This window comes from Citrobacter sp. CK181 (genome assembly GCF_030333595.1).
Taxonomy (GTDB): Bacteria; Pseudomonadota; Gammaproteobacteria; order Enterobacterales; family Enterobacteriaceae; genus Citrobacter_B; species Citrobacter_B koseri.
This window is the reverse complement of sequence record NZ_JAOWFN010000014.1, coordinates 308999-366213: the sequence shown is the minus strand read 5'-3', so window position 1 is coordinate 366213 and position 57215 is coordinate 308999. Positions and strand designations below refer to the sequence as shown.

The 57215-nt window shown below is 54.5% G+C and carries 56 protein-coding genes (2 of these 56 running past the window's edge); 20 read left to right on the top strand and 36 right to left on the bottom strand.

What is annotated here, in order from left to right; all coding sequences use genetic code 11:
* On the top strand, positions 1 to 3382 hold the 3' portion of the coding sequence (gene entF, locus OGW17_RS15280) for an enterobactin non-ribosomal peptide synthetase EntF (protein WP_071259797.1). The gene continues 503 nt to the left of window position 1, outside the view; only the last 3382 of its 3885 coding nucleotides appear in the window; the start codon falls outside the window, past its left edge; the stop codon is at positions 3380 to 3382.
* 251 nt (positions 3383 to 3633) lie between these two features.
* Positions 3634 to 4761, top strand: a complete 1128-nt coding sequence (gene wzz(fepE) / locus OGW17_RS15275; RefSeq protein ID WP_286452248.1) for an LPS O-antigen length regulator Wzz(fepE) — start codon at positions 3634 to 3636, stop codon at positions 4759 to 4761.
* 72 nt (positions 4762 to 4833) lie between these two features.
* Here the strand turns inward: wzz(fepE) and fepC are convergent, their stop codons facing one another.
* From fepC to fepD, 3 genes are read right to left on the bottom strand one after another with little or no spacing between them, the layout of a single operon-like run.
* Positions 4834 to 5631 carry an iron-enterobactin ABC transporter ATP-binding protein gene (gene fepC, locus OGW17_RS15270; RefSeq protein ID WP_047458235.1) on the bottom strand — a complete coding sequence of 266 codons (798 nt, stop codon included), beginning with the start codon at positions 5629 to 5631 and terminating at the stop codon, positions 4834 to 4836.
* Positions 5628 to 6620: an iron-enterobactin ABC transporter permease gene (gene fepG, locus OGW17_RS15265; RefSeq protein ID WP_012133400.1), complete on the bottom strand. Its 993-nt coding sequence runs from the start codon at positions 6618 to 6620 to the stop codon at positions 5628 to 5630. Before fepG ends, fepC begins: the two co-directional genes overlap by 4 nt.
* A complete protein-coding gene (gene fepD / locus OGW17_RS15260) occupies positions 6617 to 7624 on the bottom strand; it encodes a Fe(3+)-siderophore ABC transporter permease (RefSeq protein WP_012133399.1) in 1008 nt (335 codons plus the stop codon). The genes fepG and fepD overlap by 4 nt, the downstream gene beginning before the upstream one ends.
* 111 nt (positions 7625 to 7735) lie before the next feature.
* Between fepD and entS the strand changes: the two genes are divergently transcribed.
* The gene (entS, locus tag OGW17_RS15255) at positions 7736 to 8986 is read left to right on the top strand and encodes an enterobactin transporter EntS (protein ID WP_071259793.1); all 1251 of its coding nucleotides are present in this window, start codon (positions 7736 to 7738) and stop codon (positions 8984 to 8986) included.
* Between the two features lie 43 nt (positions 8987 to 9029).
* On the opposite strand, the gene fepB is transcribed toward entS, so the two are convergent.
* Positions 9030 to 9986, bottom strand: a complete 957-nt coding sequence (gene fepB, locus OGW17_RS15250) for a Fe2+-enterobactin ABC transporter substrate-binding protein (RefSeq protein WP_058668751.1) — start codon at positions 9984 to 9986, stop codon at positions 9030 to 9032.
* A 187-nt stretch (positions 9987 to 10173) separates the two neighbouring features.
* Here fepB and entC point away from each other — a divergent pair, with 187 nt between their 5' ends.
* The 7 genes from entC (at position 10174) to OGW17_RS15215 (ending at position 17550) form a co-directional block, all read left to right on the top strand.
* Complete coding sequence (entC, locus tag OGW17_RS15245; RefSeq protein WP_071259790.1) at positions 10174 to 11349, top strand: isochorismate synthase EntC; 1176 nt, start codon at positions 10174 to 10176, stop codon at positions 11347 to 11349.
* 9 nt (positions 11350 to 11358) lie between these two features.
* Positions 11359 to 12969, top strand: coding sequence for a (2,3-dihydroxybenzoyl)adenylate synthase EntE (gene entE, locus OGW17_RS15240; protein ID WP_071259787.1), 1611 nt, complete (start codon positions 11359 to 11361; stop codon positions 12967 to 12969).
* Positions 12970 to 12982: 13 nt separating this feature from the next.
* The gene (locus tag OGW17_RS15235) at positions 12983 to 13840 is read left to right on the top strand and encodes an isochorismatase (RefSeq protein WP_012133394.1); all 858 of its coding nucleotides are present in this window, start codon (positions 12983 to 12985) and stop codon (positions 13838 to 13840) included.
* On the top strand, positions 13840 to 14595 hold the full coding sequence (gene entA / locus OGW17_RS15230; RefSeq protein WP_071259785.1) for a 2,3-dihydro-2,3-dihydroxybenzoate dehydrogenase EntA: 756 nt from the start codon (positions 13840 to 13842) through the stop codon (positions 14593 to 14595). Before OGW17_RS15235 ends, entA begins: the two co-directional genes overlap by 1 nt.
* A 2-nt stretch (positions 14596 to 14597) precedes the next feature.
* Positions 14598 to 15011 (top strand): proofreading thioesterase EntH, encoded by a 414-nt coding sequence (entH, locus tag OGW17_RS15225; RefSeq protein WP_012133392.1) that lies wholly within the window; start codon positions 14598 to 14600, stop codon positions 15009 to 15011.
* Positions 15012 to 15186: 175 nt separating this feature from the next.
* The gene (gene cstA / locus OGW17_RS15220; RefSeq protein ID WP_012133391.1) at positions 15187 to 17292 is read left to right on the top strand and encodes a pyruvate/proton symporter CstA; all 2106 of its coding nucleotides are present in this window, start codon (positions 15187 to 15189) and stop codon (positions 17290 to 17292) included.
* A 60-nt stretch (positions 17293 to 17352) separates the two neighbouring features.
* Positions 17353 to 17550 carry a YbdD/YjiX family protein gene (locus tag OGW17_RS15215; protein WP_071259782.1) on the top strand — a complete coding sequence of 66 codons (198 nt, stop codon included), beginning with the start codon at positions 17353 to 17355 and terminating at the stop codon, positions 17548 to 17550.
* Positions 17551 to 17642: 92 nt separating this feature from the next.
* Here the strand turns inward: OGW17_RS15215 and OGW17_RS15210 are convergent, their stop codons facing one another.
* The gene (locus tag OGW17_RS15210) at positions 17643 to 18731 is read right to left on the bottom strand and encodes an oxidoreductase (protein ID WP_071259780.1); all 1089 of its coding nucleotides are present in this window, start codon (positions 18729 to 18731) and stop codon (positions 17643 to 17645) included.
* 130 nt (positions 18732 to 18861) lie between these two features.
* On the opposite strand from OGW17_RS15210, the gene OGW17_RS15205 reads away from it, so the two are divergent.
* Positions 18862 to 20022: a pyridoxal phosphate-dependent aminotransferase gene (locus OGW17_RS15205; protein WP_024130556.1), complete on the top strand. Its 1161-nt coding sequence runs from the start codon at positions 18862 to 18864 to the stop codon at positions 20020 to 20022.
* Here OGW17_RS15205 and OGW17_RS15200 read toward each other — a convergent pair whose 3' ends face one another.
* From OGW17_RS15200 to dsbG, 4 genes are all read right to left on the bottom strand, one after another.
* Positions 20023 to 20640 (bottom strand): IbrB-like domain-containing protein, encoded by a 618-nt coding sequence (locus OGW17_RS15200; protein ID WP_012133386.1) that lies wholly within the window; start codon positions 20638 to 20640, stop codon positions 20023 to 20025. It abuts the gene before it with no gap.
* Positions 20613 to 21848 (bottom strand): phosphoadenosine phosphosulfate reductase, encoded by a 1236-nt coding sequence (locus OGW17_RS15195; RefSeq protein WP_071259778.1) that lies wholly within the window; start codon positions 21846 to 21848, stop codon positions 20613 to 20615. Before OGW17_RS15195 ends, OGW17_RS15200 begins: the two co-directional genes overlap by 28 nt.
* Before the next feature lie 184 nt (positions 21849 to 22032).
* On the bottom strand, positions 22033 to 22935 hold the full coding sequence (gene citR / locus OGW17_RS15190; RefSeq protein WP_049011612.1) for a DNA-binding transcriptional repressor CitR: 903 nt from the start codon (positions 22933 to 22935) through the stop codon (positions 22033 to 22035).
* A gap of 213 nt (positions 22936 to 23148) precedes the next feature.
* On the bottom strand, positions 23149 to 23895 hold the full coding sequence (gene dsbG / locus OGW17_RS15185) for a thiol:disulfide interchange protein DsbG (RefSeq protein ID WP_071259776.1): 747 nt from the start codon (positions 23893 to 23895) through the stop codon (positions 23149 to 23151).
* Positions 23896 to 24269: 374 nt separating this feature from the next.
* On the opposite strand from dsbG, the gene ahpC reads away from it, so the two are divergent.
* Entirely contained in the window at positions 24270 to 24833 is a 564-nt protein-coding gene (gene ahpC, locus OGW17_RS15180; RefSeq protein WP_012133381.1) for an alkyl hydroperoxide reductase subunit C, read from the top strand.
* A 187-nt stretch (positions 24834 to 25020) separates the two neighbouring features.
* Positions 25021 to 26586, top strand: coding sequence for an alkyl hydroperoxide reductase subunit F (gene ahpF, locus OGW17_RS15175; protein ID WP_071259774.1), 1566 nt, complete (start codon positions 25021 to 25023; stop codon positions 26584 to 26586).
* 76 nt (positions 26587 to 26662) lie between these two features.
* Here the strand turns inward: ahpF and uspG are convergent, their stop codons facing one another.
* From uspG to citC, 11 genes are all read right to left on the bottom strand, one after another.
* Positions 26663 to 27091 carry a universal stress protein UspG gene (gene uspG / locus OGW17_RS15170; RefSeq protein ID WP_024130553.1) on the bottom strand — a complete coding sequence of 143 codons (429 nt, stop codon included), beginning with the start codon at positions 27089 to 27091 and terminating at the stop codon, positions 26663 to 26665.
* Between the two features lie 128 nt (positions 27092 to 27219).
* The gene (yldA, locus tag OGW17_RS15165) at positions 27220 to 27309 is read right to left on the bottom strand and encodes a small membrane protein YldA (RefSeq protein WP_275148965.1); all 90 of its coding nucleotides are present in this window, start codon (positions 27307 to 27309) and stop codon (positions 27220 to 27222) included.
* A gap of 137 nt (positions 27310 to 27446) precedes the next feature.
* Positions 27447 to 27857, bottom strand: a complete 411-nt coding sequence (rnk, locus tag OGW17_RS15160) for a nucleoside diphosphate kinase regulator (protein WP_012133377.1) — start codon at positions 27855 to 27857, stop codon at positions 27447 to 27449.
* 218 nt (positions 27858 to 28075) lie between these two features.
* Positions 28076 to 28882 (bottom strand): ribonuclease I, encoded by an 807-nt coding sequence (gene rna / locus OGW17_RS15155; RefSeq protein ID WP_071259772.1) that lies wholly within the window; start codon positions 28880 to 28882, stop codon positions 28076 to 28078.
* A 128-nt stretch (positions 28883 to 29010) separates the two neighbouring features.
* Complete coding sequence (citT, locus tag OGW17_RS15150; protein WP_012133375.1) at positions 29011 to 30474, bottom strand: citrate/succinate antiporter CitT; 1464 nt, start codon at positions 30472 to 30474, stop codon at positions 29011 to 29013.
* A 24-nt stretch (positions 30475 to 30498) separates the two neighbouring features.
* Entirely contained in the window at positions 30499 to 31407 is a 909-nt protein-coding gene (gene citG / locus OGW17_RS15145; RefSeq protein WP_071259771.1) for a triphosphoribosyl-dephospho-CoA synthase CitG, read from the bottom strand.
* Positions 31379 to 31930 (bottom strand): citrate lyase holo-[acyl-carrier protein] synthase, encoded by a 552-nt coding sequence (citX, locus tag OGW17_RS15140; RefSeq protein WP_071259769.1) that lies wholly within the window; start codon positions 31928 to 31930, stop codon positions 31379 to 31381. Before citX ends, citG begins: the two co-directional genes overlap by 29 nt.
* Positions 31931 to 31933: 3 nt before the next feature.
* On the bottom strand, positions 31934 to 33466 hold the full coding sequence (citF, locus tag OGW17_RS15135) for a citrate lyase subunit alpha (protein WP_012133372.1): 1533 nt from the start codon (positions 33464 to 33466) through the stop codon (positions 31934 to 31936).
* A 9-nt stretch (positions 33467 to 33475) separates the two neighbouring features.
* Positions 33476 to 34384 (bottom strand): aldolase/citrate lyase family protein, encoded by a 909-nt coding sequence (locus OGW17_RS15130; protein WP_024130551.1) that lies wholly within the window; start codon positions 34382 to 34384, stop codon positions 33476 to 33478.
* On the bottom strand, positions 34381 to 34677 hold the full coding sequence (gene citD, locus OGW17_RS15125) for a citrate lyase acyl carrier protein (protein WP_012133370.1): 297 nt from the start codon (positions 34675 to 34677) through the stop codon (positions 34381 to 34383). The genes OGW17_RS15130 and citD overlap by 4 nt, the downstream gene beginning before the upstream one ends.
* On the bottom strand, positions 34674 to 35750 hold the full coding sequence (gene citC, locus OGW17_RS15120; protein WP_012133369.1) for a [citrate (pro-3S)-lyase] ligase: 1077 nt from the start codon (positions 35748 to 35750) through the stop codon (positions 34674 to 34676). Before citC ends, citD begins: the two co-directional genes overlap by 4 nt.
* Positions 35751 to 36136: 386 nt before the next feature.
* Here citC and dpiB point away from each other — a divergent pair, with 386 nt between their 5' ends.
* Complete coding sequence (gene dpiB, locus OGW17_RS15115; protein ID WP_012133368.1) at positions 36137 to 37798, top strand: sensor histidine kinase DpiB; 1662 nt, start codon at positions 36137 to 36139, stop codon at positions 37796 to 37798.
* A complete protein-coding gene (gene dpiA, locus OGW17_RS15110; protein WP_012133367.1) occupies positions 37767 to 38444 on the top strand; it encodes a two-component response regulator DpiA in 678 nt (225 codons plus the stop codon). The genes dpiB and dpiA overlap by 32 nt, the downstream gene beginning before the upstream one ends.
* A 196-nt stretch (positions 38445 to 38640) precedes the next feature.
* Here dpiA and dcuC read toward each other — a convergent pair whose 3' ends face one another.
* On the bottom strand, positions 38641 to 40026 hold the full coding sequence (gene dcuC, locus OGW17_RS15105; RefSeq protein ID WP_012133365.1) for an anaerobic C4-dicarboxylate transporter DcuC: 1386 nt from the start codon (positions 40024 to 40026) through the stop codon (positions 38641 to 38643).
* Between the two features lie 459 nt (positions 40027 to 40485).
* Here dcuC and pagP point away from each other — a divergent pair, with 459 nt between their 5' ends.
* Together pagP and cspE are read left to right on the top strand one after the other, a co-directional pair.
* Complete coding sequence (gene pagP / locus OGW17_RS15100) at positions 40486 to 41049, top strand: lipid IV(A) palmitoyltransferase PagP (protein WP_012133363.1); 564 nt, start codon at positions 40486 to 40488, stop codon at positions 41047 to 41049.
* Positions 41050 to 41236: 187 nt separating this feature from the next.
* Complete coding sequence (gene cspE / locus OGW17_RS15095; protein ID WP_000034825.1) at positions 41237 to 41446, top strand: transcription antiterminator/RNA stability regulator CspE; 210 nt, start codon at positions 41237 to 41239, stop codon at positions 41444 to 41446.
* Between the two features lie 54 nt (positions 41447 to 41500).
* Here cspE and crcB read toward each other — a convergent pair whose 3' ends face one another.
* Positions 41501 to 41884 (bottom strand): fluoride efflux transporter CrcB, encoded by a 384-nt coding sequence (crcB, locus tag OGW17_RS15090; RefSeq protein ID WP_024130549.1) that lies wholly within the window; start codon positions 41882 to 41884, stop codon positions 41501 to 41503.
* Positions 41885 to 41975: 91 nt separating this feature from the next.
* Here crcB and OGW17_RS15085 point away from each other — a divergent pair, with 91 nt between their 5' ends.
* Together OGW17_RS15085 and tatE are read left to right on the top strand one after the other, a co-directional pair.
* Entirely contained in the window at positions 41976 to 42764 is a 789-nt protein-coding gene (locus tag OGW17_RS15085) for a deaminated glutathione amidase (protein ID WP_071259767.1), read from the top strand.
* Positions 42765 to 42893: 129 nt separating this feature from the next.
* A complete protein-coding gene (tatE, locus tag OGW17_RS15080) occupies positions 42894 to 43097 on the top strand; it encodes a twin-arginine translocase subunit TatE (protein ID WP_012133359.1) in 204 nt (67 codons plus the stop codon).
* A gap of 100 nt (positions 43098 to 43197) precedes the next feature.
* On the opposite strand, the gene lipA is transcribed toward tatE, so the two are convergent.
* From lipA to OGW17_RS15025, 11 genes are all read right to left on the bottom strand, one after another.
* Positions 43198 to 44163: a lipoyl synthase gene (gene lipA, locus OGW17_RS15075; RefSeq protein ID WP_012133358.1), complete on the bottom strand. Its 966-nt coding sequence runs from the start codon at positions 44161 to 44163 to the stop codon at positions 43198 to 43200.
* A gap of 187 nt (positions 44164 to 44350) precedes the next feature.
* On the bottom strand, positions 44351 to 45325 hold the full coding sequence (locus OGW17_RS15070; protein WP_071259766.1) for a YbeF family transcriptional regulator: 975 nt from the start codon (positions 45323 to 45325) through the stop codon (positions 44351 to 44353).
* A 300-nt stretch (positions 45326 to 45625) separates the two neighbouring features.
* The gene (gene lipB, locus OGW17_RS15065; protein ID WP_047458192.1) at positions 45626 to 46267 is read right to left on the bottom strand and encodes a lipoyl(octanoyl) transferase LipB; all 642 of its coding nucleotides are present in this window, start codon (positions 46265 to 46267) and stop codon (positions 45626 to 45628) included.
* Between the two features lie 97 nt (positions 46268 to 46364).
* The gene (gene ybeD / locus OGW17_RS15060) at positions 46365 to 46628 is read right to left on the bottom strand and encodes a DUF493 family protein YbeD (RefSeq protein WP_000850547.1); all 264 of its coding nucleotides are present in this window, start codon (positions 46626 to 46628) and stop codon (positions 46365 to 46367) included.
* A 106-nt stretch (positions 46629 to 46734) separates the two neighbouring features.
* On the bottom strand, positions 46735 to 47946 hold the full coding sequence (dacA, locus tag OGW17_RS15055; RefSeq protein ID WP_012133355.1) for a D-alanyl-D-alanine carboxypeptidase DacA: 1212 nt from the start codon (positions 47944 to 47946) through the stop codon (positions 46735 to 46737).
* Between the two features lie 139 nt (positions 47947 to 48085).
* Positions 48086 to 49210 carry an endolytic peptidoglycan transglycosylase RlpA gene (gene rlpA, locus OGW17_RS15050; RefSeq protein ID WP_071259764.1) on the bottom strand — a complete coding sequence of 375 codons (1125 nt, stop codon included), beginning with the start codon at positions 49208 to 49210 and terminating at the stop codon, positions 48086 to 48088.
* 10 nt (positions 49211 to 49220) lie between these two features.
* Positions 49221 to 50333, bottom strand: coding sequence for a peptidoglycan glycosyltransferase MrdB (gene mrdB, locus OGW17_RS15045; RefSeq protein ID WP_012133352.1), 1113 nt, complete (start codon positions 50331 to 50333; stop codon positions 49221 to 49223).
* A 2-nt stretch (positions 50334 to 50335) separates the two neighbouring features.
* Entirely contained in the window at positions 50336 to 52237 is a 1902-nt protein-coding gene (mrdA, locus tag OGW17_RS15040) for a peptidoglycan DD-transpeptidase MrdA (protein WP_071259763.1), read from the bottom strand.
* Positions 52238 to 52267: 30 nt separating this feature from the next.
* Positions 52268 to 52735 carry a 23S rRNA (pseudouridine(1915)-N(3))-methyltransferase RlmH gene (gene rlmH, locus OGW17_RS15035; RefSeq protein ID WP_003022725.1) on the bottom strand — a complete coding sequence of 156 codons (468 nt, stop codon included), beginning with the start codon at positions 52733 to 52735 and terminating at the stop codon, positions 52268 to 52270.
* A gap of 3 nt (positions 52736 to 52738) precedes the next feature.
* Positions 52739 to 53056 carry a ribosome silencing factor gene (gene rsfS / locus OGW17_RS15030; protein WP_286452247.1) on the bottom strand — a complete coding sequence of 106 codons (318 nt, stop codon included), beginning with the start codon at positions 53054 to 53056 and terminating at the stop codon, positions 52739 to 52741.
* A gap of 258 nt (positions 53057 to 53314) precedes the next feature.
* Positions 53315 to 53926: an adenosylcobalamin/alpha-ribazole phosphatase gene (locus OGW17_RS15025; RefSeq protein ID WP_049011893.1), complete on the bottom strand. Its 612-nt coding sequence runs from the start codon at positions 53924 to 53926 to the stop codon at positions 53315 to 53317.
* A gap of 94 nt (positions 53927 to 54020) precedes the next feature.
* On the opposite strand from OGW17_RS15025, the gene cobD reads away from it, so the two are divergent.
* Complete coding sequence (gene cobD, locus OGW17_RS15020) at positions 54021 to 55115, top strand: threonine-phosphate decarboxylase CobD (RefSeq protein WP_012133348.1); 1095 nt, start codon at positions 54021 to 54023, stop codon at positions 55113 to 55115.
* On the opposite strand, the gene nadD is transcribed toward cobD, so the two are convergent.
* The 3 genes in view from nadD to lptE are tightly spaced (at most 1 nt apart) and all read right to left on the bottom strand, a layout consistent with a single transcriptional unit that may run on beyond the window.
* Positions 55090 to 55731, bottom strand: a complete 642-nt coding sequence (nadD, locus tag OGW17_RS15015) for a nicotinate-nucleotide adenylyltransferase (RefSeq protein ID WP_024130547.1) — start codon at positions 55729 to 55731, stop codon at positions 55090 to 55092. The genes cobD and nadD overlap by 26 nt on opposite strands.
* Position 55732: 1 nt before the next feature.
* Positions 55733 to 56764 (bottom strand): DNA polymerase III subunit delta, encoded by a 1032-nt coding sequence (gene holA, locus OGW17_RS15010; RefSeq protein WP_012133346.1) that lies wholly within the window; start codon positions 56762 to 56764, stop codon positions 55733 to 55735.
* On the bottom strand, positions 56764 to 57215 hold the 3' portion of the coding sequence (gene lptE, locus OGW17_RS15005) for an LPS assembly lipoprotein LptE (protein WP_024130546.1). It continues 142 nt past the right edge of the window; only the last 452 of its 594 coding nucleotides appear in the window; its start codon lies off the right edge, out of view — the gene reads right to left on this strand; its stop codon occupies positions 56764 to 56766. The genes holA and lptE overlap by 1 nt, the downstream gene beginning before the upstream one ends.

The following is a 57215-nucleotide window of genomic DNA, read 5'->3' as shown; positions in this document are numbered from 1 at the left end:
CTCGCCGTTTACGCCATTTGCTGACGTGGTGGAGGAGTATCAGCGTTACCGTGAGAGCGAGGCTTATCAACGCGATGGCGCCTTCTGGGCGGAGCAGCGTCGCCAGTTGCCGCCTCCCGCTTCGCTGTCGGCTGCGCCGCTTCCAGGGCGGGCGGCCAGCGCCGATATTTTGCGTATGAAACTGGATGTGCCCGACGGTGTTTTCCGTCAGCTGGCGGCACGCATGTCTGATATTCAGCGTGCGGATTTAGCGCTGGCGCTGGTGGCGCTATGGCTGGGGCGCCTGTGCGGTCGGATGGACTATGCCGCCGGATTTATATTCATGCGGCGTATGGGCTCGGCGGCGTTAACGGCGACCGGCCCGGTACTGAACGTCCTGCCGTTAGGGGTAAGCATTAATGCGGCGGAAACGCTGCCGGAACTGGCGACGCGTCTTGCCGGGCAGATGAAAAAAATGCGTCGCCATCAGCGTTATGACGCCGAACAGATCGTTCGCGACAGCGGCCGCGCGGCGGGTGAAGAACCGCTGTTTGGCCCGGTACTGAACGTGAAGGTCTTTGATTATCAACTGGATATTCCCGGTGTACAGGCGCAAACCCATACGCTGGCGACCGGCCCGGTTAACGATCTTGAACTGGCGCTGTTCCCGGATGAAGAGGGCGGCCTGAGCATTGAAATCTTAGCCAACAAACAGCGCTATGATGAGGCGACGTTATCCCGCCATGCGTCACGGCTGACGGCGCTGATACGCCAGTTTGCGGACAATCCGGCGCTGCGCTGCGGCGATGCCGAAATGCTCCTGCCTGCCGAATATGCGCAACTGGCGCAGATTAATGATACGGCGGTAAGCATACCGCTCACGACGCTCAGCGCGCTGGTTGACGAACAGACACGCAAAACGCCGGACGCGCCCGCGCTGGCTGATGCGCGCCATCAGCTCAGTTATCAGGAGATGCGCGAGCAGGTGATCGCCCTGGCGCACCTGCTGCGTGAACGTGGCGTTAAACCGGGCGACAGCGTCGCGGTGGCGTTGCCGCGCTCGGTTTTCCTGACGCTGGCGCTGCACGGTATTGTGGAGGCCGGAGCCGCCTGGCTGCCGTTAGATACGGGGTATCCAGACGATCGTCTGCGAATGATGCTCGAAGACGCGCAGCCGAAATTACTGATCACAACCGCAGAACAGCTGCCGCGATTTAACGATATCCCCGGCGTAGAAAGCCTGTGCTACAACGCGCTGCTGCCGACGAGCGGCGCTGAATCGCTGGCGTTGTCGTTGCCGCACCACACGGCATACATCATCTTTACATCCGGTTCGACCGGCAGGCCGAAAGGGGTAATGGTCGGGCAAACCGCGATCGTGAATCGCCTGCTGTGGATGCAGGATCACTATCCGTTAACGGCAGAGGATGTGGTCGCACAAAAAACGCCGTGCAGTTTCGATGTTTCGGTGTGGGAATTCTTCTGGCCGTTTATTGCCGGGGCGAAGCTGGTGATGGCGGAGCCGGACGCGCACCGCGATCCGATTGCCATGCAGCATTTCTTTGCGAAGTATGGTGTGACCACCACCCACTTTGTCCCGTCAATGCTGGCGGCGTTCGTCGCCTCGCTCACTCCTGAATCCGCTCATGAAAGCTGCGCTACGCTACAGCGCGTATTTTGTAGCGGCGAGGCGCTGCCCGCCGGGCTGTGCCGCGAGTGGGAACAGTTGACCGGCGCGCCGCTGCACAATCTGTACGGGCCGACGGAAGCGGCGGTGGATGTCAGCTGGTATCCCGCCTGCGGCAAAGAACTGGCGGATGTCACCGGAAACAGCGTGCCGATTGGCTATCCGGTCTGGAATACCGGCCTGTGTATTCTTGATGCGATGATGCGCCCGGTGCCGCCGGGCACCGCGGGTGATTTATACCTGACCGGCATCCAGTTGGCGCAGGGGTATCTGGGGCGCCCGGATCTGACGGCGAGTCGCTTTATTGCCGATCCGTTTATGCCGGGCGAACGCATGTATCGCACCGGAGACGTGGCGCGCTGGCTGGAAAATGGCGCGGTAGAGTACCTTGGCCGCAGCGACGATCAGCTAAAAATTCGTGGTCAGCGCATTGAACTGGGCGAGATTGATCGGGTTATGCAAACGCTGCCGGACGTCGAGCACGCCGTGGCTCACGCCTGCGTGTTTAACCAGGCGGCCGCGACAGGAGGCGATGCCCGCCAACTGGTAGGCTATCTGGTGTCACAATCCGGCTTACCGCTGGATATTCCGGCGCTTCAGGAACGGTTACGCGAGACATTACCGCCGCATATGGTGCCTGTGGTTCTGCTACAGCTTGCGGAACTGCCGCTCAGCGCAAACGGGAAACTGGATCGTAAAGCGCTGCCGATGCCGCAACTGACGCAACGTACGCCGGGGCGCGCGCCATTACCAGGGACGGAAAAAACGGTGGCTGACGCCTTTGCCGGCCTGCTGGGTTGCGAGGTCAATGATGTGGAGGCCGACTTCTTTGCGCTGGGCGGGCATTCGTTACTGGCGATGAAACTCGCCGCGCAGTTGAGTCGCGCGTCCGGGCGTCAGGTGACGCCGGGGCAGGTGATGGTGGCGTCAACCGTTGGTCAGCTTAGCGCGTTGCTGGATTCCGCCGATGACGAGCAGTCTCAGCGTCTGGGCTTTGAAACACTCCTGCCGCTGCGTGAAAGCAGTGGACCAACGTTATTCTGCTTCCATCCGGCGTCCGGTTTTGCCTGGCAGTTTAGCGTGCTGGCACGTTATCTCAGCCCACACTGGTCGATTACGGGGATTCAGTCGCCAAGGCCTGATGGACCGATGCAAACGGCCACGAATCTGGATGAGGTGTGCGAGCGTCATCTGGAAACGCTGCTGGCGCAGCAGCCGCATGGGCCTTACTACCTGCTGGGGTATTCGCTGGGCGGAACGCTGGCCCAGGGCATTGCGGCGCGCTTGCGTGCGCGTGGCGAAACGGTTGCATTCCTCGGGCTGCTGGATACCTGGCCGCCGGAAACGCAAAACTGGCAGGAAAAAGAGGCCAATGGTCTGGACCCTGAAGTGTTAGCGGAGATCGCGCGTGAACGCGAAGCGTTCCTTGCTGCGCAACAGGGAAATGCCTCCGGGGAGTTATTCAGCACCATCGAAGGAAACTACGCCGATGCCGTGCGGCTTCTGACAACCGCGCATAGCGTACCGTTCGATGGACGCGCAACGCTGTTTGTCGCGGAGCGCACCCTGCCGGAAGGAATAAGCCCTGAACGCAGCTGGGCGCCGTGGATGGCTGAACTGGATATCTATCGCCAGGATTGCGCCCACGTCGATATTATTTCACCTGCCGCGTTTGAGAATATCGGGCCGATTATTCGCGCATTGCTCGACCAGTAAGCGAAGCGTTCTGACACCTTTAAAAATCTAATTCTACTGATGCCCATAATAGCTACCAATTATTATGGGCTTTTTATTTGTCTTCAGCATTGATTTAACATAAGTGAAACATAATCAGACGGTTGGTAAAATTCTGAATATTGCATGCTACCTGTGGAACAAACAAAGATCGTTTCGGATAATTCTGAGATGCTGTTAGAATATTAGAAAGGATGTTTTTATTCATTGGACTCAATGTCAGGTTACACAACATGTCATCACTCAATGTTAAGCAGGAAAAAGATTCGGAATTTACTGGCTATCCGTTAGCGCCGTCAAACAGTAATGAAATTGATTTGTTAAGCCTTGTTGATGTTTTATGGCGGGCGAAAAATCGCATTATTGCGACTGTTTTTGCGTTTGCGCTGGCAGGTATTCTGCTGTCCTTTATTCTGCCGCAGAAATGGACCAGTCGGGCGATTGTCACCCCGGCAGAGGCCGTACAGTGGCAGGCGCTGGAAAAAACGCTGACCACATTGCGTGTGCTGAACCTCGACATTAATTTGCAGCGAGACGCCGTCTTTACGCTTTTCATTAAGAAGTTCAGCTCAACATCGCTGCTGGATGAATATCTTCGCGCCTCCCCGTATGTGATGGATCAATTGAAAGGGGCGGATATTGATGAAATGGAACTGCATCGGGCGATTGTTGCGCTCAGTGAAAAGATGAACGCGGTGGATACCAACGCTGGTAAGAAAAACGAGACGTCGTTATTTACCTCGTGGACATTGAGTTTTACTGCGCCAACGAAAGAAGAGGCGCAGAAGGTGCTGGCCGGCTATATCCAGTATGTGTCGGACATCGTCGTGAAAGAGACGCTGGAGAATATTCGTAACCAGCTGGACACCAGAACGCATTTCGAGAAAGAAAAACTGGCGATGGACCGGGTGAGATTGCGCAACCAGCTTGATGCGAACATTCAGCGACTTAATTATTCCCTGGAGATTGCCAACGCCGCCGGGATTAAGAAGCCGGTCTACAGGGCGGTAAAAGACGACCCGGATTTCTCTATTTCTCTGGGCGCCGACGGTATTGCGCAAAAATTGCAAATTGAAAAGTCCGTCACGGACGTTGCGGAAATTAACGCTGAAATACGCAATCGCCAGTATTACGTAGAGCAACTGACCGCGATGAATATCAATGATGTGAAATTTATGCCGTTTAAATATCAGCTATCGCCTTCGCTGCCAGTGAAAAAAGACGGCCCGGGCAAAGCGTTGATCGTGATTCTGGCTGCGTTGCTGGGCGGTATGATCGCGTGCGGCGGTGTTCTGCTGCGTCATGCCATGCTGTCCCGTAAACTGGATGATGCGATTCAACTGGAAGAACGGTTAGTCTAAGCACTATCCGGCAAATCGCCCGGTGGCGCTGTCGCTGACCGGGCCTGTATTGTTGCCCCTCCGCCATTGAGATTACTTCGGACGACCCAGCGGCACAACCAGCGGCGTTCCGGCGATCGGATCGTCGATGATCGTGCAACGTAATCCATAAATTTTCTCAATAAGATCCGCCGTCACAATCTCCTTTGGCGCTCCCTCTGCGACGATTTTGCCTTCACGTAACGCGATTAAATGCGTGGCATACCGGCAGGCCTGGTTAAGGTCGTGCAGAACCGCAGCGAGGGTGTAACCTTTCTCGCGATTCAGCTCGCTCAACAGCTCCAGCAGATCGATCTGGTGGCTGATGTCCAGCCAGGTCGTCGGTTCATCCAGCAACATGATGGACGTTTCCTGCGCCAGCACCATGGCTATCCATGCTCGCTGCCGCTGCCCGCCGGAAAGCGTGTCCACGCTTTGCGTCGCCAGGTGGGTAATCCCCGTGGCGCGCATCGCACCGGCGACGGCGTCTTCGTCTTCTTTGCGCCAGCGGGTAAACAAAGGCTGATGCGGATAGCGGCCCCGGGCAACCAGCTCCTGTACGGTGATATCGCCCGGCGTGGTGGCGTTTTGCGCCAGCAGACCGATTCGTCGCGCTACCTCTTTACTGGCGTAGTGCTGAATATGCTCGCCGTCGAGCCAGACGTGGCCATGTACGGGCGACATCAGACGGCTTAGCGTACGCAATAATGTTGATTTGCCGCAGCCATTCGGCCCAATAATGGCAGTGAAGTGACCATCCGGGATAGAAACATTCAGATTCTCCGCGACGGTATACTTGCCATAACCCAGCGTTAACTGGTCGCCACGCAAACGGGCTACTGATTCGGTCATTTTTTGCGGGACTCCTGAATTAACAAGACGATAAGGTAAATACCGCCGAGGCTTACGGTGACAACGCCTACCGGAAGCTGGTAAGGCATAAACAGTTGTTGGGCGCACAGGTCGGCGGCCAGCAGCAGCAGCGCGCCGCACAATGCGGACTGGGTTAACCCCCAGCGTGCCGTGCCGCTAAGGCGCCGCGCGATGTGCGGCGCAACCAGCGCAATGAAAGAGATCGGGCCTGCGAGCGCCGTCGCGGCGGCGGTCAGCACCACGGCGACCAGCATCATCATTAACCGGGAACGTTCAACGCTGACGCCAAGCGCGCAGGCGCTGTCATCGCCCATTTCCAGCAAGCGCAGACGGCGTACCAGCAATGCGGCACACGCCAGCATCAGAACGATCAGCGGTGCCGAGGGCCACGTTTTGGCCCAGGTCAGTCCGTTGAGCGACCCGGCGTTCCACAATCCGGCGGAGAGGGCCGTTTCTAACGACGCCTGCAACAGCAGCCAGGTGTTGAACGCCACCAGCATGGCGCGCACGCCGATGCCGATAATAATCAGCCGGAAGGTCTCAATGCCGTTGCGCCAGGCAAGCAGCCAGACGATCAGCGAGGTGAGAATCCCACCAGCCATTGCCGCCATCGCGATCGCCGTTAGGTTCTGGCCAAACAGCACCATTGCCACCAGCACGCCGCTCCAGGCCCCGGTGTTAAAACCCATTACGTCCGGGCTACCCAGCGGGTTGCGCATCAACGACTGAAAAATCGCGCCGCTGACGCCCAACGCGGCGCCAATCAGTAACGCCATCAGCACGCGAGGCAGACGCCATTCGGTCACCACAAGGGTAATGCTGCGCGGGGCGTCTCCCAGCAACGCATTGATGATTTGCGAGACTTCCAGTGTAACGGCGCCGCTGCGCAGGCTCCACAAGCCGACAGCGATACAGCCGAGCACCAGCAACAGACAACTTATGATCAGGCGGCGGGAAAGGTGCATCATACGGCACCTCCGCGCTGCTTGCGCCGCACGAGGAAAATAAGCACTGGCGCGCCGAGAAAGGCGCTGACAACCGAAACGCGCAATTCACCGGGAACGATGAGTCGCCCGATAATATCGGCAAACAGCAGCAGGGTCGGGGTCGCCAGCAACGTGACCGGCAGCGACCAGCGGTGATCCGCCCCCACCAGCCAGCGGGCCATGTGCGGCATCATCAGACCGATAAACGCAATGGGGCCAACAACCGCCGTCGCGCTGCCGCATAACACGGTAATCACCAGCAGGCCGATGAGCTGGGTACGCGCCACTTTGCTGCCCAGCGCGGTGGCAGTATCGCTACCGAGACTCAGGCTGTTCAGCGCGCGGCTGAGAAACAGCGCGGTAGCACCGGCAATCAGCACCGGCACGACAATAACCTTGAGCGTTTGCAGACTGCGAATGTCCAGCGAGCCGGCCTGCCAGAAACGGAGCTGATCGTACACATCCGGGTTCAGCAACGCGATACCGTTGGAAAGCCCCTCCAGCACTGCGCCGAGCGCGACACCCGCTAGCGTGAGGCGAACCGGGCTTAACTGCCCGGCGCCCTGACTGCCGGTAAAGGCGACAATCAGCGAGGCGACCAGCGCCCCGGCAAACGCCATCAGCAACTGTTCCTGCGGAGAGGAAAAACCAAACAGCGCCGCGCCGAGTACGATCGCGAAACTGGCGCCGGAATTGACGCCGAGAATGCCCGGGTCGGCAAGCGGGTTGCGGGTGAGCGTTTGCATTAACGCCCCGGCGAGCCCCAGTGCGCCGCCAGCCAACAGGCCAGCCAGCGTGCGCGGCAATCGCGCGTCCAGCACGATGGTGCAGTCAGCGCTTTGGCAGGTGCCGGTAATTGCTTCAAGTACGACGGACGCAGGCAGTGATTTTGCGCCGATAGCCAGACTTAATGCCGTGGCGAGAATAAGTAATAACAACAAGCCGGGCACGGCGATGGCGCGTGCCACGGAAACAGAGCATGACATATCAACTTCCCTGATAATGATAGTAATTATCGTTATCGATCTTATTCGGTTATGTTAGCATGTGCAGCCATTGAATGGATATTTAAAAAAAGTTCGCATTAAGGCGTTGTAATGAATCGACAATCCTGGCTGCTGAATCTCAGCCTGTTGAAGACGCACCCTGCATTTCGCGCTGTCTTCCTCGCCCGTTTTATCTCTATTGTCTCGCTGGGTCTGCTGGGCGTAGCGGTGCCGGTACAGATCCAGATGATGACCCACTCGACGTGGCAGGTTGGTCTGTCGGTGACGCTGACCGGCAGCGCGATGTTTGTTGGCCTGATGGTCGGCGGCGTGCTGGCGGATCGTTATGAACGTAAAAAGGTGATCCTGCTGGCGCGCGGCACCTGCGGTATTGGCTTTATTGGCCTGTGTCTGAACGCGCTGTTGCCGGAACCTTCGCTGCTGGCAATCTATCTGCTCGGTCTGTGGGATGGCTTTTTTGCCTCGCTGGGGGTCACGGCGCTACTGGCGGCGACGCCTGCGCTGGTAGGGCGAGAAAACCTTATGCAGGCTGGGGCGATTACGATGCTGACGGTGCGTCTGGGATCGGTGATTTCACCGATGCTGGGTGGCGTATTGCTGGCTACCGGCGGCGTGGCCTGGAACTACGGTCTGGCGGCGGCAGGAACATTTATCACGCTGCTGCCGTTGCTGAGCCTTCCGGCGCTCCCGCCGCCGCCGCAACCGCGTGAGCATCCGTTGAAATCGCTGTTGGCGGCGTTCCGTTTCTTGCTCTCCAGCCCGCTCATTGGCGGCATTGCGTTGCTTGGCGGACTTTTGACGATGGCAAGTGCGGTGCGCGTGCTTTATCCGGCGCTGGCGATTAACTGGCACATGTCCGCCGCGCAAATCGGTTTACTTTATGCCGCTATCCCATTGGGGGCGGCTGTTGGCGCGTTAACCAGCGGGCAACTGGCGCACAGCGTTCGCCCTGGACTGTTGATGCTGGCTTCCACCGTAGGGTCGTTCCTGGCGATTGGGTTGTTTGGGCTGATGCCTGTCTGGCTGCTCGGGGTGATCTGTCTGGCGCTGTTCGGCTGGCTCAGCGCGATTAGCTCGTTACTGCAATACACCCTGTTGCAGACGCAAACGCCGGAAGCCATGCTCGGGCGAATCAACGGCCTGTGGACGGCGCAAAACGTGACCGGCGACGCCATCGGCGCAGCGCTGTTGGGCGGGCTGGGCGCCATGATGACGCCGGTTGCGTCAGCGAGCGTGAGCGGGTTTGGGCTGGTGATCGTTGGGTTGTTGTTAATGCTGCTGCTGGGCGAGTTGCGTCGTTTTCGCCAGCCGCCGCCGGTGCCAGATGGCGCACCGCTTTAAAATGCAGGCCGGACAGGGCATTGGCCGCTATCCGGCAAATAAATTAAAACAGCGCGGCGAGACGGTTAAGCAGTAACGTTGCGCTGTAGTAGTCCAGACGGAACGTTTCGGTGCCCAGCGCATAAACGCGCTTGTTTTGCACGGCAGGCAGGTGAGCAAGCAGTGGGTTGGCGTAAATAGCGTCGGCATCTTTGCTGTCACCGGCAAACAGGAACAGCGCTTCGCCGTTCAGACCTGCTGCCAGGTTTTCCCCGCCAAGCTGGATGATGTCATGACGTTTGCCCTGGCTTTTACTGGTTTGCAGTCCGGCAGGGAGGGGCGCCAGCGTAAAGCCTAACTGCTCCATCAGCTTGCCCTGGGCTGAATCCTGCGTCCACAGGTTGGCGCTGTGTGCGGCAGCGGTGTAGACCAGCGCGCTGACCGGTTGCGGCGGTAATGTGAGCTGTTGTTTAACGGTCGCCAGTTGTTTATCGAATTCCGTGATGCGCGCAGCGGCCTGTTTTTCCTGGCCGGTGATCTCGCCCAGTTGCGTCAGCAGAGACTGCCAGCTTTTATCGTCGTAATTGATGATAAGCGTAGGGGCAATAGTAGAAAGCTGATCGTACAGCGCCAGCGCAGAGTCGCCGCCGGTTGCGCTAATCAGAATAAGGTCCGGCATTTGTGCGGCAACGGCTTCAGCGCTTGGTTCGCCGATGTACAGGCGCGCCAGCTTGCGCGCTTTCGCAACGTCGCTCCATTGACGCAGAAATCCCCGATCGTCGGCAAAGCGGTTGTTAGGGGTGGTCGCTCCGCTGGCGACAACGGGAGCATCAATCGCCAGCAGCGAGCCCGTCAGGGTCACGCTGGTAGAGACGATACGTTCAGGTTTATGGTCCAGCGTATGCGTGCCGCGGCTGTCGGTGATCTGGCGCGGCCAGTCAGCGGCATGACCTAAAGAAATTCCTGAAATGAAAAGCCCAACCAGTATCAGGGATGTTCTGCAAAGCAGGGGAAGTCTCACGAATCAGCGTCCTGTTATTAATGGAGTTAATGCTTCTCATTTTCATTGTTAGCGTGAAGGGATGCAAGTCTAAGTCGCACATTGTGCTACCCCAAGAGTTGACATGCTGTCTGTTTACTTTTAGGTTAGCGCCCGAAAATATAAATGATAATCATTATTAAAGCCTTTATCATTTTTGGAGGATGATATGGATACGTCACTGGCCGAGGAAGTTCAGCAGAAAATGGCAACGCTCACCCCCGATCGCTTTTTCTTTATGTCGCCGTATCGCAGCTTTACGACGTCAGGATGCTTCGCCCGTTTCGCTGAACCAGCGGTTGACGGGGATTCGTTAGACAGCCCCTTCCAACAAAAATTACAGCAAGCCTTTGCCGACGCCAGAGCGCAGGGTATCGCAAATCCTGTTATGGTCGGCGCTATCCCCTTTGATACCCGCCAGCCATCCTCGCTGTTCATTCCTGAGTCCTGGCAGACCTTCTCCCGACCGGCAAAGCAACAATCCTCGCGTTACTTTACCGGGCATCAGGCACTGAATGTTATTGATCGTAAAAGTATCCCTGAACAGGAAACGTTTGAAGCGATGGTAGCGCGCGCGGCAGCGCTGACGGCGACGCCTGAAGTCGACAAAGTGGTTCTGTCACGCCTGATTGATATTACGACCGATGCCACCATTGACAGCGGCGCGCTGCTGGAGCGGCTGGTGGTGCAGAACCCGGTGAGTTACAACTTCCATGTGCCTCTGGAGGATGGCGGCGTGCTGCTTGGCGCCAGCCCGGAATTGCTGCTGCGTAAAGAGGGCGAGCGCTTTAGTTCGCTGCCGTTGGCCGGGTCGGCGCGTCGCCAGCCTGATGATGTGCTGGATCGTGAAGCGGGCAACCGACTGCTGGCTTCTGAAAAAGACAGACATGAACATGAACTGGTTACTCAGGCCATGAAGACGGTGCTGCGCGACCGCAGCAGTGAATTACAACTGCCCGCATCTCCACAATTGATCACCACCCCGACGTTATGGCATCTCGGTACGCCGTTCGAAGGTAAGGCGAATGCGGAAGAAAATGCCCTGACGCTGGCGTGTCTGCTGCATCCGACGCCTGCGTTGAGTGGTTTCCCGCATCAGGTGGCGAAAAAATTAATTGCTGAACTGGAGCCGTTCGATCGTGAACTGTTCGGCGGCATCGTCGGCTGGTGTGACGCTGAAGGAAACGGCGAGTGGGTCGTGACGATTCGTTGCGCGAAGCTGCGACAAAACCAGGTTCGCCTGTTCGCGGGCGCCGGGATTGTTCCTGCTTCGTCTCCGGTCGCGGAGTGGCGTGAGACCGGCGTGAAGCTTTCTACCATGTTGAACGTTTTTGGACTGCATTAAGGAGCGATGATGACCATTCCTTTCACCCGTTGGCCGGAGGAGTTTGCCCGCCGCTATCGTGAAAAAGGGTACTGGCAGGATCTGCCGCTGACCGATATTTTAACCCGCCACGCAGACAGCGATAAAACGGCGGTGATTGATGGCGATCGACACCTGAGCTATCGCGAACTGAACCAGGCGGCGGATAATCTGGCCTGTAGCCTGCGTCGTCAGGGGATCAAACCCGGCGAAACCGCGCTGGTGCAACTGGGCAACGTGGCGGAGCTGTATATCACTTTCTTCGCCCTGCTGAAGCTCGGCGTCGCACCGGTTCTGGCGCTGTTCAGCCATCAACGGACGGAACTTAACGCTTACGCAAAGCAAATTGAACCGGCGCTGGTGATTGCTGACCGCCAGCACGCGCTGTTCACCGGGGACGACTTCCTCAATACGTTTATTGCCGAACACAATTCCGTGCGTGTGGTGCTGTTGCTCAACGATGCGGGTGAACACAACCTGCAAACGGCGATTGACCAGCCTGCGGTTGATTTTACCGCCACGCCATCACCTGCCGATGAGGTGGCTTATTTCCAGCTTTCCGGCGGTACAACCGGAACGCCGAAGCTGATCCCGCGCACCCATAATGATTATTACTACAGCGTGCGTCGCAGCAATGAAATTTGCCACTTTACCGAAGCCACGCGCTTCTTATGCGCGATTCCGGCTGCGCATAACTACGCCATGAGTTCGCCGGGATCGCTGGGCGTCTTTCTGGCCCAGGGAACGGTGGTGCTGGCGGCTGATCCGAGCGCTACGCTCTGTTTCCCGTTAATTGAAAAGCATCAGATTAATTCAACGGCGCTGGTGCCGCCTGCGGTGAGCCTGTGGTTGCAGGCGATTCAGGAGTGGGGCAGCAACGCGCAACTGGCCTCGTTGAAACTGTTGCAGGTAGGCGGCGCACGGCTTTCAGCGACGCTTGCCGCGCGTATTCCGGCGGAAATCGGCTGTCAGTTGCAGCAGGTATTCGGCATGGCGGAAGGACTGGTGAATTACACCCGTCTGGACGACAGCCCGGAGCGCATCATCAATACTCAGGGTTGCCCGATGTGCCCGGACGATGAGGTCTGGGTGGCTGACGCTGACGGCAATCCGCTGCCGCAGGGGGAAACGGGACGCCTGATGACGCGCGGGCCGTACACGTTTCGCGGCTATTTTAAAAGCCCGGAGCATAACGCCAGCGCGTTTGATGCCAACGGCTTTTACTGCTCCGGCGATCTGATCTCCATTGATCCAGATGGCTATATCACCGTGCAGGGACGTGAAAAAGATCAGATCAATCGCGGCGGGGAGAAGATCGCCGCGGAAGAGATTGAAAACCTGTTACTGCGCCACCCGGCCGTAATCCATGCCGCGCTGGTCAGCATGGAAGATGAGCTGATGGGGGAAAAAAGCTGCGCCTGGCTGGTGGTGAAAGAGCCGCTTCGCGCGGTACAGGTACGCCGCTTCCTGCGTGAGCAGGGGGTCGCCGAATTCAAATTGCCGGATCGCGTGGAGTGCGTCGAGGCGTTGCCTCTGACCCCGGTCGGTAAAGTCGATAAAAAACAATTACGTCAGTGGCTGGCGTCACGTTCACTGACCTGAAGGAGAAAGAGAGATGGCAATTCCGAAATTGCAGGCGTACGCGCTGCCTGGCGCGCTCGATATTCCGCCCAATAAAGTGAACTGGGCCTTTGAACCTGAACGCGCAGCGCTGTTGATCCACGATATGCAGGATTATTTTGTCAGCTTCTGGGGCGACAACTGCCCAATGATGAAACAGGTGATCGCGAATATCGCCGCCCTGCGTCAGTACTGCAAAGAGCACAACATTCCGGTCTATTACACCGCTCAGCCGAAAGATCAGAGCGATGAAGATCGCGCCCTGTTGAACGATATGTGGGGGCCGGGCCTGACGCGTTCTCCCGAGCAGCAAAAGATTGTCGATGCGCTGGCACCGGACGAGGCGGACACCGTGCTGGTGAAATGGCGTTACAGCGCGTTTCACCGTTCGCCGCTGGAGCAGATGTTAAAAGAAACCGGGCGTAATCAGCTGATTATCACGGGTGTGTATGCGCACATTGGCTGTATGACCACGGCGACCGACGCTTTCATGCGCGATATCAAGCCGTTTATGGTGGCGGATGCGCTGGCCGATTTCAGCCGTGAAGAACATGTGATGTCGCTTAACTATGTTGCCGGTCGCTCCGGTCGCGTGGTGATGACGCAGGAACTGCTGCCGACGCCGGTTCCGGCGAGCAAAGCGGAGTTGCGGGCGCTGATCCTGCCGCTGCTGGATGAATCCGACGAGCCGCTGGATGATGAAAACCTGATTGATTATGGGCTGGACTCTGTACGTATGATGGCGCTGGCGGCTCGCTGGCGTAAAGTGCATGGCGATATCGACTTCGTGATGCTGGCGAAAAACCCGACGATCGATGCCTGGTGGACGCTGCTTTCCCGTGAGGTGAAGTGATGGCCGGATTGGATTTTAACGGCAAAACCGTCTGGGTGACCGGCGCGGGAAAAGGGATTGGTTATACCACGGCGCTGGCGTTTGTTGCGGCTGGCGCGCAGGTGACGGGATTCGATCGCGAGTTCGCGCAGGATGCGTATCCCTTTGCGACCGAAGTGCTGGATGTCGCAGACGCCGCGCAGGTCGCGCAGGTTTGCCAGCGCGTGCTGGCGCAAACCGAACGGCTGGATGTGCTGGTGAATGCCGCCGGGATTTTACGGATGGGGGTGACCGATGCGCTAAGCGCCGAGGACTGGCAGCAGACGTTCGCCGTCAACGTCGGCGGCGCGTTTAACCTCTTCCAGCAGACGATGGCGCAATTTCGTCAGCAGCAGGGCGGGGCGATTGTTACCGTCGCGTCTGATGCGGCGCACACGCCGCGCATTGGCATGAGCGCCTATGGCGCGTCCAAAGCGGCGCTGAAAAGCCTGGCGCTGACCGTTGGGCTGGAGCTGGCGGGCAGCGGCGTTCGCTGTAACGTCGTCTCTCCGGGATCTACCGATACCGATATGCAGCGCACGCTGTGGGTGAGCGATGATGCGGAACAACAGCGTATTCGTGGCTTTGGCGAGCAGTTTAAGCTTGGCATTCCGCTGGGTAAAATCGCGCGTCCGCAGGAAATCGCGAATACCATTTTATTCCTCGCCTCCGATCTGGCCAGCCACATTACGCTACAGGACATTGTGGTTGACGGCGGTTCAACCCTGGGAGCGTAACGATGATCTGGAAACGCCATTTAACGCTTGATGAGCTGAACGCCACCAGTCTGAACACGATGGTGGCGCATCTGGCGATCGTCTATACCCGTCTGGGCGATGACGTGCTGGAGGCGGAAATGCCCGTTGACGCGCGAACGCATCAGCCTTTCGGCCTGTTACACGGCGGCGCTTCGGCGGCGCTGGCGGAGACCCTGGGGTCAATGGCCGGGTATCTGATGACCCGTGACGGCCAGTGCGTGGTGGGAACCGAGCTGAATGCCACGCATCATCGCGCCGTGTCGCAGGGGAAGGTGCGCGGCGTTTGCCAGCCGCTGCATCTGGGCCGGCAAAGCCAGAGCTGGGAAATTGTGATTTTTGACGAACAGGGACGACGTTGCTGTACCTGCCGCCTGGGGACGGCGGTGATGGGCTAGGCCCAACAAAATGCAATGATGTTGCAGCGTTGACCGACCAATGAAGTGATCCAGTTAACAATGCAATGTAAATAATCAGTTTTATAGCGTTGTCAGGTTGTTAAAACCAGCAGAGGTGTTATAGAAACAAAATGTAACATCTCTCTGGAACACAACACGCAAACGGACAACAACTATGAACAAATCAGGGAAATACCTCGTCTGGACATTGCTCTCCGTTATGGGAGCATTTGCCCTGGGATATATTGCGTTAAACCGTGGGGAACAGATCAACGCGCTATGGATCGTCGTGGCGTCAGTTTGTGTCTACCTCATTGCCTACCGTTTTTATGGTCTGTATATCGCCAAAAATGTGCTGGCGGTTGACCCGACGCGCATGACGCCTGCGGTGCGTCATAACGATGGTCTGGACTACGTACCTACCGATAAGAAAGTGCTGTTCGGTCACCATTTTGCGGCGATTGCCGGGGCAGGGCCGTTGGTTGGGCCGGTGCTGGCGGCGCAGATGGGGTATCTGCCCGGTATGATCTGGCTGCTTGCCGGGGTTGTGCTGGCAGGCGCGGTGCAGGACTTTATGGTGCTGTTTGTTTCTACCCGTCGTGACGGTCGCTCGCTGGGTGAACTGGTTAAAGAAGAAATGGGCCCAACGGCTGGTGTGATCGCGCTGGTGGCCTGTTTCATGATCATGGTGATTATCCTTGCGGTACTGGCGATGATCGTCGTGAAAGCCCTGACCCACAGTCCGTGGGGGACGTACACCGTTGCGTTCACCATTCCGTTGGCCATTTTTATGGGCGTCTACCTGCGTTACCTGCGTCCGGGACGTATTGGCGAGGTGTCTGTTATTGGCCTGGTGTTCCTTGTCTTTGCCATCATCTCCGGTGGCTGGGTGGCGGAAAGCCCAACCTGGGCGCCGTATTTTGACTTTACCGGCGTACAGTTGACCTGGATGCTGGTGGGCTACGGTTTTGTGGCGGCGGTTCTGCCGGTATGGCTGCTGCTGGCGCCGCGTGATTACCTCTCAACCTTCCTGAAAATTGGTACGATTGTCGGTCTGGCCGTCGGCATTCTGATTATGCGTCCGACGCTGACGATGCCTGCGCTGACCAAATTTGTGGATGGCACCGGCCCGGTGTGGACCGGTAACCTGTTCCCGTTCTTGTTCATCACCATTGCCTGTGGCGCGGTGTCTGGCTTCCATGCGCTGATCTCTTCCGGCACCACGCCGAAGATGCTGGCGAACGAAGGGCAGGCCTGCTTTATCGGCTACGGCGGGATGTTGATGGAATCCTTCGTGGCGATTATGGCGCTGGTTTCCGCATGTATCATTGATCCGGGCGTTTACTTCGCCATGAACAGCCCAATGGCCGTACTGGCGCCAGCCGGAACCGCTGATGTGGTTGCCTCTGCTGCGCAGGTGGTCAGTAGCTGGGGCTTTGCGATTACGCCTGATACGCTGCATCAGATTGCCAACGAAGTGGGCGAACAATCCATTATTTCTCGTGCCGGTGGCGCGCCAACGCTGGCGGTGGGGATGGCCTACATCCTGCACGGCGCGCTGGGCGGTATGATGGATGTGGCGTTCTGGTATCACTTCGCGATTCTGTTTGAAGCCCTGTTCATTCTGACGGCGGTTGATGCCGGTACGCGTGCGGCGCGCTTTATGTTGCAGGATCTGCTGGGCGTGGTCTCTCCGGGTCTGAAACGTACGGATTCACTGCCTGCGAACCTGTTAGCGACGGCGCTGTGCGTGCTGGCGTGGGGATACTTCCTGCACCAGGGCGTGGTGGACCCGTTAGGAGGGATCAACACTCTGTGGCCGCTGTTTGGTATCGCGAACCAGATGCTGGCGGGTATGGCGCTGATGCTCTGCGCGGTTGTACTGTTCAAGATGAAACGTCAGCGTTACGCATGGGTGGCGCTGGTGCCTACCGCCTGGCTGCTGATTTGTACGCTGACCGCAGGCTGGCAGAAAGCGTTTAGCCCGGATACCAAAATTGGTTTCCTGGCGATCGCCAATAAATTCCAGGCGATGATCGACAGTGGCGATATTCCTGCGCAGTACACGCAGTCTCAGCTGGCGCAACTGGTGTTCAACAACCGTCTGGATGCCGGTCTGACCATCTTCTTCATGGTTGTGGTGGTGGTTCTGGCTCTGTTCTCAATCAAAACTGCGCTGGCAGCGCTGAAAGAGGACAAACCGACGGCGAAAGAAACGCCGTATGAAGCCATGCCCGAAAACGTTGAAGAGATTGTGGCGCAGGCGAAAGGCGCGCACTGATTTTTAAATAAGCGGCCCTCTTCTTAACGGGAGAGGGCATTTGCGTCACAGGTGGTAACGATGTTTGATACGCTTTCTAAGGCCGGGAAATATCTGGGTCAGGCGGCAAAACTGATGATTGGCGTGCCGGACTATGACAACTACGTTGAGCATATGCGCGTGACGCACCCGGATCAGGCGCCAATGACTTACGAAGAATTTTTTCGTGAGCGGCAGGATGCGCGTTATGGCGGGAAAGGCGGCGCACGTTGCTGCTGATGTTTTGTGTTGCCCGGTGGCGCTACGCTTACCGGGCCTACGGGGTATTTTACAGGCCGGGTAAGGCGTAGCCGCCATCCGGCAAGCCGCCGCTAAACCGTAAACGACTCTACCTTTTCAAACGCGGCGCGTAATGTGGCTGGCGTTAACGTCACCGGCAGAAAGTGGATGGATTCAACCGGGCGCAGGGTGTGGGCAATCACGTTATCAATCTCCGCCTGGTTCTGGATATCGACATCCAGCGCCGCCAGCGTGGTGGGCAGACTAAAGCGCTGATAAGCGGCGACAAGCTGCGCCAGTACCTCATCCTGACCCAGCAATGCGCTTTGCACCAGAATGCCATAAGCCACTTTGGTGCCGTGCAGAAACTTCTCGGTTTGCGGCAATACGGTGAGCCCATTATGGACGGCGTGTGCCGCCGCCACACGGGTATAACGCTCGCCAAGACCGCCGACCATGCCGCCCCCGGCAATAATTGCATCCACCACATCGCGAAATGCCTGGGTGAGTTCTCCACGCTCTTTGTCCGCCAGCGCCTGTTCGCTGCTCTCCAGTAGCACATCACGGATCGCCAGCGCGCCGTTAATGCCCAGACGCACGGTAAGCGGTAAGGTTTCTGGCTGTGGCGCTAATACAACGGCTTCGTACCATTTTGCCAGCGTGTCGCCGATGCCGGCCAGCAGATAGGCCTCTGGCGCGCGGAGAATGATTTCCGGTTCTACCAGCACCAGATAATTGGCGTCGTCAAAAATTTCAAAGTGCAGCGCCTGACCGGCATCGTTGTACCAGACCGACAGCGGTGTCCAGGCCGCGCAGGTGGCCGCGATAGTCGGGATCGCCACGAAGGGGAGTTGTAGCCGACGGGCAAGGGCTTTGGCGGTATCAAGCAGCGTGCCGCCGCCGATACCGATCACTACGCGGCGGTCGTCGCCTGCTTTCGCGGCCAGTTGTTTCACATCGCTTTCGCTGCAATGGCCGGTAAACGGCAGGTGTCTGGCTCCCGGAAGATCAAACGCATCCGGCAGGTAAGGGCGGGCGGCGGCAATCGCACGTTCGCCATACACCCATACTGCGGCGGAGAGTTGCCCGGCGCTGAAAAAATCCTTCAGTCTGGAGAGGCTGCCGGTATGGGAAAAGTAGTTAGCCGGGCCGGTAACGACGCGGATGTCAGTGTTGCTCATGGTGTGTTGTCCTTGTGGCTGCGCTGTCCGGGAGTTGTTTTTATTTAGACGTCTAAGCGTCTTGATTGCCAAATGCTAACATCGTGTTATAGTGGTTTCAACATCGACATCACCCTCGGGCATGATAACAATGAGTAATAACCCACTGATTCCGCAAAGCAAACTGCCTAATTTAGGCACCACAATCTTTACACAAATGAGCGCCCTGGCGCAGGAGCATCAGGCGATTAACCTGTCTCAGGGATTTCCTGATTTCGATGGCCCGCGCTATCTACAGGAACGTCTGGCCTGGCATGTTGCACAAGGGGCGAATCAATATGCGCCAATGACCGGCGTGCCTGCATTACGCGAAGCCATTGCGGAAAAAACGGCGGCGTTATACGGCTATAAGGCTGATGCCGGGAGCGAGGTGACGGTAACGGCGGGGGCAACGGAAGCGTTGTATGCCGCTATCACCGCGTTGGTTCGTGCGGGAGATGAGGTGATCTGCTTCGATCCCAGCTATGACAGCTACGCGCCAGCCGTTGAACTGTCCGGCGGCGTGCTGAAACGTCTGGCGCTTCAGCCGCCGCAGTTTCGCGTTGACTGGCAGGCATTTGCTGCGTTACTGAGCGAACGTACCCGGCTGGTGATCCTCAATACGCCGCATAACCCGAGCGCGACCGTCTGGCGCAAAGCCGACTTTGAAGCGCTGTGGCAGGCGATTGGCGATCGCGAAATCTATGTATTAAGCGATGAAGTGTATGAGCATATCTGCTTTGCGCCAGAAGGCCATGCCAGCGTACTGGCGCATCCGCAGCTACGTGAGCGTGCTGTCGCGGTCTCGTCATTCGGTAAAACCTTTCATATGACCGGCTGGAAGGTGGGGTACTGCGTAGCGCCAGCGGCGATCAGCGCGGAATTGCGTAAAGTGCATCAGTATCTGACGTTCTGCGTCAACACACCGGCGCAACTGGCGCTGGCCGATATGCTGCGTGCTGAACCGGAACATTACCGCGATTTACCCGCATTTTACCGGAAGAAGCGTGACGTTCTGGTTAATGCCCTGCGTGACAGTCGTCTGGAAATCCTGCCCTGCGAAGGCACCTATTTTCTGCTGGTGGATTACAGTGCGGTATCAGACCTCAATGACGTGGATTTCTGCCAGTGGCTGACCCGGGAAATCGGCGTTGCGGCGATTCCGCTGTCGGTATTTTGCGCCGATCCTTTCCCACATAAACTCATCCGATTATGTTTTGCCAAGCAGGAATCCACGCTGCTGGCGGCCGCAGAACGCCTGTGTAAATTGTAATTACTTTACGGTCCAGGCTTTGGAGAATCGACGGTCGGCAAAGAGTTCCTGTAGGCCGTTGATTTGTTTCAGACGCAGGACTTCATCTTTATCCATGCCCAGCTCTTTTCCGATTCGCGTCTCGTCCCAGCCCAACAGGGAGAGTTCTCGCACAATTTCCGACATCGCGTGAATCTGATGACGGCCACGGGCGCGGTTGTGACGAATGGTCGCCGCAATCCGTTCATGGCGATTGCGTTCCAGACAGGTGACGGGAAGATAGCCTTTTAACTTTGAGCGTAATGTGGATTTCCCTTTACCGAGTTCGTGACGGTGAAAGCCATCCACGATTTCATATTTTTCTGCCGCTGTTTCTGCAACGACAATAGGCTGCGTGAAGCCATCTACCTCAATAGACTTTAGCAGGAGCCTTTTCTCCGGGGGCGCTACATTGTTTGGGTTGTAATCATTAGGTTCGATTTGTTCGTTTTTTACCCATTGTACGCAGTCTACCGGCTGATCGCGAAAGGGGCTGACGCGGTGGATCGCCATTCTGAATTCGTTGATTGCCGCAATTCTCTCTTCTTCGTTCAGCGTGGAGAGAAAGTCGGTTATTTGTTGGGTGAGTCGCTGTTGCATAAAATCCCCCATTCTTTGCGCTTTGCTTTCATGCGTTCATTGTAGCGCTGGTAGTGTTTAGGCTTTGTCGGGCTGAATGAGAGCGCCCGACACCAGTAATCATTGTTCAATAGCACCTTGCAGATACGTCGCCATGAGGGGATATCTTTGGAGCCGATATCGCCTTCCTGCGTTTGTGGAATGTTCTCCATTCCTTTCTTTTTATACCATTGCAGGTAGACCGCGATTTTGTTGCGGTAATGCTCGGCGCTCTGTTCCGGCATGCTGTCCAACAGCAGCATGGCGTAGCTTTGCCAGCTATGGTGCTCGGGTTTCAGTATTTTTCGATGGCCGTAAAAATGGTTATCCTGGCCTGCATATATCCCTCCGCTGCGCACGCCGCTTACCCTGGCGCACATTGCTGCCCAGCGTTCGGGTTCAATGACATGATAGAGCCACAATCCCTGACGTTGCTCCGGGCCGAAAGGTTCGCAGATGCGCATATACCGGAGCGGCACGTTGGCCTGGTACATCAGGTTATAAAGCGGGTTGCAAGGCTGCTTCGTTTTTGCGAACCATGTCCAGATGTCTGCCGTTTTCCAGTCATACATCGGGTAAATATACCAGGTGTGCCCGCCCTGAGCGGCGGTCGTCCAGGGTTTGTCGTCCGCAAAACGCTGTTTGCTCAGGGAGGCGATAGCGACAAACCGATTGTAAGATTCGTCAGCGCGGATGCCGATCAGCATCGCCGCAGGACGCTTTTCTGAAAACCACTCGGCAAAGTCGCGAACAAATTGTTCGAAGGTCATGCCTGGCTGATAAAAAGGAAAGTAAGCCGGATCGGTAATGGCGTCGGCAGGCGGTTGACGCACCCATTCGGCATTCGGGTCCCAGCATTGCCATTCGGGTTGGTATTGCGACAGCGAATTTTGTGTGGTGAGCGGCAGAGCAACCCAGTAAAAATGTTCAATGACATCGGAATATTGTTCGCGTAATGACTGAACATAGTCAATTGTGCAGGAGAATTGCACTTCCCAGTCAATAAATATTACGCAGATCTTCTTCTTTAACTTACGCGCGATTCCGGCGGTAAGGTGCAGCATCAACCCTGAGTCTTTCCCCCCGGAAAATGACACGCAAATACGCGGTAAGGTGGTGAGTGTCCATGTAATGCGCTCTTCCGCAGCTTCCAAAACATTTTGGTCAAGTGGGATTTTATAAACAGACATAATGAGTTCATACCTGAACGGAAAATGGCTATGTGTAGAATACAGAAAAATAATTATATATATTATATGATATAATCAACAGAATGTGCAAGGTTTAAAAAAGCATCCAAAACTTAAATTAATTTTATATTAATTATTTTAATTTTGAATGCTTGTGTCGGCGATGGCCCCGGATGTTTTCGTTTCAGCTATTTTCCGTCATTTTGTTAATGATACTCGTAAAACCTTTGTTATTCAGTGACGTTCGATTATATACCAGGTATAACTGAACTGAAGGTAAATCCTGATCAATATTAACTCGTTGCAGTTTAAGGGTGGAGTGAAAGAAGTCATATATGACTTCAGGAACGATGCCAATTATGTTGGTTTCAGCAATAGTATTAATGATTGCAACCATCGAGTCACTGCGAAACCCAATTTTCCGACTGGCAAGAAGGGAGTTGACCAGCGACTGGTATTCTTTAACGCCTGGCTCCTCTCCCTGGTATGAGGTAAACGGTTCTTCGAGTATTTGCGCTAATGTACTGGCGTCACTGATTCTGGGGTGATCGGCACGACACACCAGTACGCTTTTGATTGTTTTAAAAGGCGTACAGACAACCGAATGGTTGTTCAGCGGCGTGGTGGTGATCACCATGTCCGCCTTGCGGTATGCCAGCAGGTCTTCTGCTGATTCCGCAGACATCAGGATATCATGATGCTCAATTTCAACGGAAGAATCTTCCATAATAAAATTAATCAGCTTTATTACGTTCATTGCAGTAAGTAGCTGAGGGCTGTAAATGATAAATTTTTTCTTAAGACTGGAACTATGCATAATATTAATTGTTTGTTCCAGACTATTGAGGTTTTCCTCAAGATGATGATGCAGATTTATACCGGTGACGGTTGGCGTGATGCCTTTTCCTGAACGAATAAATAAAGGATCGTTGAATTGAGTTCGTAATCGTTGCAGAGATTGACTCACGGCAGACGGGGTGATGTACAGCGTTTCCGCCGCTTTACTAATGCTTAAATTCTGGTAGATACACTCAAAAATAATCAGTAAGTTAAGATCGAATTTTTTGAGATCGTAGAGATTAGCCATGTTTTTTTCTTCCTGTTTTGTGACTATTGTCATAACTATATTTGTTATAGTTATGCAACACATCCAATGCTTTACAATAGTGATGTTTGCTAAGCTTAAATTCTCTTTCAATAATACTAAAATAGCATAGCTCAGAATATCTTTGCGAGCGATTTATAATGGAAAAGGAGATTGACAGAAAAACAATGCCAATCTTCCCCCTTTAATTTAGGTTTAATGTTCACCCATCATAATGTCCAGCTGCGCTTTTTCCGGTAACCCGACGACCTGCTGTAACATATTTTCTTTATTCATATAGTAAATGGCTGGCGTTGCATTCGCCCCCAGATCGTCCATGAGTTTCTGATGAATATTCAGCGTTTTCATCTTATCTTCTGGCAGCGGTGAAGGGATCGCCAGATTGAGTTTACCGCCTGACGCTTCATAGTCATGCCAGGTTTTTGCCGGATCGCGGGTGGATAAGATAGCGGCAGCCGTTGCCGGGCTTTCGGGTTTGATCACGCCCACCAGTAGCGTCCGCAGCTGTACTTTGCCGGATTCGACCCAGGGGCGCGCCTGCTGCCAGAACTGTTTGCAGTAAGGGCAGAAAGGGTCCGCAAAGACATAAAGAATCACCGGCGCCTCTTTTTTGCCGTCCAGAATCCACGACGCTTTTTCCATCCGCTGCCACATTTCTCTGCCGACCGGGGCGTAGATCTCTTTTTCTATCAGCGCATTACTGAGGTTTGCGCCTTTTTCGTCGTACATGTAGCCGGAAATCGCGTGTTTCCCGTCAGGCGTGAGGTAGATGGTCACGCCCATATCCTGATATTTGCCCAGATAGCCTTTCATTCCGCCGGGGGCGTCAAAAGACTTCAGGATCGTAATTCCCTGTTTTTCTATCGCTTTAACCGGGGCAGGCAGTTCTTCAGCAAAGGCGATGAGCGGGAGCAACGTCAGCAGCAATGTTCGTTTTATCATTATATTTCCTTAAAAATCAGTGCAAAAGGAACATTGACGGCAAAACCTATCACAGTCATAGGTAAGGTCTGCCGTCGGAAGATTGCCCTTTCTTTGGTAGGGTGATGTAATCCTTTCGCTGTTACAGCCTTTGTTAAGGTAATGTAGAGCGCAACACATAGCCAGTTTCACTGGCGCTGAAGTTACCTACGGGTAGTTCAGGTAATGGGGCCGCCTGTAAAGGGGGCCTTTTTACTTTTTGTCGCTAAACGTTCACAACGTTGTCTTGTGTGAGTTGTTAGGTATCGCTGATTGATTTGATAATGCAAACGCATTAGCCCAATCACGGAAAGTTGGTTACTTTACATCTCAACGAAAACACGGAGGAAGTATAGATGTCCTTGATTAATACCAAAATTAAACCTTTCAAAAACCAGGCGTTCAAAAACGGTGAATTCATCGAAGTAACCGAGAAAGATACCGAAGGCCGCTGGAGCGTCTTCTTCTTCTACCCGGCTGACTTCACTTTCGTATGCCCGACCGAACTGGGCGACGTTGCAGATCATTACGATGAATTGCAGAAACTGGGCGTAGACGTTTACTCTGTTTCTACCGACACCCACTTTACTCACAAAGCATGGCACAGCAGCTCTGAAACCATCGCAAAAATCAAATATGCGATGATCGGTGACCCGACTGGCGCCCTGACCCGTAACTTCGACAACATGCGTGAAGACGAAGGTCTGGCTGACCGTGCGACTTTCGTTGTTGACCCGCAGGGTATCATCCAGGCTATCGAAGTTACCGCTGAAGGTATCGGCCGTGACGCATCTGACCTGCTGCGTAAAATCAAAGCGGCTCAGTATGTTGCTGCTCACCCAGGCGAAGTTTGCCCGGCTAAATGGAAAGAAGGCGAAGCGACTCTGGCTCCGTCCCTGGACCTGGTCGGCAAGATTTAAGTCAGCAAAGCCCGGCGGCGCTGCGCTTGCACAGGCCTACAACACCGTAGGCCGGGTAAACGAAGTGCCACCCGGCAATCAATGGGCGCACTCGCGCCCATTTCATTCCAGCACCATCATGCAAGTCGCATTCAGGCTGCCGGTATAAGGCAACTTGCATGATGATGTTTTTAGAGAGGGAAGAATAATGCTCGACACTAACATGAAAACTCAGCTCAAAGCGTATCTTGAGAAACTGACCAGGCCTGTTGAGCTGATTGCCACGCTGGACGACAGCGCTAAATCGGCAGAAATCAAGGAACTGCTGGCTGAAATCGCTGAACTGTCAGAGAAAGTCACATTTAAAGAAGATAACAGCCTGCCGGTGCGCAAGCCTTCTTTCTTGATAGCAAACCCAGGTTCTGACCAGGGGCCGCGCTTTGCGGGTTCTCCGCTGGGGCATGAATTTACCTCGCTGGTGCTGGCGCTGTTGTGGACTGGCGGCCATCCGTCGAAAGAGGCGCAGTCTCTGCTGGAGCAGATCCGCGATATCGACGGCGATTTCGAGTTTGAAACTTATTACTCGCTCTCCTGCCACAACTGCCCTGACGTCGTACAGGCGCTGAACCTGATGGCGGTGCTGAACCCGCGTATCAAACATACCGCGATTGACGGCGGCACATTCCAGAATGAAATCACCGATCGTAATGTGATGGGCGTTCCGGCTGTGTACCTGAACGGTAACGAATTCGGTCAGGGACGTATGACGCTGACGGAAATCGTCGCCAAAGTGGATACCGGCGCAGAAAAACGGGCGGCGGAAGAGCTGAATAAGCGTGACGCTTACGACGTACTGATTGTCGGTTCCGGCCCGGCGGGGGCGGCAGCGGCAGTTTACTCCGCACGTAAAGGCATTCGTACCGGTCTGATGGGCGAGCGTTTTGGCGGTCAGGTGCTGGATACCGTTGATATCGAGAACTATATTTCCGTGCCAAAAACGGAAGGGCAGAAGCTGGCTGGCGCACTGAAAGCGCACGTTGATGATTACGATGTTGACGTGATCGACAGCCAGAGCGCGAGCAAACTGCTTCCGGCGGCAACGGAAGGGGGCCTGCATCAGATTGAGACCGCTTCCGGCGCGGTGCTGAAAGCCCGCAGCATTATCATTGCCACCGGTGCCAAATGGCGCAACATGAACGTGCCGGGCGAAGATCAGTACCGCACGAAAGGCGTAACCTATTGCCCGCACTGCGACGGCCCGCTGTTTAAAGGCAAACGCGTTGCGGTAATCGGCGGAGGGAACTCCGGCGTGGAAGCGGCGATTGACCTCGCGGGGATCGTTGAGCACGTTACGCTGCTGGAATTTGCGCCAGAAATGAAAGCCGACCAGGTTCTGCAAGATAAAGTGCGTAGCCTGAAAAACGTCGACATTATTCTGAACGCGCAGACAACGGAAGTGAAAGGCGACGGCAGTAAAGTGACGGGGCTGGAATATCGCGATCGCGTAAGCGGCGACATCCACAACGTTGCGCTGTCCGGGATCTTCGTACAGATTGGCTTGCTGCCAAACAGCAACTGGCTGGAAGGCGCGATTGAGCGTAACCGTATGGGCGAAATCATCATTGATGGCCGGTGCGAAACCAGCGTGAAGGGCGTATTCGCCGCAGGCGACTGCACCACGGTTCCTTACAAACAGATCATCATCGCGACGGGCGAAGGCGCGAAAGCCTCTCTGAGCGCATTTGATTATCTGATCCGCAGTAAGACGGCATAAAAAGAAAGTAAGACTACACCTGCAATGCAAGAGGCTGCCAATGGCAGCCTCTTTTTTTACGCAACAACCGTGCGATTTACCGCACAACCAGCACCGGCAACGTAGCATGGCGGACAACGCTGGAGGCGTTAGAGCCCAGCAAATGCGTGGTGATAGACGGATTGCGGGAGCCAATGACCACGACGTCCGCATTCAGCTCTTCGCCCAGTTCGTTCACCACATCCCGCACGTTACCAAAGCGGACGTGTTGCTTAATTCGGGAAGGGTCGATACTGAAATGACTCACCATCGTTTGCAGGCGAGTCTCCGCTTCGTGCTGCAAATGCTCCTCAAAACGACGAACGTCGGCGGCAAAGCGGTGCAGACTCAGGCTGGCGGAGCCCGGAAGAACATGCAACAGATGAATGACGCCATCCTGTTGCGCCAGAAACTCTGCGTGGCGCACGGCCTTGTCGCTAAGTTCCATTTCGAAAACATCAACCGGCATAATGATTGTCTTATACATACCCGTTTCTCCCTGTTAACTAATACTGAATTCATTCAAACATATAATAATATTTCTTTCTGGTATCTGCCCGGCACTTTTCATATCACAACGTTTCTTTACGACTGATTGATGCTTATGACCAGAAGCTACCAGTGTCGCTCAAGGTAAAGCACGGCCACGACGATAATCGCCATCATAATAAGAAATGCCAGCGTGATGAAAAGAGCCTCATTCATGACCGTACTCGCGGCAATGAAACGGATTAATTCTGGATGACGGGGAACGGGGGTGAACCAGGAGGAATGGGTGATTTTCGGAAAGAGGATGCAGGGAGCATCCTCTGTGTAAACGGGTGAACGCTTATCCAGATGGTTTAGCGCAGGTAGTCGCCCGCTGCTTCAGGCTGATATTCAAGCTCCAGCACTTCAAGGTGAGTGGACGCCCCGCCAGGCAGGTCCCAGTGAATGGTATCGCCGACGCGCAGGCCCAGCAATGCCGCGCCCACCGGCGCCATTACAGAAAGCTGCGTATTACTGTCGGTCATATTCGCCGGATACACCAGCGTGCGCACGCGAATCTCGCCATCGCTGAGATTGCGGAATTTCACCCGACTGTTCATGGTGACGACGTCGTGCGGCATGGCTTCCGGCGAGCACATCTGGGCGCGATCCAGCTCCGCATTTAATGCGTCAGCAATGGGTAAACCAGCAAACGCAGGCTGCTCCAACAGGCGGTCGATGCGTTCGGCGTCGAGGTCGTTGATGATAATAGTTGGTCTGGACATTTGTTACTCCATGTCGTCGATGCTGCGAGTGCCGCAGGTAAATAATCCCAAAAGAAAACCCTCACCGTCAGGCGGCGAGGGTTTAGCTTTCATGATAATACTGAGACTTCCCCCTTCTTTGAAGTGATTTAGCTCACATTCGGGGAAATCCTCAATACGGTTGTCTTTGCGTAAATTTTAGTCGCAAGCCGTGATGGTTCTCAAGTCTGCATGCCGCCTCAGTAACCCGCTTTGTCAATCACAAACCGCTTCCCGCAATTGCCCGGATGGGGTTGCGATATAAACGAGGAAGCGGAAAGCGGATCGTTAATCCTGGCGGCGTTGAGCGAGAACTGTATTTCCGTCAGATAAGCCGGGTTCCCGTGGCAGCTCAGTTTCACTGCCTTCACGTTTTCTTTCCCCCAGCTTTGGGCGACGGCGGCGTCAAACGCGGCGCGGCTGACCCTTTTCCCGTAATTTGCGGCCAGAAAATCGCCCAGCGCGCTGTGTTTTATCTCATGGTTCAGCCGTACCATTGTGCCGAAATAAACGTCTGGATCAAATCCAAAGCAGGCACCGTGCTTGGCGTATTCATAACGTTCCAGGCAGGATTTTCCACCGGCTCCGGGCATGACCGCGCTGAGTTTTGCCGCGCTCTCCAGTGAAAGGCCGGTTTCAGGCGCGGCGCATTTGCGGCTGGCGCGCGCTTCCGGCAGATTGGGGAGCGGACGAGTCGCGCAGCCAAACCGCATCCAGCGGCGCTCGTCCACGCCACGCGCGGCAACCGATCCCGGCAGACCTGGCCACAGACCGTGGACAGTCAGAAAATCAGCTTTGTTGGGAATCTCTTTCTGCTGACGGCACTCTTCGGGTTCCCGATGATCGCGCTCATGCTGACTTTGACAAAAACCGGTTTGCCAGGAGAGCGCCAGCACATAGCGGTCAAAATCAGCGTACTGTTTTGCCTGAAGTGGCTCAGCGTTAACGTTGAAGAGGGGAAGCAGGAATACCGCCAGGAGAGAACCATAACGCCATGTTGATTTCATGATGAATGCTGAAACTCATACAAATATTGAATATCACCTATTTAACCATAAAAAAAGCCAGTCAGGTTTATCTGACTGGCATGAGAGGGATAACGCGTTAGCCGTCATCCGGCATTATGTGCCGATGTTTAGTTCCACAGCGCCAGAATCGGCCAGCCAACCACCAGCAGCATGGTGATGTAGATGACCCCAAAGATCGCGCCAAGACGCCAGTAATCTTTGGATTTTACATAGCCGCAGCCGTAGATGATGACCCCCGGCCCTGTTGCATACGGCGTCAGGCAGCCCATGATACCGATGGACAGCACCAGCAGAATACAAAGTTGCTCCATCGGAACGCCTGGAATACCTTTACCTATCGCCAGAATGACCGGCAGCATGGTTGCGGTATGTGCGGACAGGCTGGCGAACAGGTAGTGAGCAAAGTAGAACACCAGTACCAGCACAATCACCGTTGCGTTAGGTGAGAAGCCTTCCAGATGGGCGCTCATTGTGGTAGCAAACCAGTCGATAAAGCCAGAACGGGTTAAGCCGTTGGCCATAACAACCAGCGTCGCGAGGTTAACAAGGGTGTTCCACGCACTGTTATAACGCGTGATGTCTTTCCACGGCACAACGTGCAGCGCCAGCATCAGGGATACCGCCAGCAGGCCGACAGCGGTGGCATCAATCACTTCACCGCCAAATACCCACAGTCCGAGGCTGAGCAACACCAGACCGATCAGCGTCATCTCTTTGCGGGTCAGCGTGCCCATCGTTTTTAACTCTTCGCCAGCCCATGCCGCAACTTCGGCGCTGTGGGTCACTTCGGGTTTGTAGAGTACGTAAGAGAGCCACGGTGCGACGATCAGCAGAATGATCCCTACCGGTAAGAAGCCCAGGAACCACTGCAACCAGCTGATCTGAATACCGGCAATTTTGCTGACGAATTCCAGACCCAGAACGTTAGGCGCCGCGCCGGTCACGAACATGGAAGAACTGAGGCTGGTACTGATGACCATCATCCACATCAAATAACCGCCAATGCGGCGCGCGGAAGGATCGTTTGGAAACGACTTAAACAGCGGCGGCAGGTTCTTGATTACCGGGAATACCGTACCGCCGGTACGCGCGGTGTTGGACGGCGTAAACGGCGCCAGCAGAATATCGATGATGACAATGGCATAACCCAGCGTCAGGGTGCGTTTACCCATGAATTTCACCAGGAAGAGCGCAATACGGCGGCCCAGACCGGTGACTTCATAGCCCAGCGCGAAAATGAATGCGCCGAACACCAGCCAGACGGTGGTGCTGGAGAAGCCCGCCAGACCCCATTTCAGCGCCTGCTTGCCCGCGTTAAAGGCCGGGTCGGCCAGCTCTGAGGCATCAAATAACAGATAGTTGCTGCCGATAACGCAAATGGTCACCGCGATAAAACTGATCGCGGTGGCCGGAATCGGCTCCAGTATCATCCCGACGATCATCGCCACGAAAACGGCGAAGTAGTGCCATGCCTGAGGGGGCATGCCGTCCGGGACGGGGATCAAAAACATGATGCCCATAACGACTAATGGGGCCAATAACTTCCATATATTATCTTTAGATAAAGACATAAGTGATTCTCCGAAAAGGATCTTTCAATAATTATGTAAATGATTAACTTGCGAAATTTGTGCTAAAAACCAGGTGACGATCAGTAAGTCGGCGCTGCCGCCAGGGCTGAGGTTGCGTGCAATGCACTGCTGATCGAACCGGTGGAGATGTTCAAGATCGGCAGGAGAACGAATGCCTCCTTGCCGTAATAATGTTGTCGCCTGCTGTTGTATCCAGCGCAGACCTTCCGCGCCGCCGCGTGATGCGACGTTGGTGTCGCCGTTCATTGAGATCAGCAGCAGCAGGGTGTCGAGCAGCGCCAGCTCGGGGTCGCGCCCCTGCGCCAGCAATGCGCGGTAGTGTGGTAAAGCATGGCGGATCACTAACGGGTAACCCGCTTCGGCTTCGCCGCGCGCGCCAGTTAACTCCAGCTGTTGGTACAAGCGTTGACCTGCGGTGAGTTGTTGATTGTTCTGTCGCAGTTCACGCTCGGTCAGACCCCGGCAAAATGTTGCGGCGGTCGAGCAGATGTTTACAGGAGTGATCGGGGAATGCTGCTGGTGCAGGCGTCCGATGGCGGCGCACAGCAGTCCCAGGGAAAATATGCTGCCTTTATGCGTGTTAACGCCGGCAGTGGCGCGAAACATGTCGGCTTCGCAGGCCATACCTAATGGACGTAGCCCTTTCAGTACATCGTCTGACGGTAGCTGCGCGCAGCTCGCGCCATATTCGATAAAACGCGGCAGCCAGCCCTGAATGGCCAGCGCGCTGCGATGGAAATCTTCCAGCGCCATGTCTTTGTGCGCGCCGCAGTTAATGCGATCGACCAGACCCGGCTTGGGAGATAAATTGACCTCAGTCAGCATGGCGCGCCACGCCAGCAGGGCGTACGCGTCAAGCAGCGTCTGAGGAATGGCGGCGGAGTCAGTTGATGTGGCTGGAATCGGCATCATGCAGCAGCGCCTCCATGCGAATAAGTAAGTCGGAAAGCGCGTGGGTTTTCCCCCGGGCGCATTCAGCGGCGCTTTGCTCGCACAACAGGCAGCGGCGGGCAGGAAGCGAAAAATGACGGCGGGACAGAATGTCGCCTTCCGGCGTCAGCACATCGATATCCCATAAACGTCCCAGCGGATGCTGATGCTCAAGCTCGATCGTGGCGAGCTTGAGATCGCGGGCCGGAGCCTCAATGGCGAGGAACCCTTCCGGCCCACTGGCTGAGGCCAGTGCAGCCTGCTCCCTGACAGACCAGCCTGCTTTTTTCGCCACGGCGAGCAGGGCGGTTACGCCGTGATTGAAGATTCGGCGAGTAAGCTCGCTGTCTTTAATCGGGCCAGGCGCCACCACGGTAAAGGAGACCAGTGGAGTGAGATGGCGCGTCAGCCAGGCGTGTTGCCGCGCTTGTCTCTCATCACGGCTGACGAGCAGCTCGGGAATGGAAACCGCATAGCGAGTGGCCTGTTCAGGGAGCAGGTGCATGGCTTATTCCTTCACCTGATGAACAACGTCAATGACCGAACCGTCGCGGTAACGCACTACGGCGATGACGCGATCGGTATATTCAATGGCGCGAGGTTGGCCGGTGAGCAACTGCGCACGTTCACGCAGCCATTCAATGGAGACCACTTTCATTCCCGCTTCTTTCAGGCGTTCCGCCAGCTCCGGGCGTGCCGGGTTGACGGCGATGCCGTGGTCGGTCACCAGAATGTCGACGCTGGAGCCAGGCGTTACGCAGGTGAGCACGTTATCGACCAGCGTCGGGATGCGGCCGCGAACCAGCGGTGCGACGATGATTGACAGCGCGGCGGCAACGGCGGTATCGCAGTGACCGCCTGAAGCGCCGCGCAGTACGCCATCGGAACCGGTCAGCACGTTCACGTTGAACTGGGTATCCACCTCCAGGGCGCTCAGCACCACGACATCCAGACGATCGACCGATGCGCCTTTTGAACCCCAGTTGGCGTACTGGTTGGCGCTGATTTCGATGTGATTCGGGTTGCGGGCCAGCGATTCTGCGGCGTTACGGTCGAAGCTCTGTACGTCCAGCAATTTGCGGATCAGCCCTTTTTCATGCAGGTCGACAATCGTGGCGGTAATGCCGCCCAGCGCGAAATCCGCGTGAATATCGCGGCTGCGCATTTTGTCTTCCAGAAAACGGGTTACTGCCAGAGAGGCGCCGCCGGTTCCGGTTTGCAGAGAGAAGCCTTCCTGGAAATAGCCTGAGTTGGCAATCACGTCTGCCGCGCTGCGGGCAATCAACAGTTCACGCGGGTTGGTGGTCATACGGGTCGCATCTGCGCCAATTTTGTCGGCGTCGCCTACCCGTTCGATCTGCACGATGAGATCCACCTGGTCCTGGGCGATACTGGCTGGATTATGCGGATACGGCAGCAGCGCTTCCGTCAGCAGAACAACCTGGCGGGCGTTTTCGGCATCCACTTTCGCATAGCCCAGCGAACCACAGCAGGCTTTACCGGTGTAGCCGTTGGCATTGCCAAACGGATCGCAGGACGGCACGCCGAGGAAGGCCACATCGATATTGAGCTCACCGCTTTGCACCAGATGGACGCGACCGCCGTGGGAGTGGATTTGTACGGGCTCATCCAGCAATCCGCGGGAGATCTCTTCCGCCAGAGGGCCACGCAGACCAGACGTGTAAATTCGGCTCACGACGCCCTGGCGAATATGCCCGACCAGTGGCGCGTGGCAATCGCTCAGCGAACTGGAGGCCAGCGTCAGGTTTTTAAAGCCCATGCTGGCGATGGTGTCCATCACCAGGTTGATCGTCAGGTCGCCGCCACGGAAAGCGTGGTGGAAAGAGATGGTCATTCCATCCTGTAAACCAGAACGGCGGATGGCTTCTTCAAGCGTGGCGCACAGTTTTTTATCGCGCGGTTTTTGCGCCTGTAAATTCAGTTTTGAAGTGCTCTGAAAAGCGGAAAATTCGCTTTCGGCATGGCGACTCCAGGCCGCTACCCGTTCTTGTCGTTGAAGTTGTTCGATTTTCTGCGTCATTTTTTTGCCTTATTCTTCGCGAATGCCGGAAAGTTCTGCACGGGAGAGCACCAGACGGGCGCGTTCAATCACCGGGCTGTCTACCATTTTGCCGTTCAGGGAGACGACGCCGCGGCCTTCACGGGCGGCGGCTTCTGCGGCTTCCACGACCAGACGCGCATGGGCGACTTCTTTAAGCGTCGGGGCATACAGGTTGTGCAGCAGTTCAATCTGGCGTGGGTTGATGAGGGACTTGCCGTCAAAACCCAGCTGTTTGATGTGTGACGCTTCGTGCAGGAAGCCCGCTTCGTTATTGGCATCGGAATAGACGGTATCGAACGCCTGAATGCCTGCGGAGCGTGCCGCCTGTAAAATGGAGCAGCGGGCAAACAGCAGTTCGGTGCCTTCCGGGGAACGTTCGGTACGCAGATTGCGCACATAGTCTTCCGCCCCCAGCGCGATCCCGATGAGACGTTCGGAGGCGTGGGCGATTTCAACGGCGCGGGTAATGCCCAGCGGCGACTCGATTGCGGCCAGCAGTCCGGTGCTGCCGGGTTCACGGCCGCAGGTTTGCTCAATGCGCAGGATCTCTTTCTCGATGTCGGTAACATCCTGAGCGGTGTCGGTTTTCGGCAAACGGACAACGTCAGCGCCGCCGCGAACCACCGCTTCAAGGTCGTTAATGCCCCATTCGGAATCCAGCGCATTAACGCGGACAATGGTTTCCACATCACGGTACAGCGGGTGTTGCAGGGCGTGATACACCAGACGGCGAGCGGTATCTTTTTCACGCAGCGCGACGGAGTCTTCCAGGTCGAACATCAGCGCATCAGCCGGGTAGATAAACGAGTTGCTGACCATCGCGGCATTTGCGCCGGGGACGAACAGCATGCTGCGCCGGGTGCGGGATTTACGTTGTTGCAGAGAAGCGGAAATCATTGGCGATCCTCCCACGGCAGAGCGGGGATGCCGCTGGCGCGAGCCAGTAACGCTTCCAGCCGCGCGCGCAAAATGCAGTCCAGCGCGCCTTTGTCATCAACATTTAGTTGCACGCCGCGGACGTTATAACGGGCAAGCACATCCAGAATGGTGGCGCGAATGGCGTCGCCAAACTGTTTTTCAACGCTGCTGTTGATTTGCAGGTCAATATCTTGCGTGTCGAGTGGAGCAATGCGAATCATCACATCACCGGACTCAAGTGTGCCAGCGACGGCAGCCTGGTCTATTTTCATTTTTCACCTGTTTCTAATGCGGGGGTCTTTTGGCGGACTACCGCGCTGGACGGGTTACGTTCAACCATGCCTTGCAGATAGTGCAGAGTGGGGTTGGGAACCAGCGGTGCGATAGCCGTGAGATCTTTTTTAACCAGCAGCTTGCGCACCCAGGAGGCGGAAATCGGCATCTCCTGGAAACACAGCCGCTCAATTTCCACCAGCTCGATGGGGGGGGCGGGAAGCGTTGGCGTCTCCAGCCAGTAGCGCATATCGTGGTTGTACTGGGAGGTGACGGTGCAAAACGGTTCCGTGCCGACAAAACGGTGTGTTACACCCAATGCTGGCGCCAGGTACTGGCGGAAAATCTTCAGGTCGATTTCGGTGTAACAGTGGTTAATGACGCTTTGTTCTTTGATGAAGTAGCACGGAAAGGTCGCACGCGAGATGATGTACTCGGAACCGCGATGCACGGTCAGGCGTGGAATATCCGTTGTTCCTTTGATCACCAGATCAAACCTGTCCTCATACGGAAAACGCGACGTATCCTCTTTTACCAGGAACAGATGCAGCCAGTCGCACTGTGCGGCGGCCTGCTGGATCAGATAGCGATGCCCGTTTGTGAAGGGGTTGGCGTTCATGACGATACAGCCGATTTTTTTCCCGTCATGACGCAGTTTCGTTAAGGATTCAGCGTAGCGTTTCAGGCGCGTATTGCTGTTTTCCATGAGCACCATCACGCCAGGCACATCAGCCAGCGTTGAGAAGCCGCACTGTTTAAAGAGCGCTTCGTATTCTGTTTTGGTGTAGATGAAGAGGTGCGTACAGTGCCTTTCGTAGGCGAGGTTGATTAACTCTGTAGCCAGCGTCAGCGCCAGCCCTTCGCCGCGCACGGATTGGCAGATAGCAACGCATTTAATGATATTTCCGGCAATACCGCCGCAGGCAATAAGACGATCATCGCGCGTAACGGTAATAAAAACTTCGACAGTGGTATCTACGCTTAAATCATTCTCTTTCAGAAATTGCGTGATAACCGCCATCTTTTTATTTTCTGAGCGTTTCACTTGCGTGAATACATTATTACCGAACATAGTATTGAGCGTCCTGATGATATATTTTGTTGCCAGTTTTTTGCGTATGTTGTGTGCCGTTGCAACCTGATAACGTTTTGTTTTCAATTGGAGCGGTCGTTGTTTTTATTACGACGTATTTCTTTTTCTCTCTGTTGCCTACATCGTAAGGGGTATTTTAGTGGTAAATTTTGATTTATTTCACAAACACTTAGATGGTTTTTATGTGTTTAATGGTTTTAAGTTTTTTAATTAATTTAATAGCAAGTTGCGCGGTGGGTTTTATTTGTTTAATTGATTTAAGGTGGGGAATCTGTAACGATCGCTATTAAATGCACAGCAGAAAGTTAAAACATTTTTATTACATATACGGGAAATGAGACGCTTACGCCAGCGAAGGAATAACAATGCCCGACCCAAAAAATAAAAAACGGTTTCTTTTTTTTCGTCAACTCGCATTCCCGCTGCGGATTTTTCTGCTCATTCTGGTCGTTTCTGTTTTCATCATCGCCGCGTTAGCCCGCTATTTTTCCGCCAGCTTTGAAGACTATCTGGCATCGCATGTCAGGGATATGGCGATGAACCAGGCAAAGATTATCGCCTCTAACGACAGTATCATCACGGCCGTGAAACACCGGGATTACAGGCGGCTGGCGACCATCGCGGATAAACTACAAAGCGACACCGATTTTGATTATGTGGTCATCGGCGACAAAAACTCGATTCGCCTCTACCATCCTAACCCGGAAAAAATTGGTTATCCGATGCAGTTCACGAAACCCGGCGCGCTGGAGAACGGTGAGAGCTATTTCATCACCGGCAAGGGGTCTATTGGTATGGCGATGCGCGCTAAAACGCCGATATTTGACGACAATGGCAACGTGATCGGCGTGGTTTCCATCGGTTATCTGGTCAGTAAAATTGACAGCTGGCGACTGGATTTTTTACTGCCGATGGCGGGAGTATTCGTTCTGCTGCTGGTGGTGCTTATGCTGCTTTCCTGGTTTTTCGCCGCCCACATTCGCCGCCAGATGCTCGGGATGGAGCCAAAGCAGATTGCGCGCGTTGTGCGCCAGCAGGAGGCATTATTCAGTTCAGTGTATGAAGGATTAATTGCGGTCGACCCGGAAGGGCACATTACTGCCATTAACCGCAACGCGCGAAAAATGCTGGGGCTGCGTTCGCCGGGGCGGCAATGGCTGGGTAAGTCGATAGAGACGGTTGTTAATCCTGCGGACTTCTTCACACAGCAGATTGCGGAAAAACGCCAGGATGTGATGGCGAATTTCAATGGGTTGAGCGTTATTGCCAATCGTGAGGCCATTCGCTCCGGGGATGAATTACTGGGGGCGATCATCAGCTTTCGCAGCAAGGATGAAATTTCCACCCTGAACGCCCAACTGACGCAAATAAAACAGTATGTGGAGAGCCTGAGAACGCTGCGTCATGAACACCTGAACTGGATGTCGACGCTCAACGGTCTGCTCCAGATGAAAGAGTATGATCGGGTCAGGGAAATGGTGCAGGGCGAGTCGCAGGCGCAACAGCAACTGATCGATAGTCTACGCAGCGCGTTTGCCGATCGCCAGGTCGCCGGTCTGCTGTTCGGCAAAGTCCAGCGGGCGCGGGAGCTGGGGCTAAAAATGACGATCGTACCCGGGAGTCAGCTGCACCGACTCCCGGAAGGGCTTGATAGCACCGAATTTGCCGCGATTGTCGGCAATCTTCTCGATAACGCGTTTGAAGCCAGTTTGCGTACCCGGGAAGGGAATAACGTCGTTGAACTCTATTTGAGCGACGAAGGGGACGATGTGGTGATTGAAGTTGCCGATCAGGGATGCGGCGTTCCTGAATCTCTGCGCGAAAAAATATTTGAACAGGGTGTCAGCACCCGAACCGATGAACCAGGCGAACATGGCATCGGGCTGTATCTGATTGCAAGTTATGTGGGGCGCTGTGGCGGGGTGATTACGCTGGAAGATAATGATCCCTGTGGCACCTTGTTTTCTCTATTTCTTCCGAAAGTGAAAAAAAACGATGACGGAACCATTAACCCTATTGATCGTTGAGGATGAAACGCTGCTGGCGGAAATGCATGCGGAATATATCCGCCATATTCCCGGTTTCAGCCAGATATGGCTGGCGGGCAATCTGGCGCAGGCCCGTATGATGATCGAACGTTTTAAACCCGGGCTTATTCTGTTGGATAACTATCTGCCGGATGGGAAGGGCATCACGTTGCTGCATGAACTGATGCAGGCGCGCTATCCCGGCGGAATTGTGTTTACCACGGCCGCCAGTGATATGGAAACCGTCTCCGAAGCGGTGCGCTGGGGGGCGTTTGATTATCTGGTGAAGCCGATTGCCTATGAGCGTCTGGGGCAGACGCTTACGCGGTATCAGCAACGCCGGCGTATGCTGGCGGGTAACGATAGCGCCAGCCAACGGCAGATTGACGAGATGTTTAATGCCTATGCGCGAGGGGAGCCAAAAGGTGATTTGCCGACCGGGATTGATGCTCTGACGCTGAATGCCGTGCTGAAGCTGTTTAGCGACCCAGCGACGCGCCATACGGCTGAGACGGTGGCGCAGGCGTTGACGATCAGCCGTACCACATCCCGGCGGTATCTGGAGTATTGCGCCAGTCAGCATTTGATTATTGCCGAGATTATTCACGGAAAAGTGGGCAGACCGCAGCGTATTTACCACGGTTGAATTCGAGATTGACCAATCGCCCGGTGGCGCTGCGCTTACCGGGCCTACGGGGAGTTTTGTAGGCCGGATAAGGCGTTATCGCCGCCATCCGGCGAATCGCCCGGTGGCGCTATGCTTACCGGGCCTACGGGTAAGATTTGTAGGCCGGATAAGGCGTTACGCCGCCACCCGGCGAATCGTCTACAAATTAATTCGCTTAACCACCCGCCACAGCGGAAGAAGTGCCTGGCACCATCACTTCAGTTGCAATGATGACAACCAGCAGCCCGACCATAACCGGAACGGAAGTACGCTTCACCACTTCAAACGGCGAAATCTTCGCCATCCCTGCCACCGCAACGACGACGCCAGAGACCGGGGAGATCGTGCGCCCCAGATTTGAGGCCTGCAACATCGGAATGGACAGGTAAGCCGGATTAATACCGGAAGAGTGCGCCAGTTTGGGAATCATTTCGACAAAGGCATAGAAAGGCGCGTTACCGGAACCGGTGGTCATTGCCGCGAGCATGGTCAGGATCACCAGTACCAGCATGAGGATAATACTGGCGGAGCCAAACGAGGTGGCGATAGAGATCAGACTCTGGATGAAACCGATAGTGCTCAGCCCCTGAGCGAATACCCCGGCAGCGACCAGCAGCATCACCACGCCCGCAAATGCGTCAGCCATCCCGCGGTACGCGACTTCCAGACCGGAAAAGACTTTCTGTGTATTGAATCCGCGAATGAACTCCAGCACGGCAGCGAGCAGCATACAGATGACGAGAATAGTAATAATGTGCAGCTGCGGACCCCATTTACCATCAAAAACCAGAACGCCGATAATCGGTGTGAATGGCAGAATGGCGTAAAACGCCGGGGCGGTGGTGGTAATTTCGTTTACATCCAGCATTTCATGGGAGATGTTCTCTTTTTTATCCAGATAACGCTGCCAGAAAAAGTGGGCAATCGCCATACCGATAATGGCGGCAATGGAGATCGGCAGGGTCGTTTTAAAGGCAAAATCAATCAACGGCATCTCAGCCGCTTTTGCCGCCAGAACCACGTCGCCCGAGGTCGGAGAAAGGATGATCGCTGCGGGGGAAGCGCAGATGGCGGCGGCAGCGCCACGGCTGATCCCGACGTTGACCATCACCGGAAAGAGCGTTGCCATCAACAATACGCCAAGCCCTGTTGCCGAAGAGACCGCCAGCGACATCAGGCAGGCGACAAAATAGGCGGCGATCATCAGCAGGTAAGGTGAGTTAATGTATTGCAGCGGTTTGGAGGCCAGTTTTACAACCATGTCGTTTGCGCCGATATGCGTCATGTAGGCGGCGAAACCGCACAGCATCATGATCATCATACCGAGGTCGCCACCACGGCTCATCAACAGAATCTTAATGTATTCAACGATGTCCGTTGCAGTGTAGCCGGTACTGGTTTCACTGGCGGGCAGAACTTTATGCCCCATTAACGCGCTGATAATCAGCAGCACCAGGCCGCCCACAAAGAGCACGCCGGTTGCCGAATAACCTTTAATGATGTAGCGCGCTACACCCACAATAACCATAACCCCAATAAGGAGTTCAATAAACGTTAGCATTGTTTCCCCTGTCGCCTGGACGCCCAGAAAGTAAGAATAAAAAAGGAACAGAAAGTGGTGTGAAAATGTGCCGAATAAACCGCTTCCCCTTGCTGATTAAAATCAAGAAAAGGACGGATTAAACGTCCTGTGTTGTTATTTTTTCATGCAGGCAACGAATATGAAATCTCTCAGGCGAAAAATTTACGTAGAAACGTATTTGTTTTGTATTTGTTATTTTTATGGAAATTCAATGTTAACTGTGAGGTGGTGTACAGAATTATAACAGGCCAGATTCCCTTTCCTGATGATAAAAAGTTTCAGTAAACGGCGATGATCCGTATGAAATAAACGGGAAATAAGTGGGTTTGCTATTGCAAAGGGGAGTTTTCTGATTTTTCGTTACCTGTTTTTTGTTAAGATTCCATTCAGGTTCGTTTTGCTACGATCGGTATTGAACTCCAGGATGGTAATTAAGTTGTGATTGTCGCTAAAAAATATTTTCTTGTTCTTTCATTTCTCTTTGTGCAATTCGCCCTTCTGCCCCAGGCCTTTTCAGCAGATAAAGGCTGGTTTGATACGCTGAAAGATAATGTGTCGGAAACCTGGCAACAACCCGAGCATTATGATTTGTACGTGCCGGCCATTACCTGGCATGCGCGGTTTGCCTACGATAAAGAAAAAACGGATCGCTACAATGAGCGCCCGTGGGGGGCAGGGTTTGGTCAGTCTCGCTGGGATGATAAAGGCAACTGGCATGGGCTTTACATCATGGCGTTTAAAGACTCCTTCAATAAGTGGGAGCCTATCGGCGGTTACGGTTGGGAAAAAACCTGGCGACCTCTGGCAGATGAAAACTTCCACATGGGGCTGGGATTTACCGCTGGCGCAACGGCGCGTGATAACTGGAAGTACATTCCGGTGCCGGTTCTGTTGCCGTTAGCCTCGATAGGCTACGGTCCGGCAACGTTCCAGATGACCTACATCCCCGGTACGTATAACAACGGTAACGTCTACTTTGCCTGGATGCGTTTCCAGTTTTGATGAGTGATATGCCTTGTTAGTGGTATATAAAATAGCGTTATAAAACAATAGGTAGTACAAAAAATCTAAAAAATAACGCGATATTTATCACTTTTTGGCAAAGTTGGACTGGACAAAATGCACCACAATTGATGTACTGGTACCCGACACAGCATTTGTGTCTATTTTTCATGTAAAGGTAATTTTGATGTCTAAGATTAAAGGTAACGTTAAGTGGTTTAATGAATCCAAAGGATTCGGTTTCATTACTCCGGAAGATGGCAGCAAAGACGTGTTCGTACACTTCTCTGCAATCCAGACTAATGGTTTTAAAACTCTGGCTGAAGGTCAGCGCGTAGAGTTCGAAATCACTAACGGTGCCAAAGGCCCTTCTGCTGCTAACGTAATCGCTCTGTAAGCATACGACAGCAAGAATTCCAAAACCCGCCAACTGGCGGGTTTTTTTATGCCCTTAATGCGCGGTGGATGCCGAAAACAGCCAAAACGCAAGCGCGGTCATGGCAAATGACCCGAGCAGGTTGACCAGTATATTCACCATCGCCCAGCCAAAACGCCCATCCTGGAGCAAAAAAACAACTTCCGCTGAGAAGGTGGAAAACGTGGTCAGGCCGCCGCAAAAACCGGTGGTAATCAACACCTTCCACATCGGATCAATATTCGTCATGCGACTAAATAAGGCGAAGCCCATACCGATGATGAAGGCGCCGATCAAATTCGCCGTCAGGGTGCCGAACGGAATGGACTGATGAAGCGGATTAAACCGCATACTCAACATCCATCTCGCTACGCTTCCTGTACCACCGCCAATAAAAACTGCTAAAAGGAGTTGTAACACTGAATATTCCTGCTATTTGATTGTATATGGGATGAGTGTAACGCCGAATAAACATCTTTGGCGAGTTTAACGAATCTGGTCGGAGGGGAGTATGCTCGTTGCAGCAGGACAATTTGCCGTGGCGTCGGTCTGGGAAAAGAACGCCGAAACATGCGTTTCGTTAATGTCTCAGGCGGCAGAAAATGGCGTTTCCTTACTGGTGTTGCCTGAGGCGCTGCTGGCTCGCGACGATCGCGATCCCGATCTGTCGGTTAAGTCCGCGCAGCTACTGGAGGGCGGATTTTTGCGCTGCTTACTGCGTGAGAGCGCGCGCAATACGATGACGACAATCCTGACGATTCATGTTCCTTCAACGCCGGGGCGGGCATTCAACATGCAGGTTGCGTTGTGCGGGGGAAAGATTGTTGCGCATTACGCCAAGCTGCATTTGTACGATGCCTTTTCGATTCAGGAGTCCCGCAGCGTTGATGCAGGCGACACCATTGCTCCGCTGCTGGATGTTGAGGGGATCAAAGTCGGGTTAATGACCTGCTATGACCTGCGCTTCCCGGAGCTGGCTCTGGCGCTGGCTTTGCAGGGGGCTGACATTCTGGTGCTGCCTGCCGCCTGGGTAAGAGGGGCGCTGAAAGAGCATCACTGGGCGACCTTGCTGGCGGCAAGAGCGCTGGATTCAACCTGCTATATCGTTGCCGCAGGGGAGTGCGGCAACAAAAATATCGGTCAGAGCCGAATCGTCGATCCGTTTGGCGTCACAGTAGCCGCTGCGGCAGAGACTCCGGCGCTGATTATGGCCGAGGTCTCCGCCGAGCGCGTCAGGCAAGTTCGGGCGCAACTTCCCGTTTTACGTAACCGTCGTTTTGCGCCACCGCAATTATTATGATGTTTTTTTAAACTAAGCTTGATTCACCTTGTTACAGATTGCTATTGTGTGCGCGCGTCGAATGACCGTTAATATTCTCAGGTTAATATGGCGCGTTAAGCCGCCTGATTTTAAGTCAAGAAGGTATCTATGGGTGAGATTAGTATTACCAAACTGCTGGTGGTTGCCGCACTGGTCGTTCTGCTGTTTGGTACCAGGAAGTTACGTACGCTGGGCGGAGACCTGGGCACGGCAATTAAAGGTTTCAAAAAGGCGATGAATGATGAAGACGCTGGCGCGAAAAAAGAAGCGGGCGGCGATATTCAGGCTGAGAAACTCTCTCATAAAGAGTGATCATGACGCGAGCAGGATGCTCCTTCATCTGACTCTGAAGAGAAAAAACCCGCGTTTAAGCGGGTTTTTTATGCGTTAAATGTAAGCGAGTATTACTCGATCACTTCACTTCCAGTCCTTTCGCCTGCATGTCTGCATGGTAAGAAGAACGAACAAACGGCCCGCAGGCGGCATGGGTAAAGCCCATCGCCATGGCTTCGGCTTTCATCTCATCGAACTCTTCCGGGCTAACATAACGCTGTACCGGCAGGTGATGGCGGCTTGGCTGTAAATACTGGCCCAGCGTCAGCATGGTGACGCCATGACGGCGCAAGTCGCGCATAACCTCAATGATTTCAGCGTTGGTTTCTCCCAGACCGACCATCAGACCCGATTTGGTTGGGATTTCCGGGTGGGCCTCTTTGAAACGCTCCAGCAGCTTCAGCGACCAGTTGTAATCGGCGCCTGGGCGTACCTGACGATAGACACGCGGTACGTTTTCAAGGTTATGGTTGAACACATCTGGCGGGGTAGCGTTAAGGATCTCCAGTGCGCGATCCATACGGCCACGGAAGTCAGGCACCAGCGTTTCAATTTTAATTGCCGGGCTTTTTTCACGAATCGCGGTAATGCAGTCAGCAAAGTGCTGAGCGCCGCCATCGCGCAGATCATCGCGGTCAACGGAGGTGATAACCACATAGCGTAACGCCATATCCGCAATCGTCTGAGCCAGTTTTAATGGTTCGTTAGTATCCGGGGCGACAGGGCGACCGTGGGCAACGTCACAGAACGGGCAACGGCGGGTACAAATCGCGCCGAGGATCATAAAGGTGGCGGTTCCGTGATTGAAACATTCCGCCAGGTTAGGGCAAGAGGCTTCCTCGCAGACAGAATGCAGGCCATTTTTGCGCATTGCCGCTTTGATGCCCTGGATACGAGTGGAGTCCGCTGGAAGCTTTATTTTCATCCATTCCGGTTTACGCAGCAGGGCTTCGCGCTCTGTTGCCACATTTTTAACCGGGATAAGGGCCATCTTATCGGCATCGCGGTATTTAACACCGCGTTCCATCACAATGGGTTTACTCATAGCGTGCGTGTTCCAGTTGCGAATAACGAAGGAAAGCGTTTCAATTCAAGGGAATGTTGCATTTATCAACTATTTTTGAATTAACTACAGGCAGTATATCATTGAAACGGGCCATAAAGCAGCCTGAGTGGTCGGCAAAATGTAAAATAGTTGTTGTTTTGTGCCATTTGCCCAACATCTCCTGTGACTAAGCAGCAACATCTCCCGTTCGAAACGCATCGCGTATTACATCAATAACATTCTCCAGCACCGGGTCACGCAAGCTTAATTTGTTGTAATGCAGCGAAAAGTCGATTCTCTCATCGCTTAGTGGCGCATAGGGAATGCGCTTGAGCGGCCAGCAACGGCTAAATAAGGTGTAGAACCGGGTAGGCATCATCGCCAGCAGGTCGCTGCTGGCGATGAGTGAGGCAATGGTGAAGATGTTGTAGCTGCTAAAGTTGATTTGTCGTTCAGGGAAGAGGTCCTGGATACGCTGACGCACCAGGCTGAAATTCTGCCCTTCGAGCATCAGCAGAGTATGGTCGACCGCTTTCAGCTTTTCTTCGGTTAGCGGGGCGGAAAGTGAAGGGTGATCCTGGCGACAAACCAGCTCAACAGTATCGGCAAACAGCACATGGTGATGAATGGCCCGACTACTGTAGATATGGGTATCGATGACCAAATCGGTCTGAAACTGGCTGAGCTGGCATTCGGCGTCGCTTACCGGAATGTTGCGTAACAGAAGCTGCGGATACCGGGATTTGATCGCCTGATAGATGGTTGGCATGACTAACGCCCCGATAGAGGGAGGCGTGCCTATCGTGATGGTGCGCTGTTTGTCGTAACTGCCGGTCAGATCCAGCGCGCCCAGAATAGATTCCAGCCCCTGGCTAATATACTCATGCAGGTGGGTTGCATAGGCCGTCGGGGTCACGCCCTGGCCTTTACGGATAAATAGCGGGTCGGGAAATATAGCGCGTAATTTTTGAATAGACTGGCTAATAGCGGATGGCGTTAAATTAAGAATTTTCGCAGCATTGACGATGCCTTTATGAACGTATACCGCTTCAAAAATAGTCAAGAGATTAAGGTCAATATTTCTCAGCGTTCTGAAAATTTGAGGTTTGTCTTCTGGCCGTTGCTCGATTAGACGTCGTCCCGGCAGATTATTATCATTCACGCTCTCGCTCCGAATTTATTCACGTTATAAATAATAGTAGGGTTTATATTTATTGCATTTTTGATTTGGCTTAAATATCGCCTGAATGTCAATATCAGTAACAATTTCAACAGGGTAACAAACAGTACATTCAGATTTTAGCCACGGTGAATCCCCTCATTCTGATGGCTGATGAGGTTGCGTCATTGACGGTTTTAGCTTAGGCATAACGAAAATATAGAAACCGGGCGGAGAAGTAAAGCATTCAAGTAATATATAGTTAATGACCCATGAATTGCGTGGGTCATTATATTTTATTGATTAAGCAGGAATATATTCATGAGGTGGATTGTTTAGCAGGGCTAAAATATTGGCCAACAGGCGAGGGGCAATATTATCCGTCGTTGCGTTATTATCCCATTGCGATATTTTCGCCATTTCCATCCCGGCATAACCGCAAGGATTGATGCGTAAGAACGGAGAGAGATCCATATTGACGTTTAATGCCAGACCATGAAAAGAGCAGCCGCGACGGATTCGTAAACCCAGTGAGCAGATCTTTTTTTCTCCCACATAAACTCCGGGCGCATCGGCTCTCGGATGCGCATCAATACCCAGTTCGGCAAGCGTATTGACGACGGTTTGTTCCAGCAGCGTCACCAGTTCCCGCACGCCCAGCTTACGGCGTTTAAGATTCAGCAGAACATACATTACCTGCTGGCCGGGGCCGTGATAGGTGACTTGCCCGCCACGATCGCTCTGGATCACCGGAATATCGCCGGGCATTAATACATGCTCCGCTTTACCGGCCTGACCCTGGGTGAAAACAGGAAAGTGCTCAACTAACCAGATCTCATCGGGCGTGTTTTCATCGCGGGTATCGGTGAATTCGTGCATGGCCTGGGAAACGGGTTCGTAGGGCTGAAGACCGAGCTGGCGGACAAGAATTTTATCCTGATACAAAACGGCATCTCCGTAGAGAATGAACAAAAGAGGGAGAAAAGTATATCACAGCGGGGGAGGATGTTACCCGGGCAACGCCGGGTAACGAACGGATGTATTACAGCACCATACGAACGATATCGATATTACCCAGTTCTTCGTACAGTGTTTCAACCTGCTCGATATGGGTTGCGTTGATGGTGATAGAGACCGAGTGGTAGTTACCTTTGCTGCTCGGTTTTACCGTCGGGGAGTAATCACCTGGCGCATGGCGCTGTACCACTTCAACCACCTGATCAACCAGCTCAGGCAACGCCTGCCCCATTACTTTGTAAGTAAATGGCGTAGGGAATTCAAGCAGTTCGTTAAGTTTGGTTTTCATGTCAGCTCCGGCATTACATCAAAAAATAATAACTCCCACAGCGTGTGGGAGTTATCAGGATACTCAGTATATGGGGATGGAAATCACACTTTCAAGTGCTTAATTTTTAACCAAACCAGTGATGGAACATTAATTTAATGTAATCAATGATTTTGCCGAAGAAGTTACCTTCAGGAATTTCCTGTAGTACCACCAGCGGGCGCTGCTCAATGGTTTTGCCATCCAATTGGAAGTTGATTGTGCCGACGACCTGGTTTTTCTGCAACGGGGCATGCAGTTCAGCCGTGTTCAGCACGTAGCTGGCTTTCAGATCTTTCATGCGGCCGCGAGGGATAGTCAGATAGACGTCTTTATCCACACCCAGCGAGGCGCGATCGGTATCGCCAAACCAGGCCGGTTCAGAGGCAAACTCTTTCCCGACTTTCAGCGGGTTTACGGTTTCAAAGAAGCGGAAGCCCCAGGTCAGCAGTTTTTTGCTTTCTGTTTCACGACCTTTGTAGGTACGTCCACCCATCACCGCAGAGATCAGGCGCATCTGGCCTTCAGTTGCCGACGCCACGAGGTTGTAGCCTGCTTTATCCGTGTGGCCGGTTTTGATCCCGTCAACGTTCAGGCTGTTGTCCCACAGCAGACCATTGCGATTTAACTGGCGAATCCCGTTGAAGGTGAACTCTTTTTCTTTGTAGATGGAGTATTCGTTTGGCACATCACGGATTAATGCCTGGCCGATCAGCGCCATGTCGCGCGCAGAGCTGTATTGTCCATCAGCATCCAGGCCATGAACGGTCTGGAAGTGGGTGTTTTTCAGACCCAGGGCATTCACATAGCTGTTCATCAGCCCGACGAAGGCATCCTGGCTGCCGGCGGCAAAGTCGGCCATCGCCACGCAGGCGTCGTTGCCGGATTGCAGGTTAATACCACGGATTAACTGGGAAACAGGAACTTGCATACCCGGTTTCAGGAACATCAGGGATGAGCCTTTAAATACCGGGTTGCCGGTAGCCCAGGCGTCGTTGCCGATCGTCACCAGATCGGTTTCTTTAAATTTCCCTGCTTTCATCGCCTGGCCGATGACATAGCTGGTCATCATTTTGGTCAGGCTGGCGGGATCGCGGCGCGTATCCGCATTCTGTTCCGCCAGCACTTTGCCGGAGTTGTAGTCGATCAGGATATACGACTCCGCATCGATCTGCGGAACGCCTGGGATCATGGTTTTGATATTCAGGTCATCGGCATGCGCGCTTGTGATAAAGGCGGCGCAAAGAGCCGTGGTGAGCGCCATGCGCTGCATGAAACGAGCGGAAAAAGTGGTCTTCATGGTCTGAACTACGACGTCCGTGATGGAATTAAAAAAAGTGCCCTACTATAGCAAAAGCATAACCGGCAGGCATCTGACTTTCCGCGTGACTTTGTTAATGTCATTTACAGAAATTGACAATTCAGATGCCCTTTGCAGGCTACTGCGCGCTGGCGATAAAGGACTGTAACTGGGCTTCAGATTGCAGACGCTGCTGCAACGCGCTGGCTTCAGTTTTGCTGGCGAATGGCCCAAGCTGAATGCGCCAGACCGCGCCGTTTTGCATCACACGGCCCGGTACGCCAAACTGCTGGCTTAAACGCTGCTGGTACTGCTGCGCGCGCGTTTGATCGCTGACCGCGCCAACCTGAACCACGAAACCGCTGCTTGCGGCGGCCGGAGCTGGAGTCGGCGTCGGGGCAGCGACTGCGCCCTGAGTCGAACCAGGAGCCGTTACCGGCGCGGCGGGTGTCGCTGCGGCGGGCTGTGGCGCGGGCGTTGCTTCGCTGCCTTCGAGCACCCCGGAGGCTAGCGTGGTCGGCGCGCCAAGGAAGCCGCTGCTGTTGACCGGTGCGCCGCTCGGGTCATCGCTTTTCAGCGTCGAATTGCTTATCGCCCGGACATCGCCTTGCGGCTGTACCGATTCCGGCGCGGAAGAGACGCTGCCCATGCCGCCGTTTAAATCAGGGCGCGCGGGCAGGGCGTAGGTCTGTTTCGCCACTGTCGTGCAGGCCATGCCTGGCCCTGACAGTGAACCATCCTGCGCAACGATAATGGGATCAACGCGGACTTTGGTGTTATTCGACGTATTCAGACGATCGGCCGCCGCGCGGGAGAGTGAAATCACCCGATCGTTACCGTAAGGGCCGCGATCGTTAATGCGTACCACGATCATCCGGCCATTCGCCAGATTCGTGATTCGCGCATAGCTCGGGATCGGCAGCGTTGGATGCGCAGCGGTGAGCTGCATCGGGTCAAACGCTTCGCCCGATGCGGTTAAATTGCTGCCGGGTTCCGCATCATAAATGGCGGCAAGCCCGGCCTGGCTAAAGCGAGACGGGTCCTGGACAATTTTGTAGCTTCTACCGTCTCGTTGATAATCCTGATTTGCTGTCGGGCTCAGAGGTTCATAACGTGGCTCCGCCCCGCCGATCTCAACAATCGGCCCGTTACACACCGCAGGCTGCGGCGCGACGGCAACCTGCTGCTGACCATCATCACTCGAACACGCCGCGAGTAACATTATTCCTGCCGCGACGCAGACTCCTGGCAACTGCTTACGCATTGCGCACCCCTTACACGCTTTTCGACAACATTTTTCTGTGGGTGTGGATCGACATAACAATCCCGAACCCGGCCATCAGCACTATCAGTGCGGAGCCTCCGTAACTGACCAGCGGGAGTGGAACCCCTACAACGGGCAGAATACCGCTCACCATACCAATATTTACGAAGACATAAACGAATAATATCAACATTAAACCACCGGCCATCACGCGGCCAAAGGTGGTTTGCGCGCGGGCAGCGATCCACAGTCCGCGCATAATCAGCAGAATGTAGAGCGCCAGCAGGATTAATATTCCCACCAGGCCTAACTCTTCCGCCAGTACGGCGAAGATAAAGTCGGTGTGGCGTTCGGGTAAAAACTCAAGCTGCGACTGAGTGCCGTGCAGCCAGCCTTTACCGCGCAGGCCGCCGGAGCCAATCGCAATTTTAGACTGGATGATATGATAACCCGCGCCTAAAGGGTCGGTCTCCGGGTCGAGAAGCATCATGACGCGCTGGCGCTGATAATCATGCATCAGGAAGAACCACATGATCGGGATAAACGCGGCAATCAGCACCACCGCAATGCCGATTAAACGCCAGCTCAAACCAGACAAAAACAGCACGAACAGGCCGGAAAGGGCGACCAGAATCGAGGTGCCCAGGTCAGGCTGCGCGGCAACCAGCAGCGTCGGCATAAAAATCAATACCAGCGCGATAGCCGTGTTTTTCAGCGACGGCGGGCAGACATCACGGTTGATAAAGCGCGCCACCATCAGGGGGACGGCGATCTTGGCGATTTCAGAAGGCTGAAAACGGACGATCCCCAGATCCAGCCAGCGTTGCGCTCCTTTGGATATCGCCCCGAAGGCGTCTACCGCCACCAGCAGGATGATGCAGAAAATATAGAGATAGGGCGCCCATCCTTCGTAGACACGAGGCGGGATTTGCGCCATCACCACCATAATGACCAGACCCATCGCGATCTGACCGATTTTTCGCTCCATCATGCCAATATCCTGGCCGCTGGCGCTCCAGATGACTAATGAACTGTAAACCAGCAGCGCCAGCAGAATCAGTAACATCGTGGGATCGATATGGATTTTATCCCAGAATGTTTTTTTGTTCGGATTATCCGTCACGATTATTGGTCCTCCGCCGCTGCAACCGCCGGGTTTTCCGCAGGCAAATTGGTGTTGTTGTCGCCCAACATGATGTGGTCAAGAATCTGACGCATGATTGTACCGACAGCCGGGCCCGCGCCGCCGTTTTCCAGGATCATGGCGACAGCAACCTGGGGATTGTTATACGGCGCGAATGCCGTCATCAGTTTATGGTCGCGTAGTCGTTCAGCAATTTTGTGCGCGTTGTAGGTTTCGTTGGCTTTCAGGCCAAAGACCTGCGCCGTACCAGACTTCGCGGCGATTTTATACGGCGCGCTGGCGAAATATTTATGCGCAGTGCCGTTCGCGCGGTTTGCGACGCCGTACATGCCGTCTTTGGCGATTTCCCAGTAACCGGAGTGAATATCGCCGACAGGCGGTTCGTGCGGCTGTACCCACGGCACCTGTTTGCCATTCTCCGCCGTGCTCATCAGCAGATGCGGCACTTTTACCACCCCGTCGTTAATCAGGATCATCAGCGCTTTGCTCATCTGGATCGGGGTTGCCGTCCAGTAACCCTGGCCGATGCCCACCGGGATGGTATCGCCCTGATACCACGGCTTTTTAAAGCGTTTTTGCTTCCATTCACGGGTTGGCATATTGCCGGAACGCTCTTCAGCCAGATCGATGCCGGTATATTCCCCGTATCCAAATTTGCTCATCCACTCGGAGAGTCGGTCTATCCCCATGTCATAGGCCACCTGGTAGAAGAAGGTATCCGCTGACTCTTCAAGGGATTTGGTGATATTCAGATGACCGTGACCCCATTTTTTCCAGTCGCGATAACGCTTCTCAGAACCCGGCAACTGCCACCATCCGGGGTCGAACAGGCTGGTATTACGGGTGATCACCCCCGCGCTTAAAGCGGACACCGCGACATACGGTTTGACCGTTGAGGCCGGCGGGTAAACACCTTGCGTCGCCCGGTTAACCAGCGGCGTATTCGGGTCGTTGAGCAACCCTGAGTAATCTTTGCTGGAGATGCCATCCACAAACAGGTTCGGGTCGTAGCTCGGCATGGAAACCAGCGCCAGTACGCCGCCTGTCCGTGGGTCGGTTACGATCACGGCGGCGCGGCTGCCCGCCAGCAGCGTTTCAATATATTGCTGGAGTTTCAGGTCAATTGTGAGGTGGATGTCATGCCCGGCCTGCGGCGGCACCTCTTTAAGCTGACGGATGACGCGGCCACGGTTGTTGACTTCAACCTCTTCATAACCCGTCTGGCCGTGCAGCACCTCTTCGTAATAGCGCTCAATCCCCAGCTTGCCGATATCGTGCGTGGCGGCGTAGTTGGCCAGCTTACCGTCTTTATCAAGGCGTTCGACGTCTTTATCGTTAATCTTCGAAACGTAGCCGATGACGTGGGTTAGCGCGGAGTTGTAAGGATAGTAGCGGCGCTTGTAGCCTTTCACTTCCACGCCAGGAAAACGGTACTGGTTGACGGCAAAACGCGCGACCTGCACTTCGGTCAGGTTCGTTTTGACGGGAATAGAGGTAAAACGGTGTGAACGCGCGCGCTCTTTCTTGAACGCGGCAATGTCATCGTCGTTCAAATCGACCACGCTGCGTAACGCATCCAGCGTTTGCTGAACGTTATCGACCTTCTCCGGCATCATTTCTATCTGATAAATAGTGCGGTTGAGGGCGAGAGGGATGCCGTTACGGTCATAGATGATCCCACGGCTGGGGGCGATAGGGACCAGTTTGATGCGGTTTTCGTTTGAGCGGGTCTGGTAATCGGTGAAACGCACGATTTGCAGATTATAAAGGTTGGCGATGAGCACGCCGGTCAGCAGCAAAATACCCAAAAAAGCGACCAGCGCCCGGCGCACGAACAGCGCGGACTCAGCCGTATAGTCGCGAAAAGAATTCTGTAGTTTCATCCGCTGCTTAATCTACTCAAGGCTTAATAATCACTCACGGTGATAAGGGTGGTTGGTGGTAATGCTCCACGCCCGGTACAGACTCTCTGCCACCAGCACCCGAACCAGCGGGTGGGGGAGGGTTAACGCAGAAAGTGACCAGCTTTGTTCCGCCGCCGCTTTACAGGCCGGAGACAACCCTTCAGGGCCGCCAATCAGGAGACTGACGTCGCGACCATCCAGCTTCCAGCGCTCCAGCTCAGTCGCCAGCTGCGGCGTGTCCCAGGGTTTCCCTGGGATATCAAGGGTGACGATACGGTTTTTGCCTGCGGCCGCCAGCATCTGCTCACCCTCTTTGTCGAGAATACGTTTAATATCCGCGTTCTTGCCGCGTTTGCCCGCTGGAATTTCGATCAGCTCAAACGGCATGTCTTTCGGAAAACGCCGGAGATACTCCGTAAAACCGGTTTGTACCCAGTCGGGCATTTTCGTACCGACAGCGACAAGTTGAAGCTTCACGCATTAATTCCAGAGTTTTTCCAGTTCATACAGGCGACGGCTCTCTTCCTGCATGACATGGACAATCACATCACCCAGGTCAACGACAATCCAGTCGGCTACGCTTTCACCTTCAACGCCAAGCGGCAACATGCCCGCCGCGCGAGATTCCTGTACAACGTGGTCAGCAATAGACATAACGTGACGGCTGGATGTACCGGTGCAGATAATCATGCAGTCGGTGATACTGGATTTACCCTGAACATCTAAGGTGATGATGTCCTGACCTTTCAGGTCATCAATTTTGTCGATTACAAAATCCTGGAGTGCTTTACCCTGCAAGTTTTCCCCCTGGGTATTACGGATGAATATAAATAAGCCTGTCAGTATACCTGAACCCGAGGCGATGTCGGGACTAATGTCATCAACGGGCGTTTAAAAGTGGGTTATCATCCCATCCCGCACAACAGATTGCATCGCCATTTTTGTAAAACAATTTCTGCAAAGCTCTGAAGGGCGGGAGAAGTCTGGCGCGGAGGATAGCAGCCTGTCAGGGGGTGTCAATGGCCGAAACGCCCCCGAGGAGAAAAAACAGAAATATCACTCGCCGTGATGCCAGACAGCCCGACTGTTTAACACCTTCAGCGTGGCGAAATCTTCACAAAAATCAATGGCGCTCCAGCATCCTTGCTCAACCCTGAAATGCCATAATGAGGCGGCGGGCATGGATAATAATCGCGCGATCATGAGACTCAGAACCCCCTGGTGGCTCACGACCAGCAGATTTTTATTATCTTTATAATCAGCAAGTTGTGCAATAAAGCGCTCTACGCGTTGTGAGAACGCCTGGAAGCCTTCCCCATTGGTCGGGACGGCGTTCTGCCAGTCGGTACACCAGGCCGCGTAGCTTGCCGCGTCTTCGCGGCTCAGATCGCGGTGATGACGCATCTCCCAGTCGCCAAAAAACATCTCGTTAAGCTCCGGGAACAGGCGCTGCGGTACGTCGCGGTCGTGAAGCACCAGCCGCGCCGTGTGGCGGGCGCGTTCCAGTTCGCTACAGAATACGTTGTCGAAGGGGACATTGCGCAGCAGGTTATTCAACGTTTGCGCCTGGGCTATCCCTTTTTCTGTCAGCGGAGTGGGGGCGTGGCCGCTGTATAATCCGGCTACATTGGCTTCGGTTTCCCCATGACGAACTAACCAGAGTCGCATGTTTTTCCTCGTGATACGTATTCGCGCAAAATATGATATTCACCCTGATTGCGCAGCGCTTTTTCACTAAAATAGACTTTTTATCGGAGGCAAGATGCCTTTACTGAAGAGTGCGCATGGCGGTAACACCCGGGAAGCCGCCGCATTGTTGGGCATCTCGCCTGAACAGTTGCTGGATTTTAGCGCAAATATTAATCCTCTGGGTATGCCAGGGCGCTTAAAACGCGCGCTTATCGACAATCTTACCTGCGCGGAGCGGTATCCTGATGTGGATTATCAGCATCTGCACCAGGCGCTGGCGCAGCACCATCAGATCCCCGCGTCATGGCTCCTGGCCGGAAATGGCGAGACGGAATCCATCTTCACGCTGGTTCACGGGCTGAAGCCGCGTCATGCCATGATCGTCACGCCGGGCTTTGCCGAGTATCGCCGTGCGCTACAGTGGGGCGCGTGTGAGATACATGAATTTGCGCTTCGTGAAGCTGATGGCTGGCAACTCACGGACGCCATTCTGAATGCGCTGACCCCGGATCTGGACTGCCTGTTTCTCTGTACGCCAAATAATCCAACCGGACTCCTGCCTGCCCGCGAACTGTTACTGGCTATTGCGGAACGCTGTAAGACGCAGGGGATCGCGCTGATCCTGGATGAGGCGTTTATCGATTTTATTCCGGGTGAAGAGGGCTTTATTCCGCTGTTGCAGGGCAACCCGCATATCTGGGTGCTGCGTTCGCTCACCAAATTTTACGCCATTCCGGGGCTGCGGCTGGGCTATCTGGTGAACAGCGACGAGCAGGCGGTCGCGCAAATGAGAGCGCAACAGATGCCCTGGTCAATCAACGCGTTTGCGGCGCTGGCCGGAGAGGTTATCTTGCAGGATGCCGCCTATCACCAGGCGACCTGGCAGTGGCTGGCGGAGGAGGGACAACGCTTCCGTCAGCGGTTACATGCGTTTCCTGAGCTAACGGTTTATCCCGGTCGGGCGAATTATCTTTTATTGCGCTGTGAGCGGGAAGGTCTGGATTTGCAACGTGCCTTGCTGGAGAAGCACATTCTGATCCGCAGTTGTGCTAACTATCCGGGGCTTGACGCGCGTTATTACCGGGTGGCGATTCGCAGTCAGGAAGAGAACAGCCGCCTGCTGACGGCGCTGGCGGAAGTCTTTACCGATACAACCCTTGCTGGTTGATGTAGTTCAGGACGGATTCCGGCATGAGATCGTCGCACGGTTCGCCTTTCTCCAGCCGCTCGCGGATAAGGGTGGCGGAGATATTGAACCAGGGCGTTTCAGCCAGATAAATTTTACCCGCCGGGAGCGCGTGCAGATCGTCCGGCGTATGGGTTAAATGGCGCTCCAGCCACTGCTGATGCTGCTCTTTCACCATCTCAAGCGGGTAGCCGGGGCGTCGGCAAACGATCAGGTGAGTGTTGTCCAGAATGGTTTCATAGTCGTGCCAGGTCGGGAACGTCAGTAAGGAGTCCTGGCCGATGATAAACGCCAGCGGCGCGTCCGGGCCTTGTTCTTCCCGCCACTCTTTCAGCGTTTGCGCGGTGTAAGAGGCGGTATCGCGTTTGAGTTCGCGCTCATCCAGGATAAACAGCGGTTTGTCGGCGATAGCCAGCTCAAGCATATATTTACGCTGTGCGCTGGATGCTTCAGGCTGTGGACGATGAGGCGGTACGTTATTGGGCATGATAATCACCCGCGACAGGCCAATCAGATTGGCCAGCGTTTCCACGGGCTTGAGATGACCATAATGCACGGGATCAAAGGTGCCGCCGAACAGAGCCTGTAACGATTTCATATCAACCATCAATAAAAACATCTGCCAGCGCTTTGTGGCAGAGAAGAAGAGAAAGCCCCTCCAGCTCAGCCCACACTGACTGTCCATAATCTTGTTTTAGCGTAATTTCCGTCCGCGTCAACAGTTGCACTGCCTGGCGAAGCTGGGTCTGCTGGAGCCGATTCAACGCATCGCCAATCATGCCGCGACGGTTTTGCCATACCCGATGTTTATCAAACAGCGTGCGCAGAGGCGTATGGGCGGATTGCCGTTTAAGGTTAACCAGCATCAGTAATTCGCGTTGCAGGGTGCGCAGCAGGATCACGGGCTCACTGCCCTCAAGGCGCAGTTGCTGCAAAATATGCAGGGCGCGTTTGCTTTTGCCCATCAATAACGCATCCACCCAATGGTATGGCGTGAAGTGCGCCGCGTCGTTGACGGCCTGCTCTACGCGTGGAAGCGTGAGCTTACCGTCAGGCCAGAGGAGTGAAAGCCGCTCCAGCGCCTGCGCCAGCGCCAGCAGGTTGCCTTCGTAGCAATAACACAGCAGCTGATTCGCGGCGTCATCCAGTTGCAAATTATTCTGCTTTGCTCTGGCGGCAACCCAGCGCGGTAGCTGCGCCTGCTCCGGCGTCTGACAGCTTACCTGCACACCAGTGCCCGCCAGCGAGGTATACCAGGCGGCGTTTTCCTGGGCTTTAGTGAGCTTATTTCCGCGCACGATCAGCAGCAGGTCGTCATGCAGCAAACCGCTGAGCGTTGCGAGCTGTTCATTGATCGCCGCATTCGGGCCATTTTCCGGTAGCAACAACAGCAGCGTTTGACGGCTGGCAAACAGGCTCATTGCCTGACACTGTGAGAACAGGGTTCCCCAGTCGGTGCTGGTGTCGATCGTAAAGGCGTGGTGTTCTTCGAACCCTTGCGCAGCGGCCGTCAGACGAATAGCGTCCTGGCTTTCCTGCAACAAGAGAGGGTCGTTGCCCAGGAGCAAGTACGCCGCGCGCAGCCCTTCATTGAGCTGTGCGCGGAGTTGTTCAGGGTACAACCGGATCATCAGTTACCCAGCGTGGTGGACACGCGTGCCGGGGAAGATGCTGGCGTCGCCGTGGTGTTTTCAGCAGCGTCCGCGTTTTCCTGGGATGACTGAGCATCAGCGACATGGATACTCGGCAGCTTGCGAATCAACTGTTCGGCCGCTTTGTCATACATCTCTTTGATGATCATATCCTGTTCATTATCCTTCGCCAGCGCGGTTTGCGGGTTATCAAAGAATGAACGGTACACTTTCGTGCTGATCGGATAAATATCATGACCCGGGATCAGAACGCTTGCACTGACGCTCATGACCATCTGGTATTCCGCCGTACGGCCATCCTGGAACACGGAGGCGGTATCTTTAGAGATACTGGTCCGGCCAAGGCGCAGTGACGGAACATCCTGGCGCGTTGTATCTTTTTCAAGCAATTCAATATTGTTAAGACGCAGTTGGTTACGTACCGCCCGGC

Coding starts and splice junctions, on each gene's coding strand:
- fepC (WP_047458235.1), bottom strand. CDS start 5,631: ATGACCGAATCAGTAGCCCGTTTGCGTGGCGACCAGTTAACGCTGGGT.
- fepG (WP_012133400.1), bottom strand. CDS start 6,620: ATGATGCACCTTTCCCGCCGCCTGATCATAAGTTGTCTGTTGCTGGTG.
- fepD (WP_012133399.1), bottom strand. CDS start 7,624: ATGTCATGCTCTGTTTCCGTGGCACGCGCCATCGCCGTGCCCGGCTTG.
- entS (WP_071259793.1), top strand. CDS start 7,736: ATGAATCGACAATCCTGGCTGCTGAATCTCAGCCTGTTGAAGACGCAC.
- entC (WP_071259790.1), top strand. CDS start 10,174: ATGGATACGTCACTGGCCGAGGAAGTTCAGCAGAAAATGGCAACGCTC.
- entE (WP_071259787.1), top strand. CDS start 11,359: ATGACCATTCCTTTCACCCGTTGGCCGGAGGAGTTTGCCCGCCGCTAT.
- OGW17_RS15235 (WP_012133394.1), top strand. CDS start 12,983: ATGGCAATTCCGAAATTGCAGGCGTACGCGCTGCCTGGCGCGCTCGAT.
- entA (WP_071259785.1), top strand. CDS start 13,840: ATGGCCGGATTGGATTTTAACGGCAAAACCGTCTGGGTGACCGGCGCG.
- entH (WP_012133392.1), top strand. CDS start 14,598: ATGATCTGGAAACGCCATTTAACGCTTGATGAGCTGAACGCCACCAGT.
- cstA (WP_012133391.1), top strand. CDS start 15,187: ATGAACAAATCAGGGAAATACCTCGTCTGGACATTGCTCTCCGTTATG.
- OGW17_RS15215 (WP_071259782.1), top strand. CDS start 17,353: ATGTTTGATACGCTTTCTAAGGCCGGGAAATATCTGGGTCAGGCGGCA.
- OGW17_RS15210 (WP_071259780.1), bottom strand. CDS start 18,731: ATGAGCAACACTGACATCCGCGTCGTTACCGGCCCGGCTAACTACTTT.
- OGW17_RS15205 (WP_024130556.1), top strand. CDS start 18,862: ATGAGTAATAACCCACTGATTCCGCAAAGCAAACTGCCTAATTTAGGC.
- OGW17_RS15200 (WP_012133386.1), bottom strand. CDS start 20,640: ATGCAACAGCGACTCACCCAACAAATAACCGACTTTCTCTCCACGCTG.
- OGW17_RS15195 (WP_071259778.1), bottom strand. CDS start 21,848: ATGTCTGTTTATAAAATCCCACTTGACCAAAATGTTTTGGAAGCTGCG.
- citR (WP_049011612.1), bottom strand. CDS start 22,935: ATGGCTAATCTCTACGATCTCAAAAAATTCGATCTTAACTTACTGATT.
- dsbG (WP_071259776.1), bottom strand. CDS start 23,895: ATGATAAAACGAACATTGCTGCTGACGTTGCTCCCGCTCATCGCCTTT.
- ahpC (WP_012133381.1), top strand. CDS start 24,270: ATGTCCTTGATTAATACCAAAATTAAACCTTTCAAAAACCAGGCGTTC.
- ahpF (WP_071259774.1), top strand. CDS start 25,021: ATGCTCGACACTAACATGAAAACTCAGCTCAAAGCGTATCTTGAGAAA.
- uspG (WP_024130553.1), bottom strand. CDS start 27,091: ATGTATAAGACAATCATTATGCCGGTTGATGTTTTCGAAATGGAACTT.
- yldA (WP_275148965.1), bottom strand. CDS start 27,309: ATGAATGAGGCTCTTTTCATCACGCTGGCATTTCTTATTATGATGGCG.
- rnk (WP_012133377.1), bottom strand. CDS start 27,857: ATGTCCAGACCAACTATTATCATCAACGACCTCGACGCCGAACGCATC.
- rna (WP_071259772.1), bottom strand. CDS start 28,882: ATGAAATCAACATGGCGTTATGGTTCTCTCCTGGCGGTATTCCTGCTT.
- citT (WP_012133375.1), bottom strand. CDS start 30,474: ATGTCTTTATCTAAAGATAATATATGGAAGTTATTGGCCCCATTAGTC.
- citG (WP_071259771.1), bottom strand. CDS start 31,407: ATGATGCCGATTCCAGCCACATCAACTGACTCCGCCGCCATTCCTCAG.
- citX (WP_071259769.1), bottom strand. CDS start 31,930: ATGCACCTGCTCCCTGAACAGGCCACTCGCTATGCGGTTTCCATTCCC.
- citF (WP_012133372.1), bottom strand. CDS start 33,466: ATGACGCAGAAAATCGAACAACTTCAACGACAAGAACGGGTAGCGGCC.
- OGW17_RS15130 (WP_024130551.1), bottom strand. CDS start 34,384: ATGATTTCCGCTTCTCTGCAACAACGTAAATCCCGCACCCGGCGCAGC.
- citD (WP_012133370.1), bottom strand. CDS start 34,677: ATGAAAATAGACCAGGCTGCCGTCGCTGGCACACTTGAGTCCGGTGAT.
- citC (WP_012133369.1), bottom strand. CDS start 35,750: ATGTTCGGTAATAATGTATTCACGCAAGTGAAACGCTCAGAAAATAAA.
- dpiB (WP_012133368.1), top strand. CDS start 36,137: ATGCCCGACCCAAAAAATAAAAAACGGTTTCTTTTTTTTCGTCAACTC.
- dpiA (WP_012133367.1), top strand. CDS start 37,767: ATGACGGAACCATTAACCCTATTGATCGTTGAGGATGAAACGCTGCTG.
- dcuC (WP_012133365.1), bottom strand. CDS start 40,026: ATGCTAACGTTTATTGAACTCCTTATTGGGGTTATGGTTATTGTGGGT.
- cspE (WP_000034825.1), top strand. CDS start 41,237: ATGTCTAAGATTAAAGGTAACGTTAAGTGGTTTAATGAATCCAAAGGA.
- OGW17_RS15085 (WP_071259767.1), top strand. CDS start 41,976: ATGCTCGTTGCAGCAGGACAATTTGCCGTGGCGTCGGTCTGGGAAAAG.
- tatE (WP_012133359.1), top strand. CDS start 42,894: ATGGGTGAGATTAGTATTACCAAACTGCTGGTGGTTGCCGCACTGGTC.
- lipA (WP_012133358.1), bottom strand. CDS start 44,163: ATGAGTAAACCCATTGTGATGGAACGCGGTGTTAAATACCGCGATGCC.
- ybeD (WP_000850547.1), bottom strand. CDS start 46,628: ATGAAAACCAAACTTAACGAACTGCTTGAATTCCCTACGCCATTTACT.
- dacA (WP_012133355.1), bottom strand. CDS start 47,946: ATGAAGACCACTTTTTCCGCTCGTTTCATGCAGCGCATGGCGCTCACC.
- rlpA (WP_071259764.1), bottom strand. CDS start 49,210: ATGCGTAAGCAGTTGCCAGGAGTCTGCGTCGCGGCAGGAATAATGTTA.
- mrdA (WP_071259763.1), bottom strand. CDS start 52,237: ATGAAACTACAGAATTCTTTTCGCGACTATACGGCTGAGTCCGCGCTG.
- OGW17_RS15025 (WP_049011893.1), bottom strand. CDS start 53,926: ATGCGACTCTGGTTAGTTCGTCATGGGGAAACCGAAGCCAATGTAGCC.
- cobD (WP_012133348.1), top strand. CDS start 54,021: ATGCCTTTACTGAAGAGTGCGCATGGCGGTAACACCCGGGAAGCCGCC.
- nadD (WP_024130547.1), bottom strand. CDS start 55,731: ATGAAATCGTTACAGGCTCTGTTCGGCGGCACCTTTGATCCCGTGCAT.
- holA (WP_012133346.1), bottom strand. CDS start 56,764: ATGATCCGGTTGTACCCTGAACAACTCCGCGCACAGCTCAATGAAGGG.